The sequence below is a fragment of the Dolichospermum sp. LEGE 00240 genome (assembly GCF_015207875.1).
Classification (GTDB): Bacteria; Cyanobacteriota; Cyanobacteriia; order Cyanobacteriales; family Nostocaceae; genus Dolichospermum; species Dolichospermum gracile.
In genome coordinates this window covers 1-57,671 of sequence record NZ_JADEVZ010000002.1, presented here as the reverse complement: position 1 = coordinate 57,671, position 57,671 = coordinate 1, and the positions used below count along the sequence as shown (strand labels likewise).

The following is a 57,671-nucleotide window of genomic DNA, read 5'->3' as shown; positions in this document are numbered from 1 at the left end:
TAGCGGTATGTACTAGTAGTCTGTCAAGAACTAATTTACGGGTAAATAAATTTTTCTTCTTCCTTCTTCCTTCGCGCTCTTTGCATCCTTCGTAGTTCATTTCTTCTTTATCCGTGAAAATTTATTTGACAGACTACTAGTCACCAAATCCTAAAGCCGATAGGGGTGGGGTTTCCCCGCCCTCAATCATATTGATTTATTGACCCCCAACCAGATTTCCAAACTTACTAATAACCATAATTTAATGCCATATCTACCCCAAACATCCCCCTTAAAATCTAACCATTCACGCAATATATCCTGATTAATATAAGCTGATATCTCACTTTTTTTATTTAACAATAATTTCCTGGCTTGCCGTTGCCAATATTTTCTAAATCCCAATTGCACGGGAACCATCATCCCACTTTTAGGACGATGAATAATCCTATCTGGTAAAATATCACTCACTGCGGTTTTCAAAACTGCCTTTTCTTCTACTCCTGAAAGTTTATATTCTGGAGGAATTTGCATACTTAATTCAACTACACGCTGATCAAATAATGGTGATAAACCCTGTAAATCTGCCGCTTGGGTTAAATTATTCACCTTGGTTAAAATTTGATCAGCACCTTTAAATTTAATATTCAATGCCATTAATCTATTTAAATAATTGACATCGGCATTTAAATCATCATAAAATACAGAAGATTCATTAGATTCATTTTTTAAACTTTGCCAAATTTCCGGTTTTAAAAGTTGCGGTAAGTCTAAAGCGCACTTTTGAAAAGAAATTAAAAATGCTTGTAATGAATCCTGATTATTAATAGCACCATATAAACTATTAATTAACATGGGTTGATTTTTGGGACCACCAAAACAAGGATCTCCACCTTCTCCATTCAGGGTAATTTGCACATTTTTCCGCGCAATTCTCCCTATTAATAAATTAGGAACTGTCAAAGGATCACCAATAGGATCATCTAAATAAGCCATTGTTTCTGGAAGACGTTCCCACATATCCCGAAAGGTAATTTCTAAGATGTGATGTTGAGTTTCGCAATGTTTGGCAACCAAACTAGAAAATTCTAATTCATTTGCAGTTTCTGTCCCAAAATGAATAGAATAGGTGTGAATTGGTGCATTATGTAATTTTGCCGCTAATGCGGTAATACTACTAGAATCTAAACCACCAGAAAGGAAAACACCAACAGGTTGATTTTCGGGTAAATATTCTTTAACAACTTGTTCAAGTAGAGAACGGAGTTTTTCCCCATACCATGCTAAAGATTGATTTGTGTCTATAATTTGTTCTTTGAGTTGCCAATAATGATAAACTTGTTGTGATGGCATTTGCAGAAAACTACCAGGACGAATTTCCTTGATATCTTGCCAAAGTGTCCTTTCTCCTGGCACAAATGCACAACAAAGATAATCTCGTAATGCGACTAAATCTAAATTATCAGAACGATAAGGTGTCAGAGTTCTTAATTTTGGGGCTATCCAACAAGTTGCACCAGTTGTAGTATAATATAAGGTGCGGCTACCGATAGCATCTCTAATTAAATATAATTCCTGTTTTTCACAATCCCAAACTACTAAACCAAACATTCCCACTAGGAGGTTTAAACATTCAGAATTGTATTTCTGCCAAAGTTGGGCTACTATTTGTTGATGACTGCAACTATCATGAATATCCATTCCCAGTTTTTGCAGTAATTCTCTGCGATTAGTTAAGCAAATATCTCCAACTACGACAAATTTTTGATTATAACTGATTGCCAAGTTATCTGATTCAGCAATAACGGCAAATTGCTGATCTTGCCAAATTATATCTTTTGTGAAATTATTGATTTTTCCATAAGCTACACACCAACTAGACTTAAATTCAATATTTGTAATGGCAGACTGAGAACTTTTAAAAAAATTAAATAGCATGAGTTTCAATACTTGTCGGTTAAGCTCAAACAATAAAATTGCGTAGATTGGGTTGACGCAACCCAACCCAACATTTATAGCGGTTATCGTTCGGACTCAATACAATTGAGGGCGGGGAAACCCCGCCCCTACAGGTTTTACGATTTGCTGATTGTATCTCACTCAAGTGCATACCGCTATGTAAGCATTTGTTGGGTTTTACTATCGTTCAAGCCAACCTACATTTCCTTAACCGAACAGTATTGGATAAGGGGTAATAAGTAAAAATCTTAGCAATTACCCATTACCCATTACCTATTAAAATCTAAGCGGCGAAATTTGCAGCAACAAAATCCCAGTTCACCAAATTATCTAAGAAATTCTTGATGAATGCAGGACGAGCATTTTTGAAGTCAATGTAATAAGCGTGTTCCCAAACATCAATGGTTAACAGTGCTTTTTTACCATGTGCGAGGGGGTTTTCGGCGTTGGGGGTTTTGATAACTTTTAGTGTACCACCATCATCAACCAACCAAGCCCAACCACTACCGAATTGAGTTGCAGCAGCGTTAGAAAATTCTTCTTTGAATTTGTCGAAGCTACCAAAATCCTGATCAATTTTAGCAGCTAATGCGCCTGTAGGAGCGCCCCCACCCGCTGGTTTCAAGCAATTCCAGAAGAAGGAGTGATTCCAAACCTGAGCAGCATTGTTGAAGATTCCAGCTTTTGTAGAATCACCAAAAGCGATTTGAATTACTTCTTCCAAAGACTTGTGAGCTAATTCTGTACCATCAACAAGCTTGTTCAAATTATCTACATAAGCTTTATGATGCTTACCATAGTGATATTCAAAGGTTTCAGCCTTCATGCCATAGGATTCTAAGGCATCAGAAGCAAAGGGTAAAGCTGGTTGGGTAAATGCCATTTTGTGAAATCCTCTCTTTACTGTTTTCTAGTTGAAAGCTATTGCCAGAGCTAGGCAAATTACAGGTTTCGTATTCAGCAAGCCCTAGTACCGCTTTGCGGAAGTCAAAAGTCAAAAGTCAAAAGTCAAAACGAATAGATAATCAGCTTTCCAGCAATTTGGAATGGTCTGTTTATTTCCGCTGACCTGTACTAGTTAATCTTGTAATACAAAACTTAACATTGCTATTCTACTACCAAAGTGAAAATTCCCACCAATTAGTTTATAAACAAAGCAAATTTCATCTATTTAGACCAAACTCCTAACTTCTCTCTGTTGCCTGGAGTGCCTGAAGCGTGAGCAAAAATCCCAGCCTAATATAATTATCAGGAGATAGGCTAATATCCATCCCTCAAACTCTTATTCTCTGCGCCCGGAGCGCCTCTGCGTGTTCGCGCAGCGTGCCGTAGGCATAATAGAAACATACTTTTACTCACCCTTAAAGGGGATAAGTGGATGTAAAAAAGCAAGTTATTACCTTATCAAGTATAGTCGGCGCTCACCACTGTTTTGCCCTTGAGGAATTTGGGCGCAGGGCCTGCGCCCCTACGGGTGATCTACCAATGGGATAGGCGCTGGTTGTAATGGCTAATAATTTGTGCTGCTACTTCAGAAGCAGTTAAACCGTCGGTTTGCAGTTCAATGGCATCAGCCGCTTTTTGCAAAGGGGAGACTTTCCGGGTGCTATCTTTGAAGTCGCGTTCAGCAATCTCCTGTTCTAGTTGTTCTAAACTCAAGATTGAACCTGTTTTTTGAAAGTCTTGCTGACGACGACGCGCTCGTTCACCGACGGAAGCGGTTAAGAAGATTTTGATTTCCGCATTGGGGAAGACGTGAGTGCCTATGTCTCGACCTTCTGCCACTAACCCCCCGCGTTGTCCCCAACTTTGCTGCTGTTTGACCAAGGCTTGACGAACTGCACTTTGGGCAGCGATCGCCGACACTAGAGATGTTACCTCAACTGTGCGAATTTTTTGAGTAACGTCAATGTCATTAATCTGGACTCGGACGGGAGTTTGCAGACTTTGACTAGGAGTGAGTTCAATTTTGCAGCGAGTGGCTAATTCCGCCACAGCACAATCGTCATCAATGGCAATTCCCTGTTCCATGACTAGCCAAGCGATCGCCCGGTACATAGCACCAGTATCCAAGTACACCAAACCTAATTCCTGAGCCACTTGACGAGCCACCGTAGATTTACCAGCACCAGCCGGACCATCAATAGCAATAATCGGTTGGCGTAATCCATTATTACCATCGCGCAAAATCGTATTATCAATTAACCGTGTAGAACCAAGACGAGCAGCGATCGCCAACATTCCTTCATCCTCAACTTTTTCTAAAAACATCAACGTATTCGGTTCAACCAATTCAATATATTCCAAGCTGATAGTGCTAACTTTTGCGATTTCTTGCCGCGCTAATGCTATGAGTTCACCACTGTCACGAACGCCAGCCCGAAACGCCGCTTCAGCTTGCCGTAAACCTTTAAATAACACAGTTGCTTGCTCTTTTTCTGTAGCCGTCAAATATTGATTACGAGAACTTAAAGCCAAGCCGGACACCTCCCGCACCGTAGGACAAGGAACAACTTCTACTGGCAAATTCAAATCAGCTACTAACCGTTTAATAATTGCCAATTGTTGACCATCCTTTTGTCCAAAGTAAGCTCGGTCAGGTTGTACCAAGTTTAAAAGCTTAGTGACAATAGTTGCCACACCAGTAAAATGACCTGGACGAAAATTACCACACAAGCTAGATATCATATCAGATGGAGGGATCACTTGTGTCACTTGAGTTGCTGCTATATTCTTCCCCGGTACACCAATTTCTTCCGGAGTTGGGGCAAAAACTACATCAACTCCCGCCTGTTCACAAAATTCTCGGTCTTGTGCCAAAGTGCGAGGATAGCATTGATAGTCCTCGTTCGGTCCAAATTGCAGAGGATTGACAAAAATACTCACAATTACCGTCGCATTTTCCTGTCTAGCCCGTTTAATCAAACTTAAATGCCCCTGATGTAACCCTCCCATAGTTGGCACTAAACCAACCGCTGTGGGATACCAACTGGTTTGTTCATCCAGTCCGAGATCATCTGGTAGCCTCAGATGGCCTTGCCAGCGACGATGATTTAAATAGCAGCGTAAAGCTACAACTGTTGTCAGCACGAGCACAAAATACCCCTAGTTTCTATCCTTTCCCCCGTTAGTGTATATCCGATAGCGCAGCGTGGCGCAAAGGATAATTGGGAGATAAAATCGAAGAACCAGGGGAATTTAATCGTGAAAAGCGAAAACAGAGTCACGAAGAGGAAAAGGGCAGGGCAAGGGGGAATATTGGGACTTAGCTGGCAATCAGCCCTGTATAAGCTTCATAGAAAGACGGGGCTTCCCCCGCTCGCTGCTCCCTTCCCCACTGCCTCTTCCGGTTGTCACAGGAAACGGGTTATTTTCCTAAAACCTCAAGACTAACTGGAGCAACACCACTGCTGATCATGCCCAAAATCCGCGCCGCACCGGCGGAAAGGTCAATAATTCGACCTCGGATGAAGGGACCTCGATCATTGATTCTGACAACCACAGAACGACCATTACGGGTGTTAGTGACACGGATTTTTGTTCCCATCGGTAAGCTACGATGAGCCGCAGTTAGTCCTTCGGGATTATATCTTTCGCCACTGGCGGTTTTATTGCCAGACCAATCATATCCATACCAAGAAGCTATCCCCCGGAAACTGATATTGAGATTACCGAAGGCAATCTTCCGGGGTAGACTGGCACTAGGAACTGATTTACTAACAGGTAAGTTAGCAATTGTCTGAATGGGGGAAGCGTTGCCGATTAGTCTCCGCAGTCTATTAGTTGCTTGTAAGGCATCCTGGGCAAGATTGTCTGTGGTATCTGCTAATCTAGTACCCGCATTGACTTCTACCAGTTCCTGACCGTCAATGGTAATGGTGTAGCGAGCCACTGACGGTTGTTGACGGAGGAAGCCTTTTTTATCGGCTTTATTGTTAATTACGGAATTATCCGCTGTTTTCCAACTGACAGTAATCTTGCTGGCATCTACATTGTTCTGGATGAGTTCGTTAATTCTAGCGGCGATCACACTAGCTTTCTGAATTGGATCATTGTCAATGGAGCTAACTTGTTTGTTAAAGTTGATTGTATTACCAGCATTGCTAAAACTGGCAACTTTGGCTGTATTGGTAGCAACAAGAGAGTCAGGATTGATATTCTCATTATTGCCAATTACTCCAACCTTAGTTTTGTTGTTAGTAACTGGGGTAGAACCCAAAAAAGTCAGAACAGGAATGTCCCGAACATAAAGAGTAGCTGCTTGTAAACCTTTGATACTGTGAGGATGAATCCTAGTAATCACAGCATCCGAGGTAGGTTTTCCTGTTGGGGATTGGTATTCTCCTACTTTGACTGCACCACTGATAGATGATGTTTGCCTAGTAGGGGAACTTTCCTCCCTGGTTTGAGTTCGACCAACTGAGGGTAAACCCAAAACGGCCAGAATTACGGCAACTATAGTCCACAAATGTCTTTGATTCATGCGTCCGATTTTAAAGCGACTGTAGAACTTAAGTTTTCTTTAGCTAGAGGTTTTCACCTTGTGAACAGTGACTCTCGCTGGAGACTTGAACCCGTTCCGCTTTCACTTTGTGTTTTGTAACTCGAATACATTAACATGAATTTTCGGGCTTGGGGATCAGGGTTTTAGCGGAAGTCTCCAGGATATGGCTAAATTTATAGTTGAGTTTAAGCTTGTAAACCGTCTTCAAGTCAGGATTTTGGCTATGTAACGTTTTTTTGAAGATTTTTATATTTTCTTCGGGAAACTTCATATTAAGCGATCGCCCAATTCCACCATGACTACCTAATATTTATCCTCAGTAGTTGTAAATTCTGAAGTATCGAAAAAACTATCTATCTCTTTTGCATCTAGATGAAATTTTACTGCCAATAGTTTACTCCTCAAAAGATATCACCAGCGTCAACATCCTTGGACTCTTTTCACCCCACACCTAGTTTTTTATCTCTGGTTTTAGTAAGTAAATACATTGAAGTTATTTGAATAATTGGTCATAATTAATGCGATTACTGTCAAGCAATAACAGTGATCTATCGCCAGTAAGTATTTATTCTTATCCCCAAATAAATCATCAATGAGACTATACAAAAAATGTAAGTAAGCGTGCATAAATACACTTATTGAGTATACAAAAATACATATTTACTTAGTATCCACAGGGTTAAATCAGTAATCAATTTTATATCAAGCTATCAAACTTATATCTGATCTAGAAAAGCCAGAAATGTTACCATTAGCACTTTTAGACATTCTTCCAGACATGATTCGTCGAGTGTTTTTTCAATGTGTTTATCTGCTTAACTATTGTCACCTGAGTTCGACATAAGATAATTTGTGGAAAACTCGCCATGAGTCTCAAACCCTTATGATCTCGTTGAAAAAATCATAACTCCGTTCGCGTAGCGTCTCCGAAGGAGAAACTCCGAACTCAGGTATTGTCAGAATCAGGATGTCCAGGATGAAACCAGAGCTTTTATTACTAATTACCCATTACCAGCCTCAAGGAGATAACTAGCAACTTGAGTTAATATTTTCATTGAGTTTCCGAATTAAACGAGATAACTCACGAATAATATTCACCGCAATTTCTGGAGTTTCTTCAATAGCATCATAAAGTTGTTCTTGGGTAAGTTCCAAACATTCACAAGATTCTAAAGTAGTAATAGCAGCGGAACGAGGTTGAGTATCGAATACCGCCATTTCACCAAAGTAGTTTCCCTTGTCAACTTCTGCTAACTTGGTATCACTAATATGGACTTTAACCCGACCAGATACTAAGATATACAGCGATCGCCCTTCCTGTCCTTGCTGAAAGATTGTATAATTAGCTGGGTAGGATAACTCATTCATTACAGAAGCCAGCCTGACAATGAAATCATCCCGCAGTTCTTTAAAAATGGGGACTTGTCTTACAAACAATAACCGATCAACACTGGTAAGCATAATTACTGATGACAATTGTGAGAAAATTACCGACTTATGATCTACTTTCTAGAAAATTATTCTCCCATAGAAACTTACAATTATCTACACAGCACTGGAAGTGTTGAGGTTCGCATATGAAAACTATTCAAGTTTTGATAGGATGTTTGGGTGTGTGGCTATTCTTAGATATAGCTGCTCATTTGGGTGCGGAAATTTTTTGGTTTCAGGAAGTTGGTTATATAGAAGTATTTTGGCAACGATTGTTAATTCAGGGGGGTTTATGGTTGTTTGTTGTGAGTGTGAGTGCTGTTTACTTGTTAGGAAATCTCACTTTAGCTCAAAGGTTGAAATATCCTCCTTCTCCTAATTTTATGCCAGTACAGGAGCTAAAAATTAGTCGAAAATTAACAAGTTTTCTTAGTCCTCAGTATCCTAGAAATAATCAATCTCCTCAATGGGACAACTATACCAGTAAAATTAAATTGCGATCGCTCTTACCTCTAATATTAGGGTTAATTTCTTTAGTGTGCCTGATGTTAACACACTATGGTAACATTGCCTTCTCCTATTGGTTGGAGCAAGTTAATCAATCTAGTTTATCAGTACCACTGTTATTTCGAGCCGAGATAATTTTACAGTTAGGAAAACAGATAATTTCTCAACCTTGGTCTTTAGGACTATTGGGGGGATTGTCTATGGCTATATTAATTTATAGCAAATTGTGCCTGGGAGCGATCGCTATTATTTTTAGTCTCAGTTTTGGCTGGATATTATCTCAACATTGGTCAAAAATTCTCTTATCCTTTCATCCTATTTCCTTTGATCATCCTGAACCATTATTTGGTAAGGATATCAGTTTTTATATTTTCCATCTCCCCTTCTGGGAACTTTTAGGATTTTGGTTAATAGGATTATCCCTATATGCTTGTATTAGCGTTATTCTCACCTATTTATTATCAGCAAATAGTCTCAGTAAAGCTGTTTTTCCTGGGTTTTCTGCTCCACAAATGCGCCATTTATCGGGATTAGTCGGTTGTTTAATGTTAGTCGTATCTTTAAATTATTGGCTCAGTCGTTATCAACTGCTTTACTCGGTTCGCGGTGTGAGTTATGGAGCTAGTTATACTGATGTTAAAGCCCAACTACCAGCAGATACAATACTATATATTCTATCATTAGCTATAGCCTTATACTTATTATGGTTAACTGTATTTTGGCAACAAAAATCTTCACATCATCGCCGGGTAATTTATGCTTTAGGTATTTATATAACTTTGATACTTATAGGTAATTTTATTGTACCTATGACTGTACAAAATTTTATCGTCGAGCCAAATGAATTACAAAAAGAACAACCTTATATAATACGAAATATCGCCCTAACTCGTCAAGCATTTAATTTAGATGTGATTGACTCTCAAATATTTAACCCCACGGGAAAACTCACAAAAGCAGATATCGAAGCCAATGAATTGACAATTAGAAATATTCGGCTTTGGGATCAAGAACCATTATTAAAAACCAACCGTCAATTACAACAAATTCGCCCTTATTATAAATTTCCCGATGCTGATATTGATAGATATTTAATTAAAAGTAACGGTAATCAAGAAAAACAACAGGTACTAATTGCCGCCAGAGAATTAAATTATCCAGATGTTCCTCCCCAAGCACAAACATGGGTAAACCAAAATATGATTTACACTCATGGTTATGGCTTCACTATGAGTCCCGTGAATACCGTTGCTGCTGGTGGATTACCGGAATATTTTGTTAAAGATATTAGCCAAAATGGTAGCGTATTAAATACTTCTAGTGCTAATATTCGTGCCAGTATTCCCATCGGACAACCCCGAATTTATTATGGAGAAATTAGTAATACTCATGTCATGACTGGAACAAAAGTTAAAGAATTAGATTATCCCAGTGGTAGCGATAATGTTTATAATAGCTATGATGGATTAGGTGGTATTCAGATCAACTCCCTATGGAAAAGATGGCTATTTTCCATATATTTAAAAGACTGGAGGATGATATTTACACAGGATTTTCTGCCAGAAACTAAAGTATTATTTCGACGAAATATTAATCAACGAATTCGCACCATTGCTCCTTTTTTAAAATTTGATAGTGATCCTTATTTAGTTGTAGCAGATGCCCATATAGATGGTCAAAATCAACAATTTCCTGGTAAAGAAAATTATCTTTATTGGATAGTTGATGCTTACACCACAAGCGATCGCTATCCTTACTCAGACACCGGTAAAAATAGTATCAACTATATCCGTAACTCTGTTAAAGTCGTCATTGATGCTAATAACGGTACAGTCAGATTTTACATTGCTGATGCTTCCGATCCATTAATTACGGCTTGGTCAAAAATATTTCCTAAAATGTTTCAACCACTGAAGAATCTACCCGTCAATCTCCGCACTCATCTCCGCTATCCAGTAGATTATTTTAAAATTCAGTCTGAACGCTTAATGATCTACCACATGACAGATCCCCAAGTATTTTATAATCGAGAAGATCAATGGCAAATTCCCAATGAAATCTATGGTAACGAAAGCCGTAAGGTTGAACCATACTATTTAATCACCAGTCTCCCCAACGTTTCCTTTGAAGAATTCATCCTCCTACTTCCCTACACACCCAAACAACGCACCAACTTAATCGCTTGGTTAGCAGCACGTTCCGACAGTGAAAACTATGGCAAATTAGTATTATATAACTTTCCCAAAGAACGCTTAATTTATGGACAAGAACAAATTGAAGCTAGAATAAATCAAGATCCAGTTATTTCTCAACAAATTTCCCTCTGGAATCGTCAAGGTTCAAGAGTAATTCAAGGTAATCTTTTAGTAATTCCTATTGAACAATCATTACTCTACGTTGAACCAATTTATTTAGAAGCCACACAAAATAGTTTACCAACATTAGTGAGAGTAGTAGTAGCCTATGAAAATCGCATCATCATGGCACCCACCCTAGAACAATCACTACAAGGAATCTTTCAACCAGAACTCGCACCACCAGCAACTATTATTCGTCCCCTAGAAGACGAAATACCCCCTGGTTAAATAGCTGATATTTCAACTCAGAATTATACTGGTTTTAGTTTAAACTAATAATGTAAAGATTTCCGGGAAAATGTAACTATGCTATATCATTTAGATTTTCGTGTTGAATATCCCGATAACATGAATCAACAAGAACTATTTGCCTTATGGAGCGAAGAAGCAGATGCCGCCCTCCAAGCCAAACAAGCCGGAATAGTGGTTGATTTATGGAAGTGTGTTGGTACTCGTCGTGTAATTGCCATTGCTGATGTTCCCACTCCCGACACATTAGACCAAATTCTTCTAGACTTGCCTATCATGAAAAAAAATGGCCAAAAAGTGCAAATAGAAGTAACACCTTTAAGAAAATATGAAGACTTTGCTGCTGATATCAAAGCTAGATTAAATACCCAGGAATAGCTACAACACTGATTTAATAATCTGTAAAATGGCGATTTTTCCTAGGGGCAATGCCCCCGTGCTTGCCCCAAAACCCTACCAGAACAACCACAGGCGGGTTGCCCCTAGGATGCAATTAATGTATCACTGTTCTGGAAATTCAAAAACTTAAAAACCTATTACTAACTGTATTTTTAATATCCACGTACTACTTCAGGTATATATTCAGATAATAAAAAACAAAACTATTGACAGAGATAACTAATCTTTACTTTTGATAAACCTATAATCAGAAGCCATATACAGCTTTACCCAAACCAATCATAGACCTAAATTAAAAGTTTCAACATCGAACATCAGTCACAATTAAAACAGACTTTATATTGAGGGGTTTGCTACTTGGTTCTGTCACAGTTGTCAATTACAGCGCTTTCTGATGTTATGATGTACGGTTTTTATATCCGTATGTGGGCAGGGCCTGCGCCCTCCATTGTATTTCATAAAACGAGAATTGCTGTAAGAACCATTATAGATAATTAAGGAAAATAAGATGTATATAGAGCAGGTATTGGGAAATACATTCATGACCGACAATACCAACTTGTCCATTCGTCAAGGTGCAGTTCAACAAGAAAAAGTCCAAGTGCAATATCACAACATCCAAATACCAGATTTAGCACTATCTTTAGCTCCTCTGGGATTTATTTTTGTTTGGGCTATTTTTCTCCTGCTTTTTCATAAAATCCGCACCAATGCAGATGATCAGGTATGTGTAAAAAACAAAATTCTACAAAAAGTCCCTTGTAAAAAATGTCAATTTTTTGCCAATAACCATTATTTAAAATGTGCCGTCAAGCCTGATACTGTTCTTACAGAAGAAGCCATAGACTGTTCTGAATACGTGCCAAAAAAAGTTAGCTTTTCCCATAAAAACTTATTTCACTAAATACCAGATCCCCGACTTCTTAAAGAAGTCGGGGATCTATTTTTGAGCTAAGTAATGGGACAGAATTAATTACACAACTGATTTTTCTGTTCCCTGTTCCCTGACCACACAAGTAAATTCACAGAATCAAACCGGATTCCTATACATAATGGTTAATTTGTACAGTACGTAAGTTTTAATTTCTTACATCTGAAATTAAAATCAATTTTACCACAAGCCGCTGCTGAAATTAGTTAAGATAGAATTATCAACAATTTAGCAATTAAAAGCAGAATTAAACGCAGATTTCGGGAAAATTCCCTATCAGATATAAAATATAAGAATTGAATAAAAGTTAAATATGCGATTACTACACACAATGCTTCGCGTCGGTAATTTAGAAGATTCCTTGAAATTTTACTGTGATGTTCTGGGAATGAAGTTACTTCGCCGTAAAGATTACCCAGCGGGAGAATTTACCCTGGCTTTTGTCGGTTATGGAGAAGAAAGTGATCATTCAGTTTTAGAACTCACCCACAACTGGGGCGTAGAAAAGTATGATTTAGGTAATGCCTATGGTCATATTGCTTTGGGTGTGGATGATATTTACGCTACCTGTGAGACTATTAAACAACTGGGTGGTAAAGTAGTTCGAGAACCAGGACCTATGAAACATGGTTCAACCGTCATTGCTTTCGTGGAAGACCCAGATGGTTATAAGGTTGAATTGATTCAGTCGAAAACTCCAGCATAATTGAGGGTAGCGGGTAGGAAGAGAACTTCTTTACCCATTACCCAATTCCCCCCTAAACTTAAATTACAAGTCTAAAATCTAAAATTTTACAAATGCAGCCTACAGATCCTGATAAATTTACTGATACAGCCTGGGAAGCGGTAACGAAATCCCAAGACGTGGTTCGTGCTTATAAACAACAACAATTAGAAGTTGAACATTTAATTCTCGCCCTTTTAGAAGAACCTACCAGCCTAGCTACAGCCATTCTCACCCGTGCGGAAGTTGATTCTGTGCGCTTCAAACAACAACTAGAGGCTTTTACCCAACGTCAACCCAAGGTTGGTAAAAGTGATCAACTTTACCTAGGGAGAAATTTAGATATCCTCTTAGACAAAGCTAATGAAATTAGAGCCAAAATGAGAGAGGAGGAAATCTCAGAAGGGCATATAATTTTAGCGTTTGCAGATGATGAACGTGTTGGTAGACGATTATTTAAAAGCTTAAATATAGATCTTGCTCAGGTAGAACTTGGGGTTAAATCTACTCGCAATAGTCCCAAAGCAAAAGCATCTTCAAAAGCAGAAGCAGATGTAGCAGAGGAGGCTTTGAAAAGATTTGGACGAGATTTGACAGAACAAGCAAAAGCAGGAAAATTAGATCCTGTGATTGGGAGAGATGATGAGATTCGCCGGGTAATTCAGGTATTGTCTCGACGTAGCAAAAACAACCCTGTATTAATTGGTGAGCCGGGAGTTGGCAAAACTGCGATCGCCGAAGCTTTAGCCCAAAGAATGGTCAATGGTGACGTTCCTGAATCTTTGAAGAACCGCCAATTAATCTCTTTGGATATCGGTAGCCTGATTGCTGGAGCAAAATATAGAGGTGAATTTGAAGACCGCTTAAAAAATGTCCTCCGTGAAGTTACGGAATCAAATGGGCAAGTAGTCCTCTTTATTGATGAACTCCATACCGTTGTCGGCGCTGGTTCTAATCAACAAGGTTCAATGGATGCCGGAAACTTACTTAAGCCAATGTTAGCGCGGGGTGAATTGCGTTGTATTGGGGCAACCACCTTAGATGAATATCGCAAATTTATTGAAAAAGATGCAGCACTAGAAAGAAGATTTCAACAGGTATATGTAGATCAGCCAACAGTTGAAAATACAATTTCGATTTTGCGAGGTTTGAAAGAACGTTATGAAGTGCATCATAATGTTAAAATTTCCGATTCCGCTTTAGTCGCTGCTGCAACCTTATCAGCGCGGTACATTGCTGATCGCTTTCTACCAGACAAAGCCATAGACTTAGTTGATGAAGCCGCAGCGAAATTGAAAATGGAGATTACATCCAAACCTGCGGAATTGGAAACCATTGATAGACGCTTAATGCAGCTAGAAATGGAAAAGCTGTCATTATCTGGAGAAGAACAGAGTATTTCCCCAACAAGAGAACGATTAGAACGGATTCAACAAGAAATTGCTACTTTAACAGTCAAACAGCAAATATTTAACGAACAATGGCAAGGTGAGAAGCAGTTGTTAGAAGCTATTAGCGGGTTGAAAAAAGAAGAAGATGCAATGCGGGTACAAATTGAACAAGCAGAGCGAGACTATGATTTAAATAAAGCCGCTCAACTCAAGTACGGTAAATTAGAGGGAGTGCAAAGAGAACGAGAAGTCAAAGAAGCGAAACTTTTAGAAATTCAAACCCAAGGTTCAACTCTGTTGCGCGAACAAGTTACGGAAGCCGATATTGCCGAAATTGTTGCTAAATGGACAGGAATCCCGGTAAATCGGCTTTTAGAATCCGAACGGCAAAAATTACTGCAATTAGAAAGTCATTTACACGAACGGGTAATTGGTCAAGAAGAAGCAGTTTCCGCCGTCTCTGCGGCTATCCGTCGCGCCCGTGCGGGGATGAAAGACCCTGCTCGCCCTATTGGTTCATTTTTGTTTATGGGACCAACTGGCGTGGGTAAAACCGAACTCGCCCGCGCCTTAGCTCAGTTTCTCTTTGATTCTGATGATGCTTTGGTGCGTTTAGATATGTCCGAATACATGGAAAAACACTCAGTTTCCCGCCTCGTGGGTGCGCCTCCCGGATATGTTGGTTATGAAGAAGGGGGACAACTTTCCGAAGCAATTCGCAGACATCCTTACTCAGTTGTGCTTTTAGATGAAGTAGAAAAAGCCCATCCCGATATCTTTAATATTTTGTTACAGGTATTGGATGATGGTAGAGTTACGGATTCCCAAGGACGGGCGGTAGATTTTCGGAATACTGTCATAGTCATGACTAGCAACATCGGTAGTGAACATATTTTGGATGTAGCTGGTGATGACTCTAAGTATGATATGATGCGAAATAGAGTTATGGAAGGTTTGCGAAGTCACTTCCGCCCCGAATTTCTCAACCGTATTGATGACTTAATTCTATTCCACGCGCTTAATCGTTCAGAAATGGGGCATATTATCCGTATTCAACTCAAACGGGTGGAAAATCTCCTTAAAGAACAAAAAATCTCCTTTGAAATATCCCAGTCCGCTTGTGATCATCTTATCGAAGCTGGTTATGATCCGATTTACGGCGCACGTCCATTAAAACGGTCAATTCAGCGAGAGGTTGAAAATCCCCTAGCGACAAAGTTACTGGAAAATACTTTCATTGCTGGTGATACTATCATCATTGATAAAGCTGAAACCGGGTTAAGTTTTAGTAAAAAACTTTAAATAAATTTTCATTAATAAATAGGGGGCTTTCTATGGAACTCATTTCTTCATTAGGGATGACACCTGAGTTCGGTGTTAGGAGTTTCTCCTTCGGAGACGCTACGCGAACGGAGTTAAGCTGTTGTGCATTTAGTTTGTATAATTCTAGCGGGCAAGATGCCCGCACCACAAAGTTCAAGTAAATTATGGTTATCAAATTTAGCTGCGTAACAGCTTATGATTTTTTCAACGAGATCATCAGGGTTTGAAACTCATACTTGGGGCAGTTTTCCACAAATTATCTTATGTCGAACTCAGGTGATGACAGGTTCGCAATATCTTTCCCAAGAAAGATTTATTAGTTATCATCATCAGTCGCGGTTATTGTTTTCGTTGGGTAGTCAGGTTGAAAATGTTCTAGAAATTGGTATTTTTAATTCTTTATTTACAGAAACACTCAGACAAAATAACTATAACGTCACCACTGCGGATATTGATCCCAATCTCCTCAATGGTGAACGGAAAAAAACCGAAATATGTAACGAAAAGTAAAGTTGCCCAAAACCTGTTCCTTGTTACCTTGTCATAACGACAATTTTTAACGCCAACCTACTGATCACCAAAATATATGACAACCAACCCACCAATTCTCACTTATACTCTGGAAGAAATATTATCTCGTTTGGATCAAAAGATAGAGAAGCAATTTACCGAAGTCAACCAAAAAATGGATCGGCAATTTACCGAAGTCAACCAAAAAATGGAGAAGCAATTTTCTGAAGTCAACAAAAAACTAGAAACTATTGATAATAAACTAAATAAACTGGAAATTGGCCAAGCAGAACTATCTGGAGAAATTAAAACCCTAGAAGAAAAAGTTATTGGTATTGATAAAAGGCTAGATAACCAAGAATTTATTAATCGTGGAGTTCTAGTAGCAGTAATTATTGCCTTAATTAGTGGAGTAGTCAAACTGTTCAGTTTCTTCCCCGCCGGTAAAATCTGAAAACCCTAATGGAATACAATAGTTCCCCGGGAGTTTAGTGTAGCTTTTATTACAAAAAGCTAGTAAAAAGGTGACAGGTGCTACGCCACGGGGACAGCCAAATAGTAAGGTGTGTTAGCGATTAGTAACGCACCATAAACCAGATTTTACCTTAGCCCACCTTAATTTAGGTAAATTATATACAAATCAGGGACATTTTTTCCTAGCCCAAACCTGTTTACAAACAGCATTGGATTTAGAACCAAATCTGGCGGAAACTCATGACCAACTGGGGAATATTTTACAACAGATGGGAGAGTTTTCAAAAGCGATCGCCTGTTTCCAAAACGCCCTCAAACTACAACCCAATTTTATAGATGCACTGCATAACTGGGCGTTGCTGAATCGAGGTATGAAATTTCCAAATTGAACCTTTAAAAATCAAACCTCAGTGCGTCTTTGCTACGGCAGTCGCTCATGGGGGAAACCCCCAAGACCGCGCTGCCTCGCCTTTGCGTGAGACTAAAATTCATACCCTTAATCAGCAACGCCAGAAAATTTGATTTGCGATAGTTGGTCTAGCTATGAACAAAAAGCCGTATATTTAGCTACTAATCCCCAAGCTTTAGCAGATATCCTTGCTGTTTTGCAAAATCGAGAGCAATTACCTCTGTTTCAAATCAAGGAATGGGTTTTCCAATTAGAGCTTGCTTATCAACGAGTTTGGCACAATTTGTGTTTAAACCCAGCCAAAACTCAGGGCTGATTTATGATATGTTAATCCTGCAATCTCTTCTTTGTATACAATAAGTGTTAGGTAAATTGTCAGAATCAGGTGGTTATCGAGCGATACCCTGCGTGGCGTAGCCATAGTCGAGATAATATCCAGGATTAAAGGATGAACTAGATGAAACCAGAGTTTTTATTACCAATTACCAGCCTCAACGAGATAACTAGCAACTTGAGTTAATATTAATAATTGTCCATCAAGCAAATACCACCAAAATATATGACAACCAACCCACCCATTCTCACTTATACCCTCGAAGAAATATTATCTCGTTTGGATCAAAAGATAGAGAAGCAATTTACCGAAGTCAACCAAAAAATGGATCGGCAATTTACCGAAGTCAACCAAAAAATGGAGAAGCAATTTGCTGAAGTCAACCAAAAACTAGAAACTATTGATGGTAGACTAAATAAACTGGAAATTGGACAAGCAGAACTATCAGGGGAAATTAAAACCTTAGATAAAAAACTATCAGGGGAAATTAAAACCCTAGACGAAAAACTATCAGGGGAAATTAAAACCCTAGACGAAAAACTATCAGGGGAAATTAAAACCCTAGACGAAAAACTATCAGGGGAAATTAAAACCCTAGACGAAAAAGTTATTGGTATTGATAAAAGACTAGATAACCAAGAATTTATTAATCGTGGAGTTCTAGTAGCAGTGATTATCGCCTTAATTAGTGGAGTAGTCAAACTATTCGGTTTCTTCCCCACTGGTAAAATCTGAAAACCTTAATTGTGGTTCTACCGCTCCCTCTAACATACCTCTAAGATACAAGGTTGGGTTGTGGAACGTAAACATTCGCGGAGCAATAGCATGAAACCCAACATGAGCTACAGGAAATGGACAAGGTATTGCCTATCGTCTATAAAAGTATGTTGTACCCCATTTCCTAGTCCACTGAAATACGAACTTATCTGCGTTTATCTGCGGTTAACTTCCTGATTCCCGTCCTAACTAGGATAGGAAATGCTATAAAAGTAAGTCCATAAGTATGTATCAAACATTTATTTATCGCCAAAATATATGACCAATAACCCACCAACTCTCACTTATACCCTGGAAGAAATATTATCTCGTCTTGATCAAAAGATAGAGAAGCAATTTGCTGAAGTCAACCAAAAAATGGATCGACAGTTTACTGAAGTTAACCAAAAAATGGATCGACAGTTTACTGAAGTTAACCAAAAAATGGATCGACAGTTTACTGAAGTTAACCAAAAAATGGATCGACAGTTTGCTGAAGTCAATCAAAAAATGGAGAAGCAATTTGCTGAAGTCAATCAAAAACTAGAAATTATTGATGGTAGACTAAATAAACTGGAAATCGGCCAGGCAGAATTATCAGGGGAAATTAAAACCCTAGATGGAAAACTATCTGGGGAAATTAAAACCCTAGAAGAAAAAGTTAGTGGTATTGATAAAAGACTAGATAACCAAGAATTTATTAATCGTGGAGTTCTAGTAGCAGTGATTATTGCTTTAATTAGTGGAGTAATCAAACTCTTCGGTTTTTTCCCTACTGGTAAAATTTGATAATGATAATTGTCTGTAATTATATATAGTATATTTGCAGGGGAATCAATTAATTCCTATTACCATTTAGCGTCAATTTACAATTTTTCTTCTCCCATTTCTCAAGTTTAGGTGAGGTATTTTATCAACCTAATAATTTTCCTTTCAAATTAGCTTTATCCGCTTTAAAAGTACCAGAGGCGTTGACCATTTTTAACGCCAACTTACTTCATTTGTTTCAAAAAAACTACAATACCACCTAAAACTAACAAAGCTCCCAACCCAATTAAAGGTTGTGCTAACCCAATTGTTGTTCCTTGCTGATTCTCGTTGACATTTTGCTCCAGTTGAGAAATATCTACAGCCTTTCCTGTAGCCACAGTGACAAAAAACTTTAACTCAAAAGGTTTAAAACTGCCCTCAGTCACAGGTTTACCACTCAATTGCAACTGATAAGCCCCTGGTTTGGGAAAAGTAATTTCTGCCCCTGGTATACCTTCATACCGTTCAGCCTGAATAGATTTTAATCGAGGTTCAATTAAGGCTGGTTCTCCGGCTACATGAGGTTCAGCATAAATAGCCAACCGACAATTACAATCTTTTAAAGGAATTACCTTACCACCTTTTCGCGTTAGGGCAAACCAAGTTTGAGTAACTTCCCCAGCGCGGGGATTATCATTAGGTTCTAAATGGATAGTACCACCCACATCTGCGGATATTTTCACCGTGTGGGCTAAAACTTGAGTATTTGTAGCAACTATCAAACCAGATAAAATTAATAATAATAGATACCTGATTTTGCTGTTACATGGAGTATAATGAGTCAATTTACTGAGACTTATTGGGAGGAACATAAAATTTTTCTAGATGTAAATATAACCAAAAATACCGTGAACGCACTAATAATACACCAAAAATAATTATCCCCAGGAACACCGCTGCTAACTGGTTTTGCCAACCTAATCTGAAAGCACCCAGGTAATGAGAACCAATCATCACCGTATGAATAGCGCTCAATAACAAAGCTGGTACACTGAGGAGATGAATTTGTCGCCAACGCTTACCTAATGACTTTTGCAGAAAGTCAAAACTTGTACAAACAGCAGGAAGCATTAATGCCAGTGCCACAGCCCCTGCACTCATCCCCCATTGAAATTCTAACTTTAAAAACCAAAAAGCGTTAAAATTCCACTCTAGAGAATGTTCAAAATGATGAATAGTATGTACTCCAGCCAGAACAAAAGCCCCAACTCCCAAAGCTCGACGGTAACGCAGAGGTGCAGACCAAAAACCATTCACAGGACGGGCAATCAATGAGAGAATTAAACAAATTAGAGCAGCGTGTCCGCTATAGTCTGTCATCCTATCCCCTGTCCGCAAGAGGGTAATAGCACCAATCATTAGAGTTAACCACCCACCCAAGCGAAATAATTGACTGCGGCGATCTTTACTCATTAAAGCCGTAGAAACACTTACACCTAGCATGATGGGCAGCGTACCAATGCCAAAAGCTAACATTGTCGCTGTCGCTTGCCACAAATCCCCTGTAGCCGCAGCCTTAATTTGAGCCGCATACAAAAAACCACAGGGCATTAATCCCCAAGTCATGCCCAAAAGTGCCGGTGTCCACCATTGAGTTTGGGCAGATAACTTGAGCATGGCTGCACTGAGACGGTTGTGTAAATTCCCTTTTAAGATAGGATGTAAGAGGGGAATATGCGGTAATAAATCTGGTTTTACCTGTCCTAAACCAAACCAAATCAGCATTATGCCTGTAATTATAGCTATCCACCGCCGCAAATCACTACCGACTCCTGCCAGTTGTCCACCTTCTACTAATACCGAACCGACTGCGCCAATAGCAGCACCAACTAAAGCGTAACTCAACATTCGCCCCAGGTTGAGTAAGGTATGAAATTTTAATTGCTGTTGCCAAGTCGGATTTTTCTGCTGCTGAGAAAGAGAAAAGGCTACTGTTAAGGGTCCACACATCCCAAAGCAATGTCCAAAACTGCCCAAGAAACCTAGTAATGTGATAAGTAATAAATCTAGCATATTCATGATGGGAACTGGGAATTAGCAATTGGGAAAGTATACCTTTTACATCTCTTACCATGATGTCCATGTCAAAAGACGAGCTGTCAAACTTAGTGTAAGTAGGTTAGCATTGAAAATCGTCGTTATGGCCAGGCAAGAGGCAATCAGGATTTTTGTAACTCAAAGTCTTGAACAAGAAACCACCGAAAAATTAATTGATTTAGCGGAAGGTGCTGTTGCTAGTTTAGTTATTCAAACCTTTGCCAGAAAAGATTGATAAAAAATTACCTCCAGCTTAAAAATTGCTGGAGGCTATGAATAAAGACATTGGAATGTGGACTAGTTCGACTACGAATTTAACTTTATTTTGATATAGTTATCTCTATCTGCAGGAACGTTTAAAATTAATTCATTTCTATCTAATTGAATAAACAAAAAAGACCCCCGGTTATAGACCGAGGGATTCTGCAAGTCGGAATTATCGCACAAAGACATTCGCGTACCCAGAATAGCAATGCAACAGATGGAAAAAATGCCAAAATGCCAAAAACCATAAATCTCCGTATTTTTGCCGCTAATTACGAATATTTACTTCCTGTAAGTAATCTTCTGGTTGCAAAAATACTCTACGCTCAAGGGCGTGTTTATTCGTAGGCGTGTTTTGCATTTCAAGTGTTTTCAGTGTCGCTAATTCTCGTTGTTGATTACGGAGACATAACTTTTGGGAATATTCTTGTAGTTTGACTCTTGCTTGTGCATAGACATCAGCATCTTTGGGAACTCTTTCCAGGAGTTTAATTGCCCCAAAAAAGTCACCTACAGATGCTTGATTGTGAGCTTGATATAAATAATATCCCGATCTAACTTGACGTTTTTGATTATATTCAGCTAATTTTTGCTTAACTATAGCACCAGCGGAGCTTGCCTCAGGTATTTGCTGTAAGTAATATAAAGCTGTTGAGAAATCTCTTTCTTCAGCTTTTGCATAGGCTTTTGCTAATAGGGTTTGTGTTTGGGCTTCGATATTTACTTTTGCTTGTTCAATTAGGGGCTGGATTTTTGCTTGCCAATAGGAATTAACTGTAATTTGAGGTGCATGTGGTAATACGTCTGTCCACCGGCTTTCTTTGAAAGCTTTTTCGGCTAAAATATAATGTTCTGCATCTTTTTGCCATTGCTTTTGCCACTCTTCAATTGAGGCTTGTGCTTCTGGATAAAGATTACTATCAAGAGGGATTGACCGAGCTAAATTAATTGCTTTTTGTAGGTCTCCAGATTGATATTTGGCTATGGCTTTATATAAAGTTTCTGTGGCTGAGTAAGCTTGAGAATTATTAAATAAAGAATATACTCCTAACCCAAGCAAAACGGAATTAATTAATAAACCTAATCGTAATCCTACTAGTAATGGTTGAGATTTCTGAGGTGTTTTTTCAATAGTTTGATAAGATAATTGAGATTCTGCTATTTGTATCTCTGCTGGGTTATTTTCCCATTTTATATGCTTGAGTACCCATAGTGCTTCATGAGCGGATTGAAACCGTTCCTGATGTTGATAACGGATCATCTGATTGAGGAAAGCAATTAAATAATCATTAATTTGGCTATCATGATCACACCAAATAATTTCATTGGTTTTGGGATCAATTTCTAATTGCAGAGGTGCAAGTCCTGTAATAGCTTGAATAGCAATTATGCCCAAGGAGTAAAGGTCGCTATTGGGTTGGGTTTGACCAATGAATTGTTCTGGAGGAATGTAACCCAAGGATGTTACAGGAATTTGATCTATGGATAATTCGGTTTCAATACTAAAATCTATTGGTTGAATTGAGCCAAAATCAATTAATACTAATCTGGCATCTATCCCTCGTCTAATTAGGTTTTCTGGTTTAATATCGCAATGAATAAAGCCTTGAGAGTGAACAAATTCGAGAATATATAGGGCATCTTCTAGAAATTTGATAAGGTCAATTTCACTCCATTTACCTGAGCTTTGGGGGCTAGTTGGTAGTTCTGCGGCTAAGGACTCTCCAGGAATAAATTGTTGTACTAAATAAAAACGTTCATTTTCTTCAAAGCAGGTAATTAATTCGGGAATTTGGGGATGGCGACCTAAGTGTTTGAGGGTTTCAGTTTCTGTTAAAAACCGTAGTCTGAGGTGGTCAAAATAGGAGGTAGATTGATAGTTGTTAACTTTGAGTTGTTTAACAACATATCTGGGTTTTTCTGGATGGTGCATATCTACCGCAATAAATGTTTGTCCAAACACTCCGGCACTAAGTGGTTGCACAATTTGGTAACGCTCTTGTAATAGCTTGCCGATCATTTGGTTGTTCATGATCTAATTACTCAGAAATCCTTATATATCTTTTCTGACATCGGCTGCTATTTTCCGGAATTATAGACAATAATTCAGTATGTGAAATATTCAATAATTATTTCAGTGTTTTTACTTATAATCTTCTTTGTCTACAAAGGTATCAGTTAATGGTTTGACGACTTTAGCGATCGCTTCTTGCACAAAAACTTTGATAAATTCATCCCGGCGATTAATCTGAAATTGTTGCTGGACAACTTCTGTCATCCCCCCATCACCCCAATCTTGATCATGACGAAAATATTCAATAAAACTTTTCCCAGCAATGCGGGTTAAATATGCGGCTGTCACCCCTTGAATTGCTCTTCCCACAATAAAAGTAGCCACATTCAGTTGCAAAGCCGTTGATAATAATTCAATAGCCCCTTTGACAATCCCTAAACCAGCAATAGTTTTTCCTAAAGATAGGGCTAATTCCTTACCCCGTTCCATGTTTAAATCACAACCATAAATCCTACCAATTTCTACGACCATTTGAGCATTAACCGCCGCGGTGGCGAGTAAGTCTACCATTGGCAATGGGGTAACAGAAACCACACCTGCGCCAATCCATTGATACCGCTCAACAATTTTATCAGCTTGGCGACGACGCTGGGAATCTATCAGTTTACGGGCTTCTTCTCCTAAGCGTAAAGACTGTAAGAGGATATTGTCTGCCACTAAATCTTCACCTTCAGCGCGTAAAATGGAAGCCATACGTCGTAACAAAGGGATAATATCCGCTTCAGGTTGAAAGGTTTCGCCAGTTTCTAATTGGGCTATTTGGGGATTGGCAGCGATCGCTACCACATCATTAGTAGCAATAAAACCCCGTACCCGCTCCCGTAATCTCGCCAAGATTGATTCTATGTCAGTTTCAGTGTACAAATCTGTTTTATTTAGAACTAAAAGCGATCGCTTACCAATTTCCGCCAACCCCCGCAATGGTTCATATTCAGAACGGCGTAAATCATTATCCACCACAAATAACAACAAATCCGCCTCCGTCGCCAAAGCCCTAGCCAATTGTTCCCGTTCCGTACCCGCCACCCCCGGTTCTAAAATCCCTGGAGTATCAGTAATTAATATCTTCCGTTCCAAACCCTTCAACCGTAAACAATAGGTTTCTCCTACCTGAGTCGTGCCCATTGGTGCATTCACTTCACCAACTATCCGCCCCATAATCCCATTCACCAGGGAAGTTTTACCAGCACTACCAGTACCAAAAACAACAACCTGAATTTCCCCTCTCGCTAAATTCGCCTCAATTTCCTTAGTCCGACTCAGTAAAGCTTGGCGTGTCACCTCATCTTGAATTTGGGCTACTTGTTGACGGACTGCTTGCAAGGTAGAAGAAGCCGCATCCGATTTAGCCGCCGGAATTTGGGCAAAAGTCACCCTTTGACGTTGACGACGGGATTTTTCTTCCCCCTGCCGCAGTACCAATACATAATAAACAAAAGCAGCAATCAAACCACTAATCAGTAAAACTAGCAGTAATAATAGTAAATTACCTAACAACGGCGAATAGGACAACTGCCAGTACAATCGGGAAAGAGAATCAATTAGCCATAAGGTTAACGCCAAAATGACGATCAGGCCAACAATTAGTGTAACAATACGAGACAACGGCATGAAGGATAGAAGTTATTACCTGTATAATGTTTTTCTCAGAGAGCAAATTCAGGAGGCAGGAGAAACCCACCCTTACCCATGGTAGGATTGAAGCAAGGACGCTTTATACTGCACTTCGTGCCGCTACGCTAACGCCCTGGGCATCTTGGTATAATTCTTTCTTTAAACTGGGATTAAAACTCAGAGCTAAAGTTTCAATTGATACTCACAACCTTCTGCCTCCTGCCTTTTTCTAAAAAGCAACAATTTTTGATCAACTAAGTAGGTTGGCGTTAAAAATTGTCGTTATACCAAGGCAAGAGTAAAGAAGTTTTCCGGGATTTTGCGTTTCTTTACACAGTTTGGTTTTATTGTGTTCACCTACTTAATATTTCAGTGTATGTGTAGTCTTGCCTGATTGACAGTCATAATATAAACTTTATCTATGAGTTTAAACATTTTAACTCTTTTCAAAAATTATTCCCCCGCGTGAGTATCAGAAAAAAAGTTGTTCCGGGGTATAGTCTCTTCCTGGGAATATGACTTTTAGGTACATCTGGAGGGTTATTAGTAGGCAGTAGCTATTGTCAAACAGCCTCAGAAAAAGCAATATTACTTCATAAAGAAGGTCTCTTACTCGGTAACTTACAAACAAAACTTTGACAAATAGTGATACCAATTGCTCATTGATCAATATAATAATTTTGACTTTATCCCTGATTTCTAACTGTTGATGACTTGATTTTGCTGTATCATTGATAATTAGAGATATTAAAAACAACAGGAAAAAATTAATGGGGCTATTTGATCAAATTCTTGGTGCAGTTAGCAATTCCACTCAACCCGGTGGTTTGGATAATTTAGTAAATATTGCCACCACAGTTAAACAATTAGGTAATGGTGTTGGTGCAGACTCTTCCACCATGGAATCAGTTTTATCAGTTGTTGGTAAACAAATACAATCATCTTTACAGGCAAAACAAGCTACTGAGGGTAGTGAAGCCGTACAAGAACTAGTCAATCAATTTGCCGGCACTTCAGCCAATTTTGAAGCTGTAAGCAGCTTATTTTCTCCAGATAGCCAAGCACAATTGGCGGAAGAGGCCACCCAAGGTACTAACCTAGATGTGAACAAAATTCAACAGTTATTACCCACGTTAATTCCTTTAGTTTTCAGTTTCTTGCAATCTGGTGGTAGTCCATTACTCAATAAATTTCTAGATGCTGACGGTGATGGTGATGTAGACATTGCGGACGCGATTAAATTAGCTAGTAAGTTTTTAAGAATTTAAACTGACTGGAATTTTTGTCGCTGAGAATCTGCTGATACCAAATTCAGATGAAGCTGCATAGAATTAAGACTTCAAAAATAATTGACCGCAGATAAACACAGATAATGACGGATGAATTCATTGGATTTCACGATTCTGTGCAGCCTTACATATAATTGGGATGACAAATGATAATTTTAAGAATTGTGAACAATTAACAATTGAGTTTATGAAAGCAGCCGAGGATAAAACAATAGTCCGCGAATACTTCAACTCCACGGGTTTTGATCGGTGGCGGCGCATCTATGGTGATGGTGAAGTCAACAAGGTTCAGCTAGATATTCGCACTGGACATCAACAAACTGTAGATAATGTCATCGGCTGGTTAGAAGCTGACAACAATTTACCATCATTATCAATTTGTGATGCTGGGTGTGGTGTTGGTAGTCTGAGTATTCCTCTAGCTATGAGTGGTGCTAAGGTCTATGCCAGCGACATTTCCGCCAAAATGGTATCAGAAGCTCAGGATAGGGCTGTAATGGCTTTGTCAAATACTGTAAACCCCTCTTTTACGGTACAGGATTTGGAATCTTTGGGTGGTAATTATCACACTGTTATCTGTTTGGATGTTCTGATTCATTACCCTCAAGAAAAAGTTGACGAGATGATTTCTCATCTATGTTCTTTAGCGCAGTCACGAGTTATTCTCAGTTTTGCGCCTAAAACTTGCTTCCTGACTATCCTCAAAAAAATCGGTACTTTCTTCCCTGGTCCAAGTAAAACCACTCGCGCTTATTTACATCCTAAAGCTGATGTGATCAAAATTCTGGAAAAAAATGGCTTTTCAGTCCAAAGACAAGCTATGACGCGAACAAAGTTTTACTTTTCCAGGTTACTAGAAGCAACTCGTACATCTGTTTAAGTTGTAAGTTATAATTGATACTTTTATATTCCCGATTTCTTTGAGAGGTCGGGAATTTTGTGGTTCACGATATCAGCCCAAAATAGCCTAAAAAAAGGCAATCAGCCACAAATTAGCCATTATGCCATTTCATAATATAATTTACTCATGTATTTTTTATGGCAATTAGTATAAATGTTCAACACATTACCTCATCGCTACATGATAGTTGTGAGTATTAATTTTATCATCCTGTTGAGGAGTATTGGATCTAGCGTTGCACAAGTATCTGATGACCTCAATCCTAGTCCCAATCCCTTACAGTTACATTCCTTCCCGATAGAAGTAACGATTCAAAAAACTCAGCCAATTACTATACAGCAAGCCTTGGAACTAGCACGACAAAATAACTCTGAGTTAAAATTAGCATCATAGGAGGTAGAACGCAGCCGTGCTGCCTTAATAGAGGTTCTCAATTTGCTAAACAACTGCATAATATTCGGTTTGAGGTTGAACAAGCTTATTTGCAGTTGCAGTCTAACTTGGAGAATGTTCAAACTACCAATGTTGCTCTAGAACAAGCCAAGGAAGCTCTTCGTCTAGGACGTTTACGTTTTCAAGCAGGTGTTGGGACTCAAACCGATGTTATTAATGCACAAAATGATTTAATCAAAGCAGAAGGAAAGCGAGTACAAGCTATCTTAGACTATAACCGTGCGTTAGCTCAATTACAACGAGCCGTTACTGTTAGAGGAGTTTATTCAGCAAGCCCTACTTATTTTAAGTAAAACTTGTATATTCAATTATCCCAATTTAAATGTATAATCATGGTTTGCAAGGAAAGTTTTTCCAAGTATTGCAAAAAGGAATGTATTAATCTATCTTAAGAGATATATTAAGGACATATTGAATTTAATAGAATCTGTTGTTAATAAATTAGAGAATAAGTAAACGTGAATAACTGCCCTAAAGCTACACCCATGACTTACGCCACTCTAAACTATCAGTAGTATGTCATAGTTTGATCTATCCTATCCTGAACAGGTAGAGGAGCTATGAAAACAGAACTATTCATCTATCTTGATCACCAACAGGGGAAACAAACAGCAATGTATGGCTTAAGGCACGCTGCGCTGTCAGTATTATATAAGTTTTATAGAGCAGTTGAGTAAATGGAGAAAAAAAATGATGAGCAAAGAAGATTTTCTCTATCCCCGTGGTCGCTATTATGGTCATGTCAAACCAGAAAACTTAGTATTTAACGCGAATTTGCAGGAATTTGCCCAAAAGGTTAGTTATATTTGCAATTTAGAAACTGGCGGCAAGATCTCACCAGATGAGGCTTATGACCAGATTAAGTTACTTTGGAAACAGTTAAAACAATCAAAAAAAGAACTGAAAATCGGTGAACAACCTTTTCAAAGTAACGGCTCTGAAGAAGCTTAGGTAATTGGTCATTGGTCACTGGTCATTGGTTTATAGGAACAAACAACTGACAACTGACTATTTTGTGATCATTGTCCAAACACCATTCCAGGACTTTGGCGGCGGTGTCTGCTGGTATTTATAGGCGCGTTCTGAATTCGCACAGATTGATCCGTTGGTTCGATAACTTGAGCTAATTTGAAGCAAGCGATCGCCTGGGTAAAATCTCTGAATATATAGGGTTTGCTGAATAAGTTGTCTGTGAGGGGAGGTAACAGGTGCTACGCCACGGGGACAGGTGACAGGGAAGGAATTTTCTTCTTTCTTCTTTCTTTCTCCTGAACTCCTGATAGCGCAGCGTCGCGTTGGCCATACTCCGAACTCACCTGAGTTCGGTGTTAGGAGTTTCTCCTTCGGAGACGCTACGCGAACAGAGTTATGATTTTTTCAACGAGATCATCAGGGTTTGAGACTCATATTTGGGGCAGTTTTCCAAAAATTATCTTATGTCGAACTCAGGTGAACTCCGAACGGTGACAGGTGCCTAAGAAGCCCACACTCACCTGAAAGGGAGTATGTCACTCACTCCTGACTCCTACTACTGTTTACGATTATTTTTTGATAATAGTCTTCCAGTTGTTGTGTAGCCGATGTCCATCCCCATTTTTCTGCTTCTGCACGGGCATTTTTACGGATAATAGCTATTTCCTGCCCTTGTTGTAACAAACGTATAGTAGCATTAATTGCCTCTTGAATATCAGCTTGTGGATCAAAAAGATATCCATTGACACCATCTGTGACAATATCAGGGATGCCTCCAGAACGGGCTGCTACCACTGGACATCCGGCAGCCATAGCCTCTAGTAGAACTAATCCGAGTGTTTCTGTGCGGGAAGGAAAAATAAAAGCATCAGCACTGGCAAAGGCAGAGCCTAATTCTTTACCCATAAGATAACCGACAAAATAAGTATTTGTCCCAGCAAAGTGTTTTTCCAAAGCTTGACGGTGAGGACCATCGCCGACTAATGCTAATCTGGCATTGGGAATGGCTGCTAAAATTGGTTTAATGCCCTCGATTTCCTTTTCAGCAGAAAGACGACCAACGTAGAGTAACAAAGGGCTATCTGGATGATTTTGGGAAAGATGCGATCGCATTTCTGCACTGACTAAATCAGGATGAAATAATTCTGTATCTACTCCCCGTTGCCATAAATCACACCTTTCAATCCCATGGGCGGAAAGTTCCTTTACCATTGCCGTAGAGGTACACAAATTTAACTCAGCCTGATTATGACCCAATTTTAACAACTCCCACAGTAACCCTTCTAACATCCCCAAACCGTAATGTTGCAGATATTGGGGCAAGTGGGTATGGTAAGAAGCCACCAAAGGAATTTTGAGAACTTTACTATAAAAAATCCCTGATAGTCCGAGAACTGCGGGATTAACAACATGAATAATATCTGGTTGAAACTCTTCTAAAGCATGACCAATGGCAGGGCGAGGTAGTGCCATTTTCAACTCTGGATAGAGAGGTAAGGGAAAACCACTAACTCCGTAAACTTTCGCGCCTTTGTGTTCAGTGATACCACCTTCAGGGGCAAATACCAAAACTTGATTGCCAAGACGTTGTAAGTGGTCAACAGTATGGCGAAGACGGGTAACAATGCCATCAACTTTAGGTAAAAAGGTTTCTGTAAATAGGGCAATTCTCATAAAAAGAAGGAGTTCGGAGTTCGGAGTCAGGAGTTCGGAGTTCGGAGTTAAGAGTCAGGAGTTCGGAGTCAGGAATCAGGGGAGAATGAATCCGCCTTTTGCCTTTTGCCTCTTGCCTCTTGCCTCTTGCCTCCTTTACTGTCACCTATTTTCTATGCCAAGAGACCTTGGGAAGAATTTGTTGGTGATCAACTCGGTTCTGATACTTGACGGAAAAGTTTAATAGTGAATCAAGTAGAGAATCCGACAGCAGATGGGGTTGTAAGCCTAAATCCAGGAGTTTGGTGTTTTTGGCATTGAAATAGTGTTCTTCCTTCTCCACTCTGGGGTTGTCTATGTGGTTAATATCCACATTTAATCCCATAGCGTTGCCGGCTTTTTTCACCATCAATGCCAAGTCACCGACACTGAATAGTTCAGTAAATTGATTAAACACACGGAATTCTCCTGGTTCGGCAGGATTAGCGATCGCTAACTCAATACATCGCACCGTATCCCGAATATCCAAGAAGCCACGAGTTTGTCCACCTTTACCGTAGACGGTGAGAGGATGGCCCACGGTAGCTTGAATACAGAAGCGGTTCAGTGCTGTACCAAATACACCATCATAATCCAACCGATTAATTAACAGTTCGTCCATCCCCGTTTCTTCGGTTAAGACACCGTAAACAATCCCCTGGTTTAAGTCTGTAGCCCTTAAACCCCAGATCCGGCAAGCAAAGTGGATATTATGGCTATCGTGGACTTTACTCAAGTGATACATAGAACCGGGCTGTTTCGGATAGGGCAAAGTATCCTTACGTCCGTTATGTTCAATCGTAATGTATCCTTCTTCAATATCAATGTTGGGCGTTCCATACTCACCCATTGTTCCCAATTTCACCAAATGGCAATCGGGGAAATCTTCCCGCATAATGTACAGCAAGTTCAACGTACCCACCACATTATTGACCTGAGTGAGAACAGCGTGTTCACGGTCAATCATGGAAAATGGTGCTGAACGCTGTTCACCAAAATGCACGATCGCAGTTGGTTGAAATTCGTGTAAAGCTTTGTGCAGAAACTCGTAATTAGTAATATCGCCGATAAACAGATCAATAGACTTAGTAGTCAAATCCTGCCATCGCTGGAGACGTTTCTGAATTGGTGCGATTGGGGTAAGGGTTTCTACGCCCAGTTCATTATCCCAATGTCGCCGCACCAAACTATCTAAAATTCCAACTTCATAACCTCGATTAGAAAGGTAAAGCGCGGTTGCCCAACCGCAATACCCATCACCACCAATAACCAGGACTTTCATCTTTACCAGTTTTTACTCGCTGATAGCTAAATCTATCAGGTTTGTGTCCCCTGTTTATCATTAAATTCTCGCTCAGGCAGTAAATAATTACAGCAGGAGTCAGGAGTCAGGCTTAACAAACCTGCCCGGAACTTAAGTTCCGGTCTCAAAGCTAAAGTGCATTAAAACGCACTCTGGTTAACTCAATTTTCAAAAATTATCCTATTTATTATGCTCCAACAATACCTTGTCCAAATCGAAAAAAGTCTTGATTTGTAGGTTGGGTTGAGGTACGTTCACGTTCGCGGAGCGTGGCGTTAGCCATAGTGTGGCGACGTAGGAGCCATAGCCATAACCCAACATGAGCGTCGGGTTGCGCTGTCATCTGAGTTCGGTGTTAGGAGTTTCTCCTTCGGAGACGCTACGCTAACGGAGTTATGATTTTTTCAAGGAGATCATAAGGGTTTGAGACTCATGGCGAGGTTTCCACAAATTATCTTATGTCGAACTCAGGTGCTGTCGCTTAACCTGACCTACAAAAAATGGACAAGGTATTGCTCCAACAGTCGGTTAAAACCGACTTTAGCTTTTAGACAGGGAATTTATTCCCTGGCTGAAAGGGACTACTGACTAATTTTATACTCCTGAGCCATGTGGTAAAACAAGCGATAGTAATTTTGAAAGTTTTGGACTCCGCTTTGTCCTTGCCAGTGATACTCTAAGTTCTCTTGGCTAATAGTCAATTTGATTACAGTCACCTTTTCCCCAGCCTCTACAGCCAATACCCCAGAAAAACCCTGATGAGTCTGAAAATTAGGGACTGGCTGAGAACTTTTAGTTAAGGATTTTAATACAGTTTTACTTGCATAGGCACGAATTTCTACGTTTTTTTGGTTTGGTGGCACTAAAACAACACCATCACTATTGTCTGGGTTTCCTAACACCTGCCAAGTATGCGGATAAGGAAACTCAAAACCATAACGCTTATTTCTATATATATTCCATCTTTGATCTTGAATCTGGGGGTCATTAACATTACACCCCCAAGAGGTCATCCCAATCCCCACACTGCAAGCAATGGCGCACAGCGACTTGTTTATTTGTACTGCACCCCAGGGCTGTTTCATTCTAAAATTTGATATTTTATGTGTTTACAGAAATACATTGTTTGAGGATTCAGGGGTTTTATCTGATGAACCGCTAATGCTATATTTACATAGATCCCAAGCATAGTAAAGATTTTCTGTTGATTCTGTCCAAATGCAAAAACAGGATATTAAGATCAGAAAGTCTGAAGTTAAGGGGATCAAAAAATCAATGGATATCAAACTAATTTTAGTGGGTTTAACTGTTATATTTACAGTTTCGTGCTTATTCTTTGGTACGAAAAATGGCTTCTATGATTCCGATAACTATCATGGTAACGGTTCTGCACATTAACAGGGGTGACAACTTAGGTTTCCAACTTTTTTGAACTTTGCAGAGGAATATTGCCTAAAAGTCAACTTTCTCAGCCAATAGTTTGATTGAAGGGAGGAGCAAATGATGAATAATATATCAATTGATGCTGGAACAACAGCTAGTGAGTTGGAATGCTTTCCCTATAGTGTTCAGCATCAAGACGAAGGTGTGTGTCTACTGGTCAGGATGGGACCACACCGGATTATGTTAGATTTCGGCTTGACAAATATTTCCCCTGTAGCACAGGAACTGACTCAATCGGCACATCATGGAATGCCAGCGGATTTAGTTCTAATTAGTCATGCTCATTCAGATCATGCTAGAGGTTTATTAACACTACATCAAGCTTTTCCCCAATTACCTATATATGCTAGTGAGGTGACGACGAAGTTATTACCGCTAAATTGGCTAGATGAAGAACTACCAGGAATTGTATCATTTTGTCAGGCTTTACCATTGCGATCGCCTGTGGAAATCAGAGAAAATTTAATAGTAGAATTATTTCCCGCAGGTCATTTACCCGGTGCTGTGGCGATTCTCCTCACTTACCACACCCCCAACCGTGATTATAAATTACTTTACACCGGTGATTTTTTCCTATCCAATTCCCGTTTAGTCGAAGGGTTGCGACTAGATGAACTCCGGGGTTTAAATTTAGACGTGCTATTAATTGAAGGTAGTTATGGTACATCTCGTCATACCCATCGTCGTCACCAAGAAAATCAACTAGCAGAAAGGATTCATCGCGCCATTAGTTCTAGTGGCACAGAGAAAAACAATTCAGTAATTTTACTAACCCCAGCATTAGGGTTAGGTCAAGAATTACTCATGCTTTTACGTTCCCATCACCACTTTACAGGTCGAGATTTAGATATTTGGGTTGATGGTGCTGTAGCTGCTGGTTGCGATGCCTACTTAGAACTTTTACCCCATCTCCCCGCCGCCGTCCAAAATTTTGCCCGACACCAACCTTTATTTTGGGATGAACGGGTAAAGCCTCGTGTCAGAAGATTAAAGCCGGAAAATCTAGCCACTTTAGGGACATCTCCTTGTATTGTCCTCACGGAATCTTCCGCAGATCTACGTAAATACTGCCAACCTAACACAGGCAATTGGTTGATTCTTTTACCGGAAAAAATTGATCTTCCCGTTAACTCAGAATATTTAGCGCCAACGCAATTTGAAAGTTATCTTTTAGCGCAACATAGTGATGGACCAGGAACAACCCAGCTAATTCATAATTTACGACCCCAGCACGTTATTTTTGTGCATGGTTCTCCCAGCTATCTAGCAGATTTAACTTGCTTAGAAGAGCTACAAAACCGCTATCATGTCCACTCACCAGCAGCTGGAACTCTAGTAGAATTACCAATTGGGGAAACATTTTTACAACCTGCTGCCCCAGAAACTAATTATGAGGGAGAGTTGACGGAATTAGGTACTGTTATTACCATCACTCTCCCTGGTACAGTAACAGCAGACCCCCGCTGGAGACAATTCGCTGATACGGGTTTAATAGAAGCGCGTTGGCAGGGTGAAGAGTTGGTATTGCGGGGGTTATCCCCACGAGAACTTGTAAACCCCAATCATCTTCGCCCTAATTCGAGTGATGTTGCGTGCTGTGGTAGCTGCCGACACCAAAGGGGGCAACGGTGTTGGAATCCCGCTGCCCCCTTATATAATTTCAAAGTTACCCTTGACGGATACTGTCCTGCTTTTGAACGCTTGACGTGAATTTAGTTTAGGAGCGTTTAATCAGCTATTAGCAATCAGCATTGAGTTAATTTTGGGTTTAATTCCGTCACCTCTACAGGTGGAATGTTGCTGAGGTGGGGTTTAAATCCTCTTGTTAACAACACGCTGACGGCTCTTTTAATCTGGATTTAGGTCAGTATAAGGGTTAGGAATACGCTCTGCTTCTGGACATTCTTCAGTTGTTAGCGGATCTATGTTACCGCGTTGCACTGAAGCTAATTTTTGAGTAACAGATCCGATGCTTTCAAGACGAACCATCTCCTCCCAAGAACAAACTTCATCTTCTTCGTCTGTCTCATAGCGTAAAGTCACTAAATCGCCCTCGATATCAATGATGCGGGCCCGCTCTATCCAGCGTTGCTGATCCCGCAAAAAAACACATACCTCCCGCCCGTCGCAACACAGTTGATAAATTTTGCGGTGTAGCATGTAGTGCTTCTGCCTTTTTATACAACGTAGTTAAACCTGTCAAATTCGGGTTTTATCCCCATAATATCAGCCTCTAAGAGGTGAATTTCGCGGTGAGAACCCAGTAAGTTCAGTGACTCAATTTTACCACTTATTTTTAGTCATTAGTGTTAGATGAAATTTTGGGTCTTAAGCTTTAGTTTACCGCATTAGTTGAACAGCTATAGCAACTGTTAACATCTACAGACATTTTTCTTTGATTTGGCGTTTCCACAGGGAAAGTTACTTATCCCTGGCAGGACTGCTTTAGCAATAAAATCGTCTGAACATAACATAGCTTTTTACCTTTTAACTAGACTATCTAGCCAAGTACAGACAAACCAGTGGCTGATCTCTAAAAGATTTTCGCCAGGGTTATAATCTGTATTATATGAAAATGATAACATTGTTTCTGATTTCTTAACCGTGAATAATTTTTCTTGTATAAATTTTTGAATAAGATCCCCAGGGCGTTACGGAAGCAAGATGTAAGTATTACTTGGTCTGAATAGTTTACGGTGATCTAACTAGGGTAAAAACTGGCGGAAATCTTCATCTTGCTGGCTCAATTTGACCCAATCTAAGTTAAAGGCTTGAAATTTCTGGACTAGGCGATCGCACGCGGGGCGTTCTGTGGCATAATGTCCAGCATCAATTAATACAAGATTACGATCACGACTTTCTTGGAATTGATGAAATTTGCAGTCAGAGGTTAGGTAAACCTGAGCATTAGTTTTGACTACTGCTGAAATGTAACCTGCACCTGAACCACCTAAAACAGCTACCCGGGAAATTTGCTGTTGTAAATCAGCCATTGGCGAAAAAATTAAATGGGGCGGGTTTAATTGAGATTGAATATTGTTAATTAATTCTTGTAATGTCAAAGTAGGTTTTATATTTCCTACACGCCCATAACCTAAACCTGATTGAGTAGGGACAATGGGTGATACCTGTTTAAGTTCAAGAATTTGGGCTAAAACGTCAGCAGTTCCATCTGCTACTTGGTCAAAATTAGTATGGGCGGTGTAAATTCCGATGTTATGGGCAAAAGCTAACCGCACCATTTCTGTTAAAGCGTCCCCAGTGCGGAAAGATTTGGGGGGATGAAAAATGAGGGGGTGATGGGCAAATATAAGATTAGCATGGAGAGCGATCGCTTCCTGCATAACGGCTAAAGTCGGAGTTAAACACACCAAAACCCGTGCTTCTGTAGACAAAATACCTGGTTCTACTTGCCAACCGCAATTATCCCAGCTTTCGCACCAAGCCGGATTGGCCCATTCTTCAAACCAAGTAATTAAATCAGTAACTTTCATTAAATTCAAATAAATCAATAGATTAAACGTATTTAATTATAATCCTACTGGTGGAGATAACCTAAAAAAATGTTTCTTAATCCAAAAAGATACATTGACTAAACTAATTAAGACTGGCACTTCTACCAATGGTCCAATGACAGCAGCAAAAGCCACACCAGATTTAATTCCAAATACAGAAATAGCGACGGCTATTGCTAATTCAAAATTATTACCAGCAGCAGTAAATGCCACACTAGCAGCTTTTGCATAGTCGGCTTTAATTTTCCATGCTAGGTAAAAAGCACTCAGGAACATGAATAGAAAGTAGATAATTAGGGGAATGGCAATGCGGACAACATCCAGAGGAATCTGCACAATCAAATTACCCTTTAAACTAAACATGACCACGATAGTAAATAAGAGAGCAATTAGAGTAATGGGACTAATTTTGGGAATAAATTCTTGATGATACCACTGCTTACCTTTAGCTTTCATTAAAATAAAGCGAGTCATAAATCCAGCCAGAAAAGGAATACCTAAATAGATAAAAACGCTGTTAGCAATTTCCCTAATACTGATATTTACAATAGTTCCTTGTACGCCAAATAAAGGCGGTAAAATCGCCAAAAAGAACCAAGCATAAACGCTGTAAAATAAAACTTGAAAAATACTATTAAAAGCAACCAGTCCGGCTGTATATTCAGTGTCTCCCTTAGCTAATTCACTCCAGACAATTACCATAGCAATACAAGGGGCTATTCCCACCATAATTAACCCAGTCATATACTCAGGTTTATCACGTAAGAAAAGCATAGCCAGCGTAAACATGACTATTGGGGCAATTATCCAAGTTAGTGATAACGATAGTCCAAGAATTTTTTTATTCCGAAATACGTCTGGTAATTCTTCATATTTTACCTTTGCCAATGGCGGGTACATCATCAAAATTAAACCAATAGCAATTGGGATGTTAGTTGTTCCTACTTGGAAATGATTGATAAAAACTTCTACTGTGGGGAAAAAATACCCTAAACCCACTCCAGTTGCCATTGCTAGAAATATCCACAATGTCAAAAAGCGATCCAGAAAAGAAAGGCGTTTGATAATTGGTTTTTTAGTTATATATTCCACTTAATTGACCTCTATAAATTTAGTTTCAGATCCCCGACTTCTCCAAGAAGTCGGGGATGTTGTTGTCATTATAAAATGTGTATTTATTACAAATTATTATTTAGGCAAGCGGCAAAAAATTTCACCAATTGCCCCCTATCAAACTTAAACTCAAATAGATTTTGGAGTCATCCAACTACGGGATGATATACCTGTTTATATGGCATATCTTTAAACTGAGAAATATTAGTCTCCGTCTCCAGCTTTCCAAGCTATAGCTTTACTAGGTTGAGGATTAGGTAACTTCAGAGAAACTAAACCTGCTGCGAATACGAAGAACATTGATGTCCACAGACAACCAACTAAGCCAAATATTTGATAAACCAAACCAGATAACACTGTCCCCACAAGACGACCACCGGAGTTTGCCATATAGTAAAAACCCACATTTAAGGCAACTTTATCATCATCAGTAAATGCTAAAACCAGATAGGAATGGACAGCGGAATTGAAAGCAAATACGACACCAAAAACGAGAAGTCCAGCAATAATTACGATATTAGCAGGTAAACCTAATTGTAATGCCAGGGCGATCGCACCGGGAACAGCCGTTAATGTAAATGTCCAGAATCGAATAGTTTGAGATTGAGGTGGACGACCAGAACCAAATCGCTGCATGAGTGTTGGTGCTAAAAATTGAATAATCCCATAACCAATCACCCAACAAGCTAAAAATCCCCCCACTTGATAAAAAGACCAGCCTAATGTACCCCGTAAAAACACTGGTAAAGCCACAACAAACCATACATCTCTAGATCCAAATAAAAAGAATCGCGCCGCCGAGAGAATATTGATTTCTGCGCTTTTAGAGAAAAGTTGGCTAAATTTAACCTTTTTCTTGATTTTACCCATGGCTTTGGGCAGCATTAACCCAGAAAACATAATTAAAGCCAGTCCCCCAGCCATAATCCACAGGGAATTAATAAAACCCACAGAACTAAGAAGGGCGCTACCAAGAAAGAAACCAACACCCTTTAAAGCATTCTTAGAACCTGTGAGTACAGCCACCCACTTAAACAAAGAAGATTGAGCATCTTGAGGCACAACCAAGCGAATGGCGCTTTTAGAACTCATCTTCGTTAAGTCCTTAGCAATTCCCGAAAATGCCTGTGCAACCATCACATAAACGACTGAAAGCCACTGCGCCCACCCTGGATTCAGAAAAGACAGCATAATTAAAGAAAACACCTGTAATCCAATCCCAGTATAAAGAGTTACTTTTAACCCAAACTGAGAACCAATCCAACCGCCGAGAAAGTTTGTAACAATTCCAAATACCTCGTAAAACAGGAACAGAAAGGCAATTTGGATAGGTGTATAACCAATTTTATTAAAATAGAGCAAAACCAACATTCGCAAAGCCCCATCAGTCAAAGTGAAGCCCCAGTATGCCAGTGTCACCAGAATATAATTCTTGAAATTAGAATTAGAAGCAGTAGTAGAAGCCATGATTAAAAATTCAAAATCGTAAATACAAACTAAAATTCTCTCTCCGTCTCTGCGCCTCTGCGCCTCTGCGTGCAAAAATCTTTAATGGGGGAGGACCGAAAACCCACCCCTAGAAAACCATTATTTCTGCAAACTTAAAGCCACCTTTCGCGCTAATTCAGTCATGCGGTTAACATAACCCCATTCATTGTCATACCAAGCCAAGATTTTCACTTGAGTTTCATTGATAACCATTGTCGAAAGGGCATCAATAATTGCAGAATGAGGATCATCTTTATAATCAATAGAAACTAAAGGACGTTCTTCATAACCCAAAATTCCTATTAATGGTTCTTGTGCAGATGCAGTTTTCAATAGATCATTAACTTCGGCTATTGTGGTCGGCCGCACAACTTCAAATACACAATCAGTGAGAGAAGCATTTAACAAAGGTACACGCACGGCTAAACCATTTAATTTACCATTCAATTCTGGATAAATTAACCCAATAGCTGTGGCTGAACCTGTGCTAGTGGGAATTAACGACATACTTGTAGCCCTAGCCCGACGCAAATCTTTATGAGGTGCATCTACAATAGTTTGAGTATTAGTATTGTCGTGAATTGTGGTAATTACTCCGTGTTTAATTCCTAAACCTTCATGAATTACTTTTACGACTGGGGCTAAACAATTAGTAGTACAAGAAGCTGCTGTTAATAAATGATGTTTATCAACTTCATAGAGGTGATCATTTACCCCCATGACAATATTTAAAGCCTCTTGTTTAACAGGTGCAGCAACAATTACCTTCTGCACACCTCTTTTAAAATAGGGGTCAAGGGTAGCGGGGGTTCTAAACTTACCAGAACATTCCAAAACTATATCAACCCCAAAATCTTCCCAAGGAACTTCACCTGGTTGGGAATATTCAGTAAAACTCAGGGATTTACCATCAATAACAACTTGGTTTTTGACCGCTTCTACTTCTGGTGTCCAACGCCCATGTACAGAATCAAATTTGAGTAAATGTGCTGCGGCTTCTGTTCCACCTTTGGTTTCGTTAATGTGGACAAATTGTATTTCTGGGTAATCCCAAGCAGCACGAACGGACAATCTACCCATGCGCCCAAATCCATTAATTCCTACTTTAATTGTCATTTCAAAAAAAGTTGATATGTTAATATTGACTCTAGCATCAGATGTAAACATTAATCAAGGAAAATTGATGTATTGTTTATGCACAGCAGAAAAAATGTTTTTAGCCGCTTGCTAGTTGCCAGCATTAGCAGACGTTTGTTCACCAACCTCAATCCGAGTAACGGGTTTTGGACTAAAGTGAAGTAAAAGCTTTTTCCTAGTTGCAGATAGAACGGTTGTGTAAAGAGCGATCGCCCAAACCGAAGTAACAATTAATCAGCTAATCCAAGCTACTTACTTAACCAGAGTAGCCGGATTAAGTTTAGTGCATATTTTGAACAGCAAGGTATAAGGCGGTTGTTACCAGAAGCAAAATCAGCAGAAGTTGTAGTTTAACCTTTCATATCCCCGACTTCTTCAAGAAGTCGGGGATTTTGAATCTCTCAAGAAAATCCACATCCTGTAAATCCTCAAATCCTGGATATCCTGATTCAGACAAATAAAATTCCTAGATATATCATCAACTATTCACCCAACTTCTGAAAGCCTTTAATGTTGCATTTCTTCCTGTAGTTCGACTTTTTTCTAAATATTGAGGAATGACTTCAATTAAAGGTAAATCAGGAAAATTTAAACTAGATTTCGATTCCACATAAACACCATCTTGTAAAAGATTAATTTGCAAAATTCCGTTTTCAAACCGCCATACTTCAGGAACTTTCAAACCTTGATATATATTCAAATGGGTACGGGAAGTAATATCAATTTCCAAAGCTAAATCTGGAATATCGTCGCCAAGGGAGTTTTGGACCCCATACCGATGTTTATGCTTTAGCTGCTACTTTATATTATCTGCTCACGGCTGATAGACTCAACAAAAAGGGTGAATTTAGTCCAGTACCCGCAACGAACCGGAAATATGATGATGAACCTTTACCAGCGCCAAAACATTATAATTCTCGCATTAGTCAGAGGGTGAATGATGCTATTTTAGCAGGGATGGAAATAGAACCGGAAAACCGGACTCCGACGGTGTTGAAGTTTCGGGAAAATTTGGGTTTGGTAGTTCAACAACCCATTAATTTTGATATTCAACAACCCATTAATGTAGAGACGTTCCATGGAACGTCTCTACAAACATCTAATATGGACTACAGGAAACTGCGTGACTACCTCGCACAAGAAAAATGGAAGGAAGCAGACGAAGAAACAGCACGGGTAATGTTAGCAGTTGCGAAGCGGGAAAAGGAAGGTTGGTTAGGTGATAAAAGTATTGATAATTTTCCCTGTGAAGACCTTCGCACAATTGACCAATTGTGGGTAAAATACAGTGGCGGTAAGTTTGGTTTTTCTGTGCAGAAACGAATTTATCAAGGTTTTGGTGGAACGAGAGAATATAATAGGGAAATATGGGAGAAGTTCGGGGACAAGGTAGGATGGAGAAAAGGAGGCGACTGGTTGTACCACAAAGATATTACTTTTGACAAGAAAGCACCAGAAGGCCACCTCCCTGGTAGTAGGTCAGGTTGGGTAAGGTGGTGGTGGTTCTTCTCTCGCGTCCAGACTTGTAAACTGTAACATTTAAGGGTTACAGAAAATTATTAAGTCAGAATCAGGATGTCCAGGATTTTAGGATGTACAGGATTGTGATACTATACATTACCTATCCTGAAAACCAACATAAATCATGTCATGTTTGATGAAATATTACAAAGAATAAGAGAAAAAATTACATCACTTCAATATGTAATGACACTTCATGCAGAAGAAGAAATGAACAATGATAACTTAACAATATATGACATCGAACAAAGTATCCTGAATGGTGAAATTATAGAACGTCAAAAAGACAGAATTACCGCAGAATCAAAATATCGCATTAGAGGAGTAACCACCGATGGTGTAGAAATTGAAATTATCACTAAACTCAGTCTGAGCGGAAAATTAGTTATCATTACAGTATATACAGTTTAAAATCAGGTAACAGAAATATGAAATGCGACATTTGTAATAGCGAAGGTGTACATATCCGCAACATTACCAGAACTTATGGGAAAGGAGAAGAATTACTAATAATTGAAAATCTACCTATTATTAGTTGTCCTCATTGCGGTGAAAGTTACATGACAGCAGAAACATTACATAAAATTGAACAAATTAAACTCAACCGCAAAAATCTTGCAGTTGCACGTTTTATAGATGTTGTAAGTTTGAGTGCGTAGAATGTGTTAGGAATGCGTTAATTGTCACAAATCAGGTGGTTATCGAGCGAAGTCGAGATAATATCCAGGATTAAAGGATGTACAGGATGGTAATTTATAGATGGTTTGTTTGGTGATGAAAGTTGTATTTGTCTGAATCAGGATATCCAGGATTAAAGGATGTACAGGATGGTAATTTATAGATGGTTTGTTTGGTGATGAAAGTTGTATTTGTCTGAATCAGGATATCCAGGATTAAAGGATTAACAGGATTTTCAGGATATTAGTTTATAGATGGTTTAAATTATTCAAAAACAATCATTCAAAAACATCCTGAAAAATCCCCAAGTTCCCACCAAAAATCATCCAACAACATCCTGAAAATCCTCAAATCCTGGACATCCTGATTCAGACAAAAAAATCCCCAACTCCCCACAAAAATCATCCAACAACATCCTGTACATCCTCAAATCTTCGACATCCTGATATGGCTAACGCCACACTTCGCTATCATACAAATAAATTAAATCCTAAATAACTATGTCAGCAAGAGATTTATTTCATCAAGCAGTTGTCAACGCATTATTAAAAGAACAATGGTTAATTACTCATGATCCTTTAGAAATTCAGCTTGAGGAAACAAAACTTAAAATTGATTTAGGTGCAGAAAGACTAATAGCAGCAGACAAAGGAGAGGAAAAAATTGCTATAGAAATCAAGAGTTTTGCAAGCAATTCTCCCGTAAGTGATTTTCATACAGCATTAGGACAATTTCTCAATTATCAAATTATTTTAGAAGAAACTCAATCAGAACGAGAATTATATTTAGCTGTTCCCAATGATACTTATATCTCCTTCTTTCAAACTCGACTTGCTAAAATAGCAGTAGAAAAATATAACATTAAAATTATAGTATATGATCCAATAGCGGAGGTAATTGTCAAATGGCAAATTTAGAACATTATCGTCAATGTATTCAAACCATTCTCAAAGAACATGGCAAATACAAACCAAAATATGATGAAATAGATAATGAATTAATTTTTGATACAAATAATGATCATTATCAATTAATGTATGTAGGATGGAATGGATTCCAAAGAATTTATTACAGCATCATTCATTTTGACATTAAGAATAACAAAATCTGGATTCAACAAAATACAACAGAAACAGATTTAGCTCAAGAATTAGTCAATATGGGAGTACCAAAAGAGGATATTGTTTTTGGTTTACAACCACCATACAAACGTCCTTATACTGGTTATGGGGTAGCTTAATTTCTATTTCTTAAGAAGTCGGGAATATAACCAACGCCATGATATTATTACCATGATACGCCTTATGTGAGTTGGAGTAGTAAAAAAGAAGGGGAAACCGCAAAATAAAGGTAACTACACCAAAGCTTGAGGTATCCCCATGAATATGATAGACGGTTCGAGCCTGTTGACAACGATTTTTGTATTAGTAGATGATTGGTATCAGCAACAAGGCTATCGTTATGTACCGTTACTGTCAGGTCCACTACCAAGATTCACGGATAGTGAAATGCTAACATTATTAGTAGCAATGGATTTTTTCCCCTACCCAGGAGAACAACAATTTTTGGGTTTCGTGCGAGCAAACTACTTGAGTTTATTCCCGAAACTGCTAGTACAGAGTCAGTTCAACCGCCGAGCTAGACGATTGGAGGGGATGCTCGAAGAACTTAGACGTTTTTGGGTTGTGGAATTGGGAGCAATTTTTGAGCGCACCTTATTGTTAGATACAAAACCATTACCAGTTGTAGGCTACAAGCGTGATCAAGATCGAAGTGATTTCACAGGTAGTGCTGATTATGGGCGGTGTGCCAGTCGAAGTATGAATTACTTTGGCTATAAACTGGTACTCATCAGTACCCTAACTGGAATCCCTTTAGTTTACTCCTTAGTGCCAGCTAGTACGGATGAACGTCTGGCGGCAGAATCTGTTTTAGACTGCGTTCGTGGCTGTCGCATCTTGGCTGATAAAGGATTTATTGGTGGTCAATGGCAGAGTGATATTTTCAAAACTACAGGTAATCAAATTTTTACTCCTAAACGAGCTAACCAACTTCAACAACAACCAAAAGCCTTTGAAGGTTTATTAAACAGCCTCCGAGAGCGTATTGAAGGTGTATTTCATGAGGTACAAAATACTGGACGTAATTTGGAACGTCTGTTGAGAAAGAAGGTTGACGGTCTCTGCGTCCATGTTGCCGCTAAAATGACCAGTCATACTCTGCGGATTTTGCTGCGTCAGCGTTTTGGTATTGATGTTCTTACTTTTGAACAACATCCAATCTCTTAACTCACATAAGGCGTATGATATAATTAAATTAATCTTCACCATATCTACAAGGGTATGATAATCTGGCAACCATATTAATTATACTGTTGTTATTAGTATTGATGCAGGGGAGTTTTTTGAATCTGCTTCTGCTATTTTACAACGGAAATTAGATAGATGTTTTGATCGTTTAAAAAGTTAATCCTCGTAATCATCCTAATATAAAACTCTCAAAGGTGAGTTATCAGGTTATTATCGTTATCGAGTAGGTGACTATAGAGTTATTTATGAAGTTAATGATGATTTAAAATTGGTAACAGTTGTTTTTATTGCCCATAGAAGTCAAGTTTATGAATAGCTTGTAGGGTGCGTTAGGATAACTAAAAGATTATAAAATGTACACATAAATTAACTACGCGACGTAACGCACCATTAATATGGTCACAAATCAGGATAACCGGGATTGAAGGATTGACAGGATGGTAATTTATAGATGGTTTAAATTATTCAAAAACAACCATTCAAAAACATCCTAAAAAAACCAACTTCCAAAAAACAATCATCCAACCACATCCTGTACATCCTCAAATCCTGGATATCTTGATTCAGACAAATAAAATCAACTTTACTCTCGCAACTCAGGGAAGTGGATTTTTGAATACTTCAGTAAATCATGATCAAATTCTCGCTGAACAAATATATTCACAATCATTGCCACCTAATACACCTTGAGAGCTATAATTGCTGACGCTGGACTACTTTATGCTGCTGTAGATGTAGATGATCAATATCATCAGCGTTCAAAAACCCAAATACAAAGAATCAATGGAGAAAACTTAAGAATCCTAATTTCCTTTCCTGTTTATTAATTACTAAAATTGCTTTTGTTTGCGTAACAATTGCCCAAGAGTTAGGTTAAACTCCGATTTACCACCAAATACTGTTCCGGCTTTGCCTTTATACAAGTGGATAGAATTAAGTTTGTAAGCTTCCTCTGATAAGGGAACATAGCCAACAGAACTGACTATTTTTGCCGCATTTTTAATGTAGAAATCCGTAAGGTTATACACCAAAGTCTTGTTTTTACTAGACCGAAGATTGACATATATGAATAGAGGTCGAGAAAGTGGTTGATATTTGGCTTTTTCTACTGTTTCTGGTGATGGTAAAACAGCACCTTTACCACTATTAACTGCTAAAACTATTAACTTATCTTTGTTTTCTTGGTAGTAGGCATAACCAAAGTACCCTAAAGCATTAGGGTCTTTATTAACACCAGTAACTAAAACTTCATCATTTTCACTGGCTGTGTAATCTTTGCGACTGGCTTTGGCTTTACCGACAATTGCTTCGGTAAAATAATCATAAGTTCCAGACTTACCACCAGGACCATATAATTTAATTGGGCGGTCTGGCCAAGAAGCTCGGACTTGATTCCATTTTGTAATTTTTCCTTCAGCCGCAGGTTCCCAGATTTTTTTCAATTCGGCTACTGTAATGTCTTTTGCCCAAGTGTTTTGGGGGTTAACAGCAATGGTTAGGGCATCAAAAGCTACGGGTAATTCCATGTAACTTACGCCATTTTTCTTACAAGCTGCCATTTCTGACTGGTTAATTGGCCGAGAAGCATTATTGATGTCTATTTTACGAGTACAAAATTTTTCAAACCCACCGCTAGTACCGGAAATATTTACTTGTATTTGACTATTATTTTTCAGGTTGGCTTGGTATGCTTTGGCTATGGCCTGGGTAATGGGATATACGGTACTAGAACCATCTACTTTGATAAGTGCGTCAGTGGCAGAGTTAGTAACTTTTGTCGCTGCATTTGGTTTTTGAATATTTTGGGCAAGACCAAGCATATTTGTAAAACTGCTTGTCAATGCTAGTATTCCGAAGGTTAAGACTAATTCGCTTGCTGTTTTATTCACTGATTTCACCTGTATAATTAGTGAGTAGACTATTTGTCCTATGTACTCATTATTTCAAAAAAAGTTGATATGTCAATATTTAATTTACCATCAGATGTAAAAATTAATCAAAAAAAATTGATGTATTGTTTATATAATGTTTTTAGCTGCTTATTTTTTCCAGCCTCAATCTAAGCAGCAAGTTTTGCAGAGAAGAACTAATTGACGGGTAAATAAATTTTTCCTCTTCCTTTCGGGGTCTTTGCGTCCTTCGTGGTTCATTTCTAGGACTTACGCACGCTCACTAATTTACCATGATATGAATGAACGAAATTGCGTCGTTTTCGGCTTTGGGAATAACTTATTGAGTAGGGTGCGTCAGATAGAGGGAATCTGTTTTTTTGTCAAAATATCGTGTCTGACGCACCCTACAAGGGATAAAATTTACCTCACATATTTGGGGAATCTTGTCAATGCGTAAATCCTAATTTCTTCTTTATCCGTCAAAATTTATTTGACAGACTACTAAGCTGTTGTGCATTTAGTTTGTATAATTCTAGCGGGCAAGATGCCCGCACCACAAAGTTCAAGTAAGTTATGGTTATCAAATTTAGCTGCGTAACAGCTTAGTACAGAAGTAGTCCGTAGGGGCGCAGGGTCTGCGCCCAGTCAGGAATCACAAGGAAGAAGGAATAAAAATTCCCAATTACCCAACTAAATCGGGAAACATTTCTTGGACAGCAGGATGTACAAGACGATGATTTTGGACGTTTAAACCTTTTCCTAGGGCTGGGTTAATGTCTAAAGCTTTTAGTCCCAGATTTGCTAATTGGACGGTATAGGGTAAGGTGCAGTTGTTGAGGGCTTGTGTGGATGTCCAAGGAACTGCTCCTGGCATATTAGGAACGCCATAATGCACGACTTCCTCATCAATGTATACTGGTTTAGTATGAGATGTAGGATGTAATGTTTCAACGCATCCACCTTGATCAACGGCGACATCTACAATCACTGAACCGGGTCGCATTTGTCTAACTAGTTCACGAGATACGAGAATGGGGGCTTTTTTACCAGGAATTAAGACTGCACCAATGAGTAAATCGGCATCTTTGACGGCGGCTTCAATATGGGCGGAGTTGCTGTAAAGTAGTTCTACTCTCGAGCCAAAGAGGGTTTCTAGGTAGGATAGACGTTCTACGTTGACATCTAAGATTTGCACCATTGCACCCATACCGACGGCGATTTTAGCGGCTTCTGTACCGACGACTCCACCACCTAAAATTACGACTTTACCAGCCTTGACTCCGGGGATACCGCCTAAAAGTACGCCTCTGCCTCCTTGTTGACGTTCTAGGAATCTTGCGCCAAATTGTACGGCTAACCGACCAGCAACAATACTCATGGGGGTGAGTAAGGGGAGTTTATTTGCTCCTGGTTGTTCTACGGTTTCATAAGCGATCGCACAAGTGCCACAATCAATTAAATATTCTGTTAACTGGCGATTCGCCGCTAAATGTAAATAAGTAAATAACAATTGCTCTTTTTGCAAAAATTGATACTCACTTACCAAAGGTTCTTTTACCTTAACAACTAACTCCCGATTCCAAGCAGCATCAGCAGTATTGACAATTTCTGCACCAGCGTCGCGGTAATCTTCATCAGTAAATCCCGCACCAGTACCAGCGTCACTTTCTACAAAAATATTATTACCATTTTCCCGTAATACCCGAACACTGGAAGGACTTAAACCCACTCGAAATTCTTGATCTTTAGTTTCCTTGGGAACACCAATTTCCATTGATAGCCTCTTATTATTTGATTGTTTCACTTTAGCGTGCCAGTACCTAGCTGATTATTTCCGTATTCAGTAATTCAAAATGCCAAATTTTTATTCCTCCTCACGCCACACCTTGACTAATTCACCAGTCTTCTTACAATAGATAAAGAATAATTAAAAATTGTTAAGTACCGACGACCATCTTCAGCAATTTACTTGAAAAATCTCTGTAAATTTTTGTTTGCCAATTATCAACAAAGGAATCACTGATTATGACACAACAACAACCAACCATTACCCCCAAATTAGAAGACCCCAAGTTTGGCTTCAATGAATATGCTGAACGTTTAAATGGTAGAGCGGCAATGATTGGCTTTATTTTCATGATAGTAATTGAATACGTTACCAATCAAGGTGTACTTGCATGGCTTGGTTTAAAGTAGACTTCTAATTTGGGGTTACTGATAGCTTGACAGACCAATAGTCTAATAAAGTATGAATTGGGTGTAGAGACGTTCCATGTAATGTCTCTACATTAGTTTTTAGTGGATTTTTGTCCTCCCAGTCCGTCTCCCCAAATTAACTGACTGGCTCAGTCCTAGTACAATAGAAATAACTGTGATGATCCTCGAAGCAATCACTTCTGTGGGTGTTAATTACCCTACTCTCTTTTTTGCCAAAGGAAATTACAATCATTTATGCTATTATTTGCCTTTGATGAAACAAACAAACTGTAGTTGGGATATCCTGAGTAAATTTATACAAAAACTCTAATTGGAACTAAGTAAGCTGTGATGAATGCCGTATTACCCCGTTTTTTAAAGTCAGCCTACCGCAAAGAACCTATCATTAGTGCGTTGATAACAGTGGGAACAATAGATGCTCTAATTGGTGGTTTGGATGATAGTTGGTCACTTTTCACCTTTGGTTTAGGAACAGCCGGAATAGCCCTCGTCTTTAAATTATGGCGAATGCAGCAACGTCCAACTTTACCAGAAGAACCTGTTGCACAATATTATTTACCTCCTCAGTCTTCCGCTGACCCTTTGCCTGTATTAAAGGCTTCTAAGAAGAAACCCCGTCAGTAGTAAAACTAATATAAATTAGGGCGGGGAAACCCCGCCTAATAACCAATGAATAAATTACTCGTAGTAGCGACAGGAAACCCCGGAAAATTGCAGGAAATGCAAGCTTATTTAGCTGATTCTGGTTGGGAATTAGCTTTAAAACCGGAAGATTTAGATGTGGAAGAAACGGGAGAAACCTTTGCGGAAAATGCTTGTCTGAAAGCCTCAGAAATTGCTAAAGTTACGGGTAATTGGGCGATCGCTGATGACTCTGGTTTAAAGGTAGATATCCTCAATGGTGCGCCAGGGGTGTATTCTGCTCGTTATGGAAACAGCGATACAGAACGGATTGAGAGGTTATTAAGAGAATTAGGTGATCAGGAAAATCGTCAAGCTCAATTTGTGTGTGCGATCGCAGTTGCAAATCCTCAAGGAGAAATAGTAATTCAATCTCAGGGTATTTGTCACGGTGAAATTTTGTTTTCACCTTCTGGAGATGGTGGTTTTGGTTATGATCCGGTTTTTTATGTACCAGAGAAACAATTAACTTTTGCCCAAATGAGGACGGATTTAAAAAAATCAATTAGTCATCGTGGTAATGCTTTAAAAGCTTTAGTTCCCCAGTTAATTAAAGTTTTGAGTTGATAAATTAAGAATTGAATCACCTTAACCTGATAATGAGAGTAGATGCAATCATTTGTAAATTGATAAAGGTAGGTTACAATTCATGGCGTATTCGTGGTTTAAAGCATTTCACATTGTTGGCTTTGTGGTTTGGTTTGCGGGGTTATTCTATCTAGTGCGGTTGTTTATTTACCACGTTGAAGCCAACCTTGAACCAGAACCAGCAAGAACGATACTGAAGAATCAGTATCAAATCATGGAAAAGCGTCTTTACGATATTATTACCACTCCAGGAATGTGTGTAACGGTAGCAATGGCTATGGGAATCCTATCTACAAACATGGAACTGTTGCAAGAACCTTGGTTACATTTCAAATTAGGTTTTGTAGGGATTTTAATTGGCTATCATTATTACTGCGGTAGATTAATGAAGCAGTTAGCAGCAGGTGAATGTAAGTGGACTGGTCAACAATTACGCGCTTTCAATGAAGCCCCGACGCTGTTATTAGTGGTAATTGTGATGTTGGCTACATTCAAGAATAACTTACCCACAGACCTCACCGCTTGGTTAATTTTTGGTTTGGTGATTTTCATGGCTGTGAGTATTCAACTTTACGCCAAAATTCGCAGACGCAATCAAGAAAAGCTCACATTACAAGCACAAGAGGAGTCAGGAGTAAAAGCTTTTTAGCTAGTTTAACACTACTCACTGGTGTCAAATGAGGCTAGAAATACTTTAACAAGCTCAGTACAAGTAGGTTATTTATTTGGCTGCAACATTCCCGCCCGGAACTTGAGTTCCGGTCTCAAAGCTAAAGTGCGTTGAAATGCACTCTGGTTAATTCAAAATCACAAATTATCCTATTTAGGGTTTGCTGAAAAAGTTATCTGTGAGGACTAGGAGTCAGGAGTCAGGAGGAAGAATTAGAAGGAGATAAGAATAGTATCAAATTCCAGAAAATGATAGCTTTTTAATGGTTTCAATGCTTATTCCTTGCACCTAATTCACTTTTTTAACCCAGAGACTCTTAATATATCTAGGTTTTCGGTTTATATGGCTAACGCGCCACGCTACGCTATCAGCAAGCCCTATTTATGCTAAAGTAGTCGGTTTTAACCGACTTTAGCTTTGAGACAGGGAATTTATTCCCTGGCTTGAAGGGACATCAATTTACGTTAAACTGTAACGGGTTGACGAACTTCTACTGCTTCTCCTGTTAAACTAAAAGCGCGAACTTCGGTAATTTTCACCTTGACTATTTGCCCTTTGAGGCGATTAATATCACCAGTAAAGAATGTCAGCCGATTTCCCCCAGTTCTTCCCATGACTTGATTTGTGTCTTTGTTATTTTGAGCTTCTACTAACACTTCTTCAATTCGACCAAAATAACGTTGCGATCGCTCTGCTGCTTTGATATTAACTAAATGGTTCAATCTTTGCAAGCGATCGCTTTTAACTTCCTCACTCAGTTGATGATCCCACAAAGCCGCAGGTGTGCCAGGACGAGGTGAATAAGCCGCAGTATTCACTAAATCAAACCCGATATCTGCCACCAATTGCAAAGTATTTTCAAACTGTGTTTCTGTCTCACCAGGAAAACCCACAATCGCATCAGCACTAATTGACGCATCCGGCATATACCCTCTAATAGTATTAATAATCCGGCGATATTTTTCCTGAGTATAGCCCCGTGACATAGCTTTTAAAAGCTCATTATCCCCAGACTGAAAAGGAATGTGAAAATGTTCGCAGACTTTGGGCAACTCTGCACAAGCTTTAATTAATCTTTCCGTAAAATAACGCGGATGACTGGTAGCAAATCTTATACGTTCAATACCCGGTACATCATGGACATAATAAAGTAAATCTGTCAATGTGTGCAGGTGACGACCTTCGGCGGTAGAACCAGGTAAATCCCGTCCGTAAGCATCAATATTTTGACCCAGGAGAGTAATTTCCTTATATCCTTGTTTTGCTAACTGTTCGATTTCCCCACGCACTGCTTCCGGTGTCCGAGACTGTTCCACACCGCGCACATTGGGAACAACGCAATAAGTACAACGTTCGTTACAACCATAAATAATATTTACCCAAGCAGTTACCTGACTATCCCGACGCGGCTGGGTGATATCTTCAAAAATATGCACTTCTTCAGTAGCGACAACTTGATTACCAGCAAAAACCGACTCTAGCAAATCTTTGAGACGGTTAGCGTGTTGGGGTCCCATTACCAAATCCAATTCTGGCACACGCCGCAGCAAAGCTTCACCTTCCTGTTGGGCAACACAACCAGCAACAATCAAAGTTAAATCAGGTTGTTCCTGCTTGCGTTTGGCTTGTCTACCTAAATAAGAATATACTTTTTGTTCCGCATTATCCCGAATGGTGCAGGTATTGTAAAGAATTACATCTGCTTGGTTTGGGTCATCTGACCATTCAAAGCCCATGTCTTCTAAGATACCAGCCATGCGTTCAGAGTCTGCCTTATTCATTTGGCAACCGAAGGTGATAATGTGGTAATGGCGGTTAGTGGTCATGGGAAATTACGCTTAGTTAGTAATGTATATCAAGTCTGTTTTCTATTCTATATAAGAATCTTATCTTATTTGGATGACATTTTCAGGAGTGTGCGGTTGTTAATCCACTTAGACATCTTCAGAAATTAAATATGCGTTTTCCAGAACTCTTGTAGAGACGTTCCATGGAACGTCTCTACATTCTTTTTCATCAGATGCCTAATGTATGCGGTTTGTAGTGGATAATGGAAATCTGTCGCTCAATACTTGGGGGAAAGACATCGCTAAAAGTGCTGGGTATTTGAATAGTATATCTTCTAATTGCGATCGCTCTCTAATTGATCAATGACTCTTTGTAAATACCAATCATCGGACATTCCCGGACAATGATATTCTTGTTGTTGAATCAAGCGTTTGGCAATTTCCCATTGTCCCCCCACTAACCGCAACAATCGCTGACGTAAAACTTCATATTTCTGATGATTAATTACAGGCTGGGATGTTTGAATTTTTTGTAACTTATTTAATACCTGTTGATAATTTTCCCAGTCTTCTTGTTCACAATAAATACTCGCTGCTTTTTGATAATCGGCTACAGCCTTTTGGATTTCTTCTAACAATGTATAGGCAAGACCACGATTATAGTAAGCTGGAGCATAATCATGATTTATCTGCAATGCTTGATTATAATCTTGAATTGCATTCAAACAATTACCCATTTCTCGATAAATATTACCTCTAGCAACATAAACTAAAGGATCTTCAGGCTGCATTTTTAAAGCTTGGTTTAAATCCGATAATGCACCCTGATAATCACCAATTTGGCAACGGGCTTTCCCTCGGTTACGATAAACAATGGCATCTTGAAAATCTAGTTTCAGCGCTTGATTAAAGTCAGTAATTGCTTCTCGATAATTACCCAGTTTACACTGAATTACACCGCGACAGCAATAGGCTTGAGCATCATTAGGATCAGCTTTTAATACCCAGTTTAAATCAGCGATCGCTTCTCTAGTTTCTCCCTGTTCTGCCTTAGTTAATAATTGCTGAAAATATTGATTAGTGGAAGTAATAGATACAGCTACAGACTTATTTATTTGTTGTTCTGGTTTTTGAGGTGGTTGTAATTGTTTGATTTTTTGCAAACAACTTTGACATTTTTCCTTATCTTTTTGTTCTAGATATAATTCGGCTGCTTTCTTAAAATTAACAATAGCATCTTGAATATGTCCTTGTTTGCGGCGGACAATCCCCCGTAAATCATAAGCAGCAGCATCATCAGAATCCAGCCGAATTGCCCTTTCTACATCCTCCAAGGCACCAGGAAGATTTTTTAATGCTAATCTGGCTAAAGCCCGAAAATAACAGGCTTCTCGACTATATTCATCTAGTTTTATAGCTTCAGTATAATCATAAACAGCTTGGAGAATTGCCCCTGAATCATAATATGCTAGACCCCGTTGAATATATGCTTGACTAAACCCAGGATTTTGTTGAATAGCAGCGGTAAATTCTCCTATCGCGCCAGCATAATCTTGTTGTTTAGCCTTTTCTAATCCCCGGTTATAAAATTCTTCATTCATATTCCTAATTGGTAATTGGCAAAAATCAATTACTTGTCACTTTAAGTATATAACAATTTAACAAGATCCCCGACTTCTCTGAGAAGTCGGGGATCTGAATATTGATCGCAAGTTAATCAGTAATTAAACTAGGAGAAGTAATTACAAAGACATCCATATTTCCCATGCCGGGATTTTGGGTTTTTATGGGAGTTGCAAAATGGAAAAATTCACGATCATTGACTAAAAACAGTTCCCCAGGTTGGAGAATTTTGTTAAAAACCGGCTTTTCTTTTTTAGCAGTGTATACATGAGTTTCTCCACCTTGAATATTATCTCTATCTACAGAAAAGATGCCAATAAAATCACTACCATCCCGGTGAATACCTTCAGGTGCAGGATGTCCTAGATGATTTGGTAAACAGCTAATTCTAATTTGATGAACACCAATATCTGCCTCTGGATATAATTTACAAGCATCACAGAATGCGAAAATCAGATTCTTAAAAATCTCTAGTTCTATGAGTGCATCATCTAATTCTGCAAACTCTCTTTTAATATTTCCTAATAAGGGATTATATTTTCCACTTTGTAATAGATATCCATGAGGCAATTTAACCAATTTATCTCCAGAAACTTTAAATCTGGATAATCTGCGGGAACGATATTCACCATTAACGTAGGGGTCAATTGGTAAATTCTCAAAAAATGGTCGAAAACCTGCTGTATTAATCGAGTTTACTTTTCTCAGAGTGAACAGAAAAGCATATTCTAATTCTGTATAGAGTGAGACTTTTTGCATAGGATATTTTTCCTTGCATTGGTAAATGCTACCATATTTAGGGTTTGCTGAAAAAGTTATCTGTGATAGCGCAGCGTGACGTAAGTCATGGGCTAGGAGTCAGGAGTCAGGAGTCAGGAGGAAGAATTAGAAGAATAGTCTTGAATACAAGTGATAGATTTTTGCTAATTTCAACCCTTATTCCTTGCACCTAATTCACCTTTTTCACATTCAAACTCTTGATATATATAAGTTGTAGCTTTATATGGCTTACGCCACGCTACGCTATCAGCAAGCCCTATTTATCTAAATGGTAAGCTGTGATATCTATTATATTTAATTTCTCTAAAAAATATCGTAAATTTGACTACAAAAGTTACTTATTTATGATGCAAATTAAACTTTTTCGGTAAGATCCCCGACTTCTTTTGTTTATTATGTCCACAAACCATAAATTGATTTCAGAAGTCGGGGATCTGTTCATGGTATAATAAAATCCCCGACTTCTTTTGTTTATTATGTCCACAAACCATAAATTGATCTCAGAAGTCGGGGATCTGTTCTAAATCAATGCTCTACTTATTTATGACTAATGATTGATTGGCTCTATAACTACCCCACACTCTATCCTGGCATTTTACTGAAACGCTACAAGCGGTTTTTTGCTGACGTTCAACTGGACTCTGGAGAGGTAGTAACAGCACATTGTCCGAATACGGGACCAATGACGGGAGTTTCTACTATTGGTAGTGCTGTACAAGTTTCTAAAAGCGATAATCCTAACCGTAAGTTAGGTTATACATTAGAGTTAATTCAAGTTAATGATAATCAAAAAGCTTGGGTGGGTGTAAATACGGCTTTACCGAATCGGGTGATTAAATTAGCTTTAGAAAAACGTTTATTTCCAGAGTTGGGTGAATATGAACAGGTGAAGGGTGAAGTTGTTTATGGAAAAGATCGCAAAAGTCGGATAGATTTTTATTTGATGGGTAGTGCTGAACAACGCCCAATTTATTTAGAGGTAAAAAATACAACTTGGTGTCAGGGAACTTTAGCCTTATTTCCCGATACAGAAACCACCAGAGGACAAAAGCATTTACGGGAATTAATGGAAGTTTTACCCGCAAGTCGGTCGGTAATGCTGTATTTTATTAATCGAGGTGATTGTGTAGAGTTTGCACCTGGAGATACAACAGATCCCGTATATGGTCAGTTGTTGCGAGAAGCGATTAAACTGGGTTTAGAAGTTCTCCCATGTCGGTTTGATATTTCTCCTGAAGGTATTCGTTATTTGGGTTTAGCAAAACTGAAGATTTAACACCCATGCCGAAAATCTTTGTTACAAATAGATGGCTGGCTTGTGGATAAATTCTTGACAATTGCCGCAGTGTTATATACAATTAATACAATGTGTTGAAATTTTTCGACACACCTCGCCCGAACCTTGAAAACCCTATAATTTCGTTGAGGTGTGTCGCCTGCTTACACAGCAAAGACTTCAGCCTCCAAAATCTGCCGCCGGCTAGGAAATTTTTTCAATTTTTTAGAGGTGTGTCGATTGGGGTATCTGAAACCCTTGCTCAGTAAGGTTTCCAGAAGTGAACTCTTTCCATTACCACTTCCCCTAACGGGGATGGAAACATTTTAAATCCACGTCACCTCCTTGAGGGGAACGTGGACTTTCCATTACCACTTCCCCTAACGGGGATGGAAACTTGGGTCGAACACGTTAGAAAGGCTAAGGTTCGCCCCTTTCCATTACCACTTCCCCTAACGGGGATGGAAACACTTGTTTCTGATCTCACTGGGTAGTTTTTGGAGACTTTCCATTACCACTTCCCCTAACGGGGATGGAAACTGTTTCTTCTGTCTCTCTGTTATTGGCAAATTTTCCGATATTTCCTTTCCATTACCACTTCCCCTAACGGGGATGGAAACAAGCCCGGTACCGCCCGTGGGGGCGTTAATGACACCCAGACTTTCCATTACCACTTCCCCTAACGGGGATGGAAACACTTGTCTGCGGATTAGCCGACTTTGTTAGGGTGCTTTCCATTACCATTTCCCCTAACGGGGATGGAAACTTTTCATCATCTGGGCGCCCATCGCATAAGATAAACTTTCCATTACCACTTCCCCTAACGGGGATGGAAACATTTCTTTTGCCTGAAAAAGATTGAGCGTAGCTTGGTTCAAACTTTCCATTACCACTTCCCCTAACGGGGATGGAAACTAAAAACATGATTTGATGGAAATTATTATTTAGAAAGCAGACTAATTAATTTCTTTGCGCCTTTGCTTCTTTGCCTCTTTGCGCGAAACATTCATTAATATTAGGACTTACGCATTGACAAAAAAATGAATCTATGTTGATGAAGCAGCACAAGCATTGGTAAGATTGTCCACAATGTAGTCGCGCACAACTAAAGTGAATAAGTTTCTTTGCACTTCATACCAATTAGAAATTATGTTTTCAGAGCGCATTTTTTCTAAACGAGCAAATGCTTGAAGTGAACAAAATATGTGTGTTTTGATTGCTTGGCTATCTCTCACCATAAATCGACAAATTCCACATACTTGTTTAATGGCTCTGTGAAAACTTTCAATTCCCCAATGGGTATCATG

At 39.0% G+C, this 57,671-nt stretch carries 51 protein-coding genes, 5 pseudogenes and 1 CRISPR repeat array; of the genes and pseudogenes, 31 read left to right on the top strand and 25 right to left on the bottom strand.

Annotation, left to right across the window (positions count from 1 at the left end; all coding sequences use genetic code 11):
* Positions 1-186: 186 nt before the first annotated feature.
* The 5 genes from IQ226_RS00275 to IQ226_RS00255 form a co-directional block, all read right to left on the bottom strand.
* A complete protein-coding gene (locus tag IQ226_RS00275; RefSeq protein ID WP_193890654.1) occupies positions 187-1,917 on the bottom strand; it encodes an asparagine synthetase B in 1,731 nt (576 codons plus the stop codon).
* Positions 1,918-2,221: 304 nt separating this feature from the next.
* Positions 2,222-2,821 (bottom strand): superoxide dismutase, encoded by a 600-nt coding sequence (locus IQ226_RS00270; protein WP_193890653.1) that lies wholly within the window; start codon positions 2,819-2,821, stop codon positions 2,222-2,224.
* A gap of 596 nt (positions 2,822-3,417) precedes the next feature.
* A complete protein-coding gene (locus IQ226_RS00265; protein ID WP_193890652.1) occupies positions 3,418-5,034 on the bottom strand; it encodes a bifunctional pantoate--beta-alanine ligase/(d)CMP kinase in 1,617 nt (538 codons plus the stop codon).
* Positions 5,035-5,305: 271 nt separating this feature from the next.
* A complete protein-coding gene (locus IQ226_RS00260; protein WP_193890651.1) occupies positions 5,306-6,421 on the bottom strand; it encodes a septal ring lytic transglycosylase RlpA family protein in 1,116 nt (371 codons plus the stop codon).
* A gap of 1,050 nt (positions 6,422-7,471) precedes the next feature.
* Complete coding sequence (locus IQ226_RS00255; RefSeq protein ID WP_193890650.1) at positions 7,472-7,903, bottom strand: Crp/Fnr family transcriptional regulator; 432 nt, start codon at positions 7,901-7,903, stop codon at positions 7,472-7,474.
* 116 nt (positions 7,904-8,019) lie between these two features.
* Between IQ226_RS00255 and IQ226_RS00250 the strand changes: the two genes are divergently transcribed.
* The 11 genes and pseudogenes from IQ226_RS00250 to IQ226_RS00200 all read left to right on the top strand — a co-directional run bounded on the left by IQ226_RS00250 (position 8,020) and on the right by IQ226_RS00200 (position 19,026).
* The gene (locus IQ226_RS00250) at positions 8,020-10,965 is read left to right on the top strand and encodes a UPF0182 family protein (RefSeq protein WP_193890648.1); all 2,946 of its coding nucleotides are present in this window, start codon (positions 8,020-8,022) and stop codon (positions 10,963-10,965) included.
* A 78-nt stretch (positions 10,966-11,043) separates the two neighbouring features.
* Positions 11,044-11,364, top strand: a complete 321-nt coding sequence (locus IQ226_RS00245; RefSeq protein WP_193890646.1) for a muconolactone Delta-isomerase — start codon at positions 11,044-11,046, stop codon at positions 11,362-11,364.
* Positions 11,365-11,893: 529 nt separating this feature from the next.
* On the top strand, positions 11,894-12,289 hold the full coding sequence (locus tag IQ226_RS00240; protein WP_193890643.1) for a hypothetical protein: 396 nt from the start codon (positions 11,894-11,896) through the stop codon (positions 12,287-12,289).
* Between the two features lie 340 nt (positions 12,290-12,629).
* Entirely contained in the window at positions 12,630-13,022 is a 393-nt protein-coding gene (gene gloA, locus IQ226_RS00235) for a lactoylglutathione lyase (protein WP_193890640.1), read from the top strand.
* Between the two features lie 92 nt (positions 13,023-13,114).
* Positions 13,115-15,733, top strand: coding sequence for an ATP-dependent chaperone ClpB (clpB, locus tag IQ226_RS00230; RefSeq protein ID WP_193890637.1), 2,619 nt, complete (start codon positions 13,115-13,117; stop codon positions 15,731-15,733).
* Positions 15,734-15,949: 216 nt separating this feature from the next.
* Positions 15,950-16,264, top strand: coding sequence for a hypothetical protein (locus IQ226_RS24815; RefSeq protein WP_228039163.1), 315 nt, complete (start codon positions 15,950-15,952; stop codon positions 16,262-16,264).
* A gap of 76 nt (positions 16,265-16,340) precedes the next feature.
* Entirely contained in the window at positions 16,341-16,718 is a 378-nt protein-coding gene (locus IQ226_RS00220) for a DUF4164 domain-containing protein (RefSeq protein WP_193890635.1), read from the top strand.
* A 166-nt stretch (positions 16,719-16,884) separates the two neighbouring features.
* Positions 16,885-17,127, top strand: a pseudogene (locus IQ226_RS00215) (tetratricopeptide repeat protein); the annotation flags it as partial.
* Positions 17,128-17,256: 129 nt separating this feature from the next.
* Positions 17,257-17,463, top strand: coding sequence for a hypothetical protein (locus IQ226_RS00210; RefSeq protein WP_193890633.1), 207 nt, complete (start codon positions 17,257-17,259; stop codon positions 17,461-17,463).
* Between the two features lie 243 nt (positions 17,464-17,706).
* The gene (locus IQ226_RS00205) at positions 17,707-18,216 is read left to right on the top strand and encodes a hypothetical protein (protein WP_228039162.1); all 510 of its coding nucleotides are present in this window, start codon (positions 17,707-17,709) and stop codon (positions 18,214-18,216) included.
* A 300-nt stretch (positions 18,217-18,516) separates the two neighbouring features.
* Positions 18,517-19,026 (top strand): hypothetical protein, encoded by a 510-nt coding sequence (locus IQ226_RS00200; protein ID WP_228039161.1) that lies wholly within the window; start codon positions 18,517-18,519, stop codon positions 19,024-19,026.
* Between the two features lie 203 nt (positions 19,027-19,229).
* Here IQ226_RS00200 and IQ226_RS00195 read toward each other — a convergent pair whose 3' ends face one another.
* The gene (locus tag IQ226_RS00195; RefSeq protein WP_193890631.1) at positions 19,230-19,859 is read right to left on the bottom strand and encodes a hypothetical protein; all 630 of its coding nucleotides are present in this window, start codon (positions 19,857-19,859) and stop codon (positions 19,230-19,232) included.
* Positions 19,834-21,060, bottom strand: a complete 1,227-nt coding sequence (locus IQ226_RS00190; RefSeq protein WP_193890921.1) for a sulfite exporter TauE/SafE family protein — start codon at positions 21,058-21,060, stop codon at positions 19,834-19,836. Before IQ226_RS00190 ends, IQ226_RS00195 begins: the two co-directional genes overlap by 26 nt.
* A gap of 127 nt (positions 21,061-21,187) precedes the next feature.
* On the opposite strand from IQ226_RS00190, the gene IQ226_RS25535 reads away from it, so the two are divergent.
* Positions 21,188-21,319, top strand: coding sequence for a hypothetical protein (locus IQ226_RS25535; protein ID WP_255539945.1), 132 nt, complete (start codon positions 21,188-21,190; stop codon positions 21,317-21,319).
* Between the two features lie 297 nt (positions 21,320-21,616).
* Here IQ226_RS25535 and IQ226_RS00185 read toward each other — a convergent pair whose 3' ends face one another.
* Both IQ226_RS00185 and IQ226_RS00180 read right to left on the bottom strand, forming a co-directional pair.
* A complete protein-coding gene (locus IQ226_RS00185; protein ID WP_193890629.1) occupies positions 21,617-23,380 on the bottom strand; it encodes a serine/threonine-protein kinase in 1,764 nt (587 codons plus the stop codon).
* Between the two features lie 111 nt (positions 23,381-23,491).
* Positions 23,492-25,033, bottom strand: coding sequence for a YcjF family protein (locus tag IQ226_RS00180; protein ID WP_193890627.1), 1,542 nt, complete (start codon positions 25,031-25,033; stop codon positions 23,492-23,494).
* A gap of 773 nt (positions 25,034-25,806) precedes the next feature.
* On the opposite strand from IQ226_RS00180, the gene IQ226_RS00175 reads away from it, so the two are divergent.
* The 5 genes and pseudogenes from IQ226_RS00175 to IQ226_RS00155 all read left to right on the top strand — a co-directional run bounded on the left by IQ226_RS00175 (position 25,807) and on the right by IQ226_RS00155 (position 28,630).
* Entirely contained in the window at positions 25,807-26,304 is a 498-nt protein-coding gene (locus tag IQ226_RS00175) for a DUF937 domain-containing protein (protein WP_193890625.1), read from the top strand.
* A gap of 208 nt (positions 26,305-26,512) precedes the next feature.
* Positions 26,513-27,205 (top strand): magnesium protoporphyrin IX methyltransferase, encoded by a 693-nt coding sequence (gene bchM, locus IQ226_RS00170; RefSeq protein ID WP_193890622.1) that lies wholly within the window; start codon positions 26,513-26,515, stop codon positions 27,203-27,205.
* Between the two features lie 174 nt (positions 27,206-27,379).
* Positions 27,380-27,619, top strand: coding sequence for a hypothetical protein (locus tag IQ226_RS00165; protein ID WP_193890619.1), 240 nt, complete (start codon positions 27,380-27,382; stop codon positions 27,617-27,619).
* Positions 27,620-27,654: 35 nt separating this feature from the next.
* Positions 27,655-27,972, top strand: a pseudogene (locus IQ226_RS00160) (TolC family protein); the annotation flags it as partial.
* A 400-nt stretch (positions 27,973-28,372) separates the two neighbouring features.
* On the top strand, positions 28,373-28,630 hold the full coding sequence (locus IQ226_RS00155) for a hypothetical protein (protein ID WP_168646125.1): 258 nt from the start codon (positions 28,373-28,375) through the stop codon (positions 28,628-28,630).
* A gap of 561 nt (positions 28,631-29,191) precedes the next feature.
* On the opposite strand, the gene IQ226_RS00150 is transcribed toward IQ226_RS00155, so the two are convergent.
* The 4 genes from IQ226_RS00150 to IQ226_RS00135 form a co-directional block, all read right to left on the bottom strand.
* Positions 29,192-30,325, bottom strand: a complete 1,134-nt coding sequence (locus IQ226_RS00150; RefSeq protein ID WP_193890616.1) for a glycosyltransferase family 1 protein — start codon at positions 30,323-30,325, stop codon at positions 29,192-29,194.
* 145 nt (positions 30,326-30,470) lie between these two features.
* Entirely contained in the window at positions 30,471-31,625 is a 1,155-nt protein-coding gene (locus IQ226_RS00145) for an NAD-dependent epimerase/dehydratase family protein (protein ID WP_193890613.1), read from the bottom strand.
* A 208-nt stretch (positions 31,626-31,833) separates the two neighbouring features.
* The gene (locus IQ226_RS00140; protein ID WP_193890610.1) at positions 31,834-31,989 is read right to left on the bottom strand and encodes a hypothetical protein; all 156 of its coding nucleotides are present in this window, start codon (positions 31,987-31,989) and stop codon (positions 31,834-31,836) included.
* A 238-nt stretch (positions 31,990-32,227) separates the two neighbouring features.
* A complete protein-coding gene (locus tag IQ226_RS00135; RefSeq protein ID WP_193890607.1) occupies positions 32,228-32,731 on the bottom strand; it encodes a hypothetical protein in 504 nt (167 codons plus the stop codon).
* Between the two features lie 190 nt (positions 32,732-32,921).
* Between IQ226_RS00135 and IQ226_RS25530 the strand changes: the two genes are divergently transcribed.
* Entirely contained in the window at positions 32,922-33,044 is a 123-nt protein-coding gene (locus IQ226_RS25530; protein WP_035083073.1) for a membrane protein, read from the top strand.
* 102 nt (positions 33,045-33,146) lie between these two features.
* The gene (locus IQ226_RS00130; RefSeq protein WP_193890604.1) at positions 33,147-34,799 is read left to right on the top strand and encodes an MBL fold metallo-hydrolase; all 1,653 of its coding nucleotides are present in this window, start codon (positions 33,147-33,149) and stop codon (positions 34,797-34,799) included.
* 138 nt (positions 34,800-34,937) lie between these two features.
* On the opposite strand, the gene IQ226_RS00125 is transcribed toward IQ226_RS00130, so the two are convergent.
* The 6 genes from IQ226_RS00125 to IQ226_RS00100 form a co-directional block, all read right to left on the bottom strand.
* Positions 34,938-35,249 carry a DUF6679 family protein gene (locus IQ226_RS00125; protein ID WP_027403878.1) on the bottom strand — a complete coding sequence of 104 codons (312 nt, stop codon included), beginning with the start codon at positions 35,247-35,249 and terminating at the stop codon, positions 34,938-34,940.
* 545 nt (positions 35,250-35,794) lie between these two features.
* Positions 35,795-36,583 carry a Nif3-like dinuclear metal center hexameric protein gene (locus IQ226_RS00120; protein WP_193890601.1) on the bottom strand — a complete coding sequence of 263 codons (789 nt, stop codon included), beginning with the start codon at positions 36,581-36,583 and terminating at the stop codon, positions 35,795-35,797.
* A 36-nt stretch (positions 36,584-36,619) separates the two neighbouring features.
* The gene (gene arsB, locus IQ226_RS00115; protein WP_370567052.1) at positions 36,620-37,696 is read right to left on the bottom strand and encodes an ACR3 family arsenite efflux transporter; all 1,077 of its coding nucleotides are present in this window, start codon (positions 37,694-37,696) and stop codon (positions 36,620-36,622) included.
* Between the two features lie 225 nt (positions 37,697-37,921).
* Complete coding sequence (arsJ, locus tag IQ226_RS00110; RefSeq protein WP_193890598.1) at positions 37,922-39,184, bottom strand: organoarsenical effux MFS transporter ArsJ; 1,263 nt, start codon at positions 39,182-39,184, stop codon at positions 37,922-37,924.
* A 120-nt stretch (positions 39,185-39,304) separates the two neighbouring features.
* A complete protein-coding gene (locus IQ226_RS00105; protein ID WP_193890914.1) occupies positions 39,305-40,321 on the bottom strand; it encodes an ArsJ-associated glyceraldehyde-3-phosphate dehydrogenase in 1,017 nt (338 codons plus the stop codon).
* A 499-nt stretch (positions 40,322-40,820) separates the two neighbouring features.
* The gene (locus tag IQ226_RS00100) at positions 40,821-41,072 is read right to left on the bottom strand and encodes a hypothetical protein (RefSeq protein WP_228039160.1); all 252 of its coding nucleotides are present in this window, start codon (positions 41,070-41,072) and stop codon (positions 40,821-40,823) included.
* Positions 41,073-41,083: 11 nt separating this feature from the next.
* Between IQ226_RS00100 and IQ226_RS25795 the strand changes: the two are divergent.
* The 7 genes and pseudogenes from IQ226_RS25795 to IQ226_RS24810 all read left to right on the top strand — a co-directional run.
* Positions 41,084-41,878 (top strand): annotated as a pseudogene (locus IQ226_RS25795) (GUN4 domain-containing protein); the annotation flags it as partial.
* A 171-nt stretch (positions 41,879-42,049) separates the two neighbouring features.
* Entirely contained in the window at positions 42,050-42,274 is a 225-nt protein-coding gene (locus IQ226_RS00090; RefSeq protein WP_228039159.1) for a DUF4258 domain-containing protein, read from the top strand.
* 17 nt (positions 42,275-42,291) lie between these two features.
* On the top strand, positions 42,292-42,522 hold the full coding sequence (locus tag IQ226_RS00085; RefSeq protein ID WP_027403867.1) for a type II toxin-antitoxin system MqsA family antitoxin: 231 nt from the start codon (positions 42,292-42,294) through the stop codon (positions 42,520-42,522).
* Between the two features lie 519 nt (positions 42,523-43,041).
* Positions 43,042-43,458: a XisH family protein gene (locus IQ226_RS00080; RefSeq protein ID WP_137907044.1), complete on the top strand. Its 417-nt coding sequence runs from the start codon at positions 43,042-43,044 to the stop codon at positions 43,456-43,458.
* The gene (locus tag IQ226_RS00075; protein ID WP_137907043.1) at positions 43,446-43,781 is read left to right on the top strand and encodes a XisI protein; all 336 of its coding nucleotides are present in this window, start codon (positions 43,446-43,448) and stop codon (positions 43,779-43,781) included. Before IQ226_RS00080 ends, IQ226_RS00075 begins: the two co-directional genes overlap by 13 nt.
* A gap of 139 nt (positions 43,782-43,920) precedes the next feature.
* Positions 43,921-44,829: an IS982 family transposase gene (locus IQ226_RS00070; protein WP_228039158.1), complete on the top strand. Its 909-nt coding sequence runs from the start codon at positions 43,921-43,923 to the stop codon at positions 44,827-44,829.
* A 217-nt stretch (positions 44,830-45,046) separates the two neighbouring features.
* A pseudogene (locus tag IQ226_RS24810) lies at positions 45,047-45,166 on the top strand (type II toxin-antitoxin system RelE/ParE family toxin); the annotation flags it as partial.
* A 514-nt stretch (positions 45,167-45,680) separates the two neighbouring features.
* On the opposite strand, the gene IQ226_RS00060 reads toward IQ226_RS24810, so the two are convergent.
* Together IQ226_RS00060 and ald are read right to left on the bottom strand one after the other, a co-directional pair.
* Positions 45,681-46,739, bottom strand: a complete 1,059-nt coding sequence (locus IQ226_RS00060; protein ID WP_193890592.1) for a PstS family phosphate ABC transporter substrate-binding protein — start codon at positions 46,737-46,739, stop codon at positions 45,681-45,683.
* Positions 46,740-47,424: 685 nt separating this feature from the next.
* Complete coding sequence (ald, locus tag IQ226_RS00055) at positions 47,425-48,516, bottom strand: alanine dehydrogenase (protein WP_193890589.1); 1,092 nt, start codon at positions 48,514-48,516, stop codon at positions 47,425-47,427.
* A 251-nt stretch (positions 48,517-48,767) separates the two neighbouring features.
* Between ald and IQ226_RS00050 the strand changes: the two genes are divergently transcribed.
* The 4 genes from IQ226_RS00050 (at position 48,768) to hemJ (ending at position 50,877) form a co-directional block, all read left to right on the top strand.
* Positions 48,768-48,938 (top strand): chlorophyll a/b-binding protein, encoded by a 171-nt coding sequence (locus tag IQ226_RS00050; RefSeq protein WP_193890586.1) that lies wholly within the window; start codon positions 48,768-48,770, stop codon positions 48,936-48,938.
* A gap of 351 nt (positions 48,939-49,289) precedes the next feature.
* The gene (locus IQ226_RS00045) at positions 49,290-49,583 is read left to right on the top strand and encodes a hypothetical protein (protein WP_193890583.1); all 294 of its coding nucleotides are present in this window, start codon (positions 49,290-49,292) and stop codon (positions 49,581-49,583) included.
* A gap of 45 nt (positions 49,584-49,628) precedes the next feature.
* Positions 49,629-50,207 (top strand): RdgB/HAM1 family non-canonical purine NTP pyrophosphatase, encoded by a 579-nt coding sequence (gene rdgB / locus IQ226_RS00040; protein ID WP_193890580.1) that lies wholly within the window; start codon positions 49,629-49,631, stop codon positions 50,205-50,207.
* A gap of 82 nt (positions 50,208-50,289) precedes the next feature.
* Positions 50,290-50,877: a protoporphyrinogen oxidase HemJ gene (hemJ, locus tag IQ226_RS00035; protein ID WP_193890577.1), complete on the top strand. Its 588-nt coding sequence runs from the start codon at positions 50,290-50,292 to the stop codon at positions 50,875-50,877.
* A gap of 485 nt (positions 50,878-51,362) precedes the next feature.
* Here hemJ and miaB read toward each other — a convergent pair whose 3' ends face one another.
* From miaB to IQ226_RS00020, 3 genes are all read right to left on the bottom strand, one after another.
* Positions 51,363-52,724: a tRNA (N6-isopentenyl adenosine(37)-C2)-methylthiotransferase MiaB gene (miaB, locus tag IQ226_RS00030; RefSeq protein ID WP_193890574.1), complete on the bottom strand. Its 1,362-nt coding sequence runs from the start codon at positions 52,722-52,724 to the stop codon at positions 51,363-51,365.
* Between the two features lie 296 nt (positions 52,725-53,020).
* The gene (locus IQ226_RS00025; protein ID WP_193890571.1) at positions 53,021-54,286 is read right to left on the bottom strand and encodes a tetratricopeptide repeat protein; all 1,266 of its coding nucleotides are present in this window, start codon (positions 54,284-54,286) and stop codon (positions 53,021-53,023) included.
* Between the two features lie 112 nt (positions 54,287-54,398).
* Complete coding sequence (locus IQ226_RS00020) at positions 54,399-55,067, bottom strand: 2OG-Fe dioxygenase family protein (RefSeq protein ID WP_193890568.1); 669 nt, start codon at positions 55,065-55,067, stop codon at positions 54,399-54,401.
* Between the two features lie 571 nt (positions 55,068-55,638).
* Between IQ226_RS00020 and sfsA the strand changes: the two genes are divergently transcribed.
* Complete coding sequence (sfsA, locus tag IQ226_RS00015) at positions 55,639-56,364, top strand: DNA/RNA nuclease SfsA (protein ID WP_193890564.1); 726 nt, start codon at positions 55,639-55,641, stop codon at positions 56,362-56,364.
* Between the two features lie 287 nt (positions 56,365-56,651).
* A CRISPR array of direct repeats spans positions 56,652-57,279; the repeat unit is 36 nt; unit sequence CTTTCCATTACCACTTCCCCTAACGGGGATGGAAAC.
* A gap of 131 nt (positions 57,280-57,410) precedes the next feature.
* On the opposite strand, the pseudogene IQ226_RS00010 reads toward sfsA, so the two are convergent.
* A pseudogene (locus tag IQ226_RS00010) lies at positions 57,411-57,671 on the bottom strand (IS701 family transposase); the annotation flags it as partial.

Coding starts and splice junctions, on each gene's coding strand:
- IQ226_RS00275 (WP_193890654.1), bottom strand. CDS start 1,917: ATGCTATTTAATTTTTTTAAAAGTTCTCAGTCTGCCATTACAAATATT.
- IQ226_RS00270 (WP_193890653.1), bottom strand. CDS start 2,821: ATGGCATTTACCCAACCAGCTTTACCCTTTGCTTCTGATGCCTTAGAA.
- IQ226_RS00260 (WP_193890651.1), bottom strand. CDS start 6,421: ATGAATCAAAGACATTTGTGGACTATAGTTGCCGTAATTCTGGCCGTT.
- IQ226_RS00255 (WP_193890650.1), bottom strand. CDS start 7,903: ATGCTTACCAGTGTTGATCGGTTATTGTTTGTAAGACAAGTCCCCATT.
- IQ226_RS00250 (WP_193890648.1), top strand. CDS start 8,020: ATGAAAACTATTCAAGTTTTGATAGGATGTTTGGGTGTGTGGCTATTC.
- IQ226_RS00245 (WP_193890646.1), top strand. CDS start 11,044: ATGCTATATCATTTAGATTTTCGTGTTGAATATCCCGATAACATGAAT.
- IQ226_RS00240 (WP_193890643.1), top strand. CDS start 11,894: ATGTATATAGAGCAGGTATTGGGAAATACATTCATGACCGACAATACC.
- gloA (WP_193890640.1), top strand. CDS start 12,630: ATGCGATTACTACACACAATGCTTCGCGTCGGTAATTTAGAAGATTCC.
- clpB (WP_193890637.1), top strand. CDS start 13,115: ATGCAGCCTACAGATCCTGATAAATTTACTGATACAGCCTGGGAAGCG.
- IQ226_RS24815 (WP_228039163.1), top strand. CDS start 15,950: ATGATTTTTTCAACGAGATCATCAGGGTTTGAAACTCATACTTGGGGC.
- IQ226_RS00220 (WP_193890635.1), top strand. CDS start 16,341: ATGACAACCAACCCACCAATTCTCACTTATACTCTGGAAGAAATATTA.
- IQ226_RS00205 (WP_228039162.1), top strand. CDS start 17,707: ATGACAACCAACCCACCCATTCTCACTTATACCCTCGAAGAAATATTA.
- IQ226_RS00200 (WP_228039161.1), top strand. CDS start 18,517: ATGACCAATAACCCACCAACTCTCACTTATACCCTGGAAGAAATATTA.
- IQ226_RS00195 (WP_193890631.1), bottom strand. CDS start 19,859: ATGTTCCTCCCAATAAGTCTCAGTAAATTGACTCATTATACTCCATGT.
- IQ226_RS00190 (WP_193890921.1), bottom strand. CDS start 21,060: ATGCTAGATTTATTACTTATCACATTACTAGGTTTCTTGGGCAGTTTT.
- IQ226_RS25535 (WP_255539945.1), top strand. CDS start 21,188: ATGGCCAGGCAAGAGGCAATCAGGATTTTTGTAACTCAAAGTCTTGAA.
- IQ226_RS00185 (WP_193890629.1), bottom strand. CDS start 23,380: ATGAACAACCAAATGATCGGCAAGCTATTACAAGAGCGTTACCAAATT.
- IQ226_RS00180 (WP_193890627.1), bottom strand. CDS start 25,033: ATGCCGTTGTCTCGTATTGTTACACTAATTGTTGGCCTGATCGTCATT.
- IQ226_RS00175 (WP_193890625.1), top strand. CDS start 25,807: ATGGGGCTATTTGATCAAATTCTTGGTGCAGTTAGCAATTCCACTCAA.
- bchM (WP_193890622.1), top strand. CDS start 26,513: ATGAAAGCAGCCGAGGATAAAACAATAGTCCGCGAATACTTCAACTCC.
- IQ226_RS00165 (WP_193890619.1), top strand. CDS start 27,380: ATGTTCAACACATTACCTCATCGCTACATGATAGTTGTGAGTATTAAT.
- IQ226_RS00155 (WP_168646125.1), top strand. CDS start 28,373: ATGAGCAAAGAAGATTTTCTCTATCCCCGTGGTCGCTATTATGGTCAT.
- IQ226_RS00150 (WP_193890616.1), bottom strand. CDS start 30,325: ATGAGAATTGCCCTATTTACAGAAACCTTTTTACCTAAAGTTGATGGC.
- IQ226_RS00145 (WP_193890613.1), bottom strand. CDS start 31,625: ATGAAAGTCCTGGTTATTGGTGGTGATGGGTATTGCGGTTGGGCAACC.
- IQ226_RS00140 (WP_193890610.1), bottom strand. CDS start 31,989: ATGACAGCGCAACCCGACGCTCATGTTGGGTTATGGCTATGGCTCCTA.
- IQ226_RS00135 (WP_193890607.1), bottom strand. CDS start 32,731: ATGAAACAGCCCTGGGGTGCAGTACAAATAAACAAGTCGCTGTGCGCC.
- IQ226_RS25530 (WP_035083073.1), top strand. CDS start 32,922: ATGGATATCAAACTAATTTTAGTGGGTTTAACTGTTATATTTACAGTT.
- IQ226_RS00130 (WP_193890604.1), top strand. CDS start 33,147: ATGATGAATAATATATCAATTGATGCTGGAACAACAGCTAGTGAGTTG.
- IQ226_RS00125 (WP_027403878.1), bottom strand. CDS start 35,249: ATGCTACACCGCAAAATTTATCAACTGTGTTGCGACGGGCGGGAGGTA.
- IQ226_RS00120 (WP_193890601.1), bottom strand. CDS start 36,583: ATGAAAGTTACTGATTTAATTACTTGGTTTGAAGAATGGGCCAATCCG.
- arsJ (WP_193890598.1), bottom strand. CDS start 39,184: ATGGCTTCTACTACTGCTTCTAATTCTAATTTCAAGAATTATATTCTG.
- IQ226_RS00105 (WP_193890914.1), bottom strand. CDS start 40,321: ATGACAATTAAAGTAGGAATTAATGGATTTGGGCGCATGGGTAGATTG.
- IQ226_RS00090 (WP_228039159.1), top strand. CDS start 42,050: ATGACACTTCATGCAGAAGAAGAAATGAACAATGATAACTTAACAATA.
- IQ226_RS00085 (WP_027403867.1), top strand. CDS start 42,292: ATGAAATGCGACATTTGTAATAGCGAAGGTGTACATATCCGCAACATT.
- IQ226_RS00080 (WP_137907044.1), top strand. CDS start 43,042: ATGTCAGCAAGAGATTTATTTCATCAAGCAGTTGTCAACGCATTATTA.
- IQ226_RS00075 (WP_137907043.1), top strand. CDS start 43,446: ATGGCAAATTTAGAACATTATCGTCAATGTATTCAAACCATTCTCAAA.
- IQ226_RS00070 (WP_228039158.1), top strand. CDS start 43,921: ATGAATATGATAGACGGTTCGAGCCTGTTGACAACGATTTTTGTATTA.
- ald (WP_193890589.1), bottom strand. CDS start 48,516: ATGGAAATTGGTGTTCCCAAGGAAACTAAAGATCAAGAATTTCGAGTG.
- IQ226_RS00050 (WP_193890586.1), top strand. CDS start 48,768: ATGACACAACAACAACCAACCATTACCCCCAAATTAGAAGACCCCAAG.
- IQ226_RS00045 (WP_193890583.1), top strand. CDS start 49,290: ATGAATGCCGTATTACCCCGTTTTTTAAAGTCAGCCTACCGCAAAGAA.
- rdgB (WP_193890580.1), top strand. CDS start 49,629: ATGAATAAATTACTCGTAGTAGCGACAGGAAACCCCGGAAAATTGCAG.
- hemJ (WP_193890577.1), top strand. CDS start 50,290: ATGGCGTATTCGTGGTTTAAAGCATTTCACATTGTTGGCTTTGTGGTT.
- miaB (WP_193890574.1), bottom strand. CDS start 52,724: ATGACCACTAACCGCCATTACCACATTATCACCTTCGGTTGCCAAATG.
- IQ226_RS00025 (WP_193890571.1), bottom strand. CDS start 54,286: ATGAATGAAGAATTTTATAACCGGGGATTAGAAAAGGCTAAACAACAA.
- IQ226_RS00020 (WP_193890568.1), bottom strand. CDS start 55,067: ATGCAAAAAGTCTCACTCTATACAGAATTAGAATATGCTTTTCTGTTC.
- sfsA (WP_193890564.1), top strand. CDS start 55,639: ATGATTGATTGGCTCTATAACTACCCCACACTCTATCCTGGCATTTTA.